The sequence below is a fragment of the Achromobacter pulmonis genome (assembly GCF_902859765.1).
Lineage (GTDB): Bacteria > Pseudomonadota > Gammaproteobacteria > Burkholderiales > Burkholderiaceae_B > Achromobacter > Achromobacter pulmonis.
Window position 1 is genome coordinate 57672 of record NZ_CADIJV010000018.1, and the last position, 47974, is coordinate 105645.

General features: G+C 68.0%; 41 protein-coding genes and 1 tRNA gene (1 of these 42 running past the window's edge). 25 read left to right on the forward strand and 17 right to left on the reverse strand.

Annotated elements, in window-relative coordinates; genetic code table 11:
• The 4 genes in view from asnB to HV701_RS16025 are tightly spaced (at most 3 nt apart) and all read left to right on the forward strand, a layout consistent with a single transcriptional unit that may run on beyond the window.
• A protein-coding gene (gene asnB / locus HV701_RS16010) for an asparagine synthase (glutamine-hydrolyzing) (protein ID WP_175134028.1) crosses the window boundary here: on the forward strand, positions 1-709 show its 3' portion. Its footprint begins 1223 nt before the window's first position; 709 of the gene's 1932 nt are visible here — the last part of the coding sequence; its start codon lies beyond the left edge, outside the window; its stop codon occupies positions 707-709.
• A 3-nt stretch (positions 710-712) separates the two neighbouring features.
• A complete protein-coding gene (locus tag HV701_RS16015; RefSeq protein ID WP_175134029.1) occupies positions 713-1828 on the forward strand; it encodes a glycosyltransferase family 4 protein in 1116 nt (371 codons plus the stop codon).
• Positions 1825-2979 carry a glycosyltransferase family 4 protein gene (locus HV701_RS16020; RefSeq protein ID WP_175134030.1) on the forward strand — a complete coding sequence of 385 codons (1155 nt, stop codon included), beginning with the start codon at positions 1825-1827 and terminating at the stop codon, positions 2977-2979. Before HV701_RS16015 ends, HV701_RS16020 begins: the two co-directional genes overlap by 4 nt.
• Positions 2976-4109, forward strand: coding sequence for a glycosyltransferase family 4 protein (locus tag HV701_RS16025; protein WP_175134031.1), 1134 nt, complete (start codon positions 2976-2978; stop codon positions 4107-4109). Before HV701_RS16020 ends, HV701_RS16025 begins: the two co-directional genes overlap by 4 nt.
• An 18-nt stretch (positions 4110-4127) precedes the next feature.
• Here the strand turns inward: HV701_RS16025 and pgi are convergent, their stop codons facing one another.
• Together pgi and HV701_RS16035 are read right to left on the reverse strand one after the other, a co-directional pair.
• A complete protein-coding gene (gene pgi, locus HV701_RS16030) occupies positions 4128-5693 on the reverse strand; it encodes a glucose-6-phosphate isomerase (protein WP_175134032.1) in 1566 nt (521 codons plus the stop codon).
• A gap of 1 nt (position 5694) precedes the next feature.
• Entirely contained in the window at positions 5695-7086 is a 1392-nt protein-coding gene (locus tag HV701_RS16035; protein ID WP_175134033.1) for a phosphomannomutase/phosphoglucomutase, read from the reverse strand.
• Between the two features lie 331 nt (positions 7087-7417).
• Between HV701_RS16035 and HV701_RS16040 the strand changes: the two genes are divergently transcribed.
• The 8 genes from HV701_RS16040 to HV701_RS16075 all read left to right on the forward strand — a co-directional run bounded on the left by HV701_RS16040 (position 7418) and on the right by HV701_RS16075 (position 16616).
• Entirely contained in the window at positions 7418-8047 is a 630-nt protein-coding gene (locus HV701_RS16040) for a BPTD_3102 family carboxylase-like protein (RefSeq protein ID WP_175134034.1), read from the forward strand.
• Positions 8048-8176: 129 nt separating this feature from the next.
• A complete protein-coding gene (locus HV701_RS16045) occupies positions 8177-9592 on the forward strand; it encodes an FAD-binding oxidoreductase (protein ID WP_175134035.1) in 1416 nt (471 codons plus the stop codon).
• Between the two features lie 37 nt (positions 9593-9629).
• Positions 9630-10349 carry a response regulator transcription factor gene (locus tag HV701_RS16050; RefSeq protein WP_175134036.1) on the forward strand — a complete coding sequence of 240 codons (720 nt, stop codon included), beginning with the start codon at positions 9630-9632 and terminating at the stop codon, positions 10347-10349.
• Positions 10346-11665, forward strand: a complete 1320-nt coding sequence (locus tag HV701_RS16055) for a sensor histidine kinase (RefSeq protein WP_175134037.1) — start codon at positions 10346-10348, stop codon at positions 11663-11665. Before HV701_RS16050 ends, HV701_RS16055 begins: the two co-directional genes overlap by 4 nt.
• A 236-nt stretch (positions 11666-11901) precedes the next feature.
• On the forward strand, positions 11902-12621 hold the full coding sequence (locus HV701_RS16060; protein ID WP_236755686.1) for a phosphatase PAP2 family protein: 720 nt from the start codon (positions 11902-11904) through the stop codon (positions 12619-12621).
• A 124-nt stretch (positions 12622-12745) separates the two neighbouring features.
• Complete coding sequence (locus tag HV701_RS16065; RefSeq protein ID WP_175134039.1) at positions 12746-13474, forward strand: FadR/GntR family transcriptional regulator; 729 nt, start codon at positions 12746-12748, stop codon at positions 13472-13474.
• Positions 13475-13626: 152 nt separating this feature from the next.
• Positions 13627-15522 (forward strand): LTA synthase family protein, encoded by a 1896-nt coding sequence (locus HV701_RS16070; RefSeq protein ID WP_175134040.1) that lies wholly within the window; start codon positions 13627-13629, stop codon positions 15520-15522.
• Positions 15523-15701: 179 nt separating this feature from the next.
• Entirely contained in the window at positions 15702-16616 is a 915-nt protein-coding gene (locus HV701_RS16075; protein WP_175134065.1) for an acetyltransferase, read from the forward strand.
• 9 nt (positions 16617-16625) lie between these two features.
• On the opposite strand, the gene fahA is transcribed toward HV701_RS16075, so the two are convergent.
• On the reverse strand, positions 16626-17945 hold the full coding sequence (gene fahA, locus HV701_RS16080) for a fumarylacetoacetase (RefSeq protein WP_175134041.1): 1320 nt from the start codon (positions 17943-17945) through the stop codon (positions 16626-16628).
• Between the two features lie 118 nt (positions 17946-18063).
• Positions 18064-19362, reverse strand: a complete 1299-nt coding sequence (gene hmgA, locus HV701_RS16085; protein ID WP_175134042.1) for a homogentisate 1,2-dioxygenase — start codon at positions 19360-19362, stop codon at positions 18064-18066.
• A 165-nt stretch (positions 19363-19527) separates the two neighbouring features.
• On the opposite strand from hmgA, the gene HV701_RS16090 reads away from it, so the two are divergent.
• Positions 19528-20445 carry a LysR family transcriptional regulator gene (locus HV701_RS16090; RefSeq protein WP_175134043.1) on the forward strand — a complete coding sequence of 306 codons (918 nt, stop codon included), beginning with the start codon at positions 19528-19530 and terminating at the stop codon, positions 20443-20445.
• Here HV701_RS16090 and HV701_RS16095 read toward each other — a convergent pair.
• The 4 genes from HV701_RS16095 to mutM all read right to left on the reverse strand — a co-directional run bounded on the left by HV701_RS16095 (position 20411) and on the right by mutM (position 24454).
• Positions 20411-20629, reverse strand: coding sequence for a DUF2783 domain-containing protein (locus HV701_RS16095; RefSeq protein ID WP_175134044.1), 219 nt, complete (start codon positions 20627-20629; stop codon positions 20411-20413). The two genes, HV701_RS16090 and HV701_RS16095, sit on opposite strands and share 35 nt — an antisense overlap.
• A 17-nt stretch (positions 20630-20646) precedes the next feature.
• Positions 20647-22326, reverse strand: coding sequence for an FAD-dependent oxidoreductase (locus HV701_RS16100; RefSeq protein WP_175134045.1), 1680 nt, complete (start codon positions 22324-22326; stop codon positions 20647-20649).
• A 130-nt stretch (positions 22327-22456) separates the two neighbouring features.
• A complete protein-coding gene (locus HV701_RS16105) occupies positions 22457-23410 on the reverse strand; it encodes an MBL fold metallo-hydrolase (protein WP_175134046.1) in 954 nt (317 codons plus the stop codon).
• Positions 23411-23626: 216 nt separating this feature from the next.
• On the reverse strand, positions 23627-24454 hold the full coding sequence (gene mutM / locus HV701_RS16110) for a bifunctional DNA-formamidopyrimidine glycosylase/DNA-(apurinic or apyrimidinic site) lyase (RefSeq protein ID WP_175134047.1): 828 nt from the start codon (positions 24452-24454) through the stop codon (positions 23627-23629).
• Between mutM and HV701_RS16115 the strand changes: the two genes are divergently transcribed.
• The 10 genes from HV701_RS16115 to ychF all read left to right on the forward strand — a co-directional run bounded on the left by HV701_RS16115 (position 24453) and on the right by ychF (position 34364).
• Complete coding sequence (locus tag HV701_RS16115) at positions 24453-26339, forward strand: tetratricopeptide repeat protein (protein ID WP_175134048.1); 1887 nt, start codon at positions 24453-24455, stop codon at positions 26337-26339. The two genes, mutM and HV701_RS16115, sit on opposite strands and share 2 nt — an antisense overlap.
• A 38-nt stretch (positions 26340-26377) precedes the next feature.
• Positions 26378-26938 carry a lipoprotein insertase outer membrane protein LolB gene (gene lolB / locus HV701_RS16120; RefSeq protein WP_175134066.1) on the forward strand — a complete coding sequence of 187 codons (561 nt, stop codon included), beginning with the start codon at positions 26378-26380 and terminating at the stop codon, positions 26936-26938.
• Positions 26939-27171: 233 nt separating this feature from the next.
• Positions 27172-28770, forward strand: a complete 1599-nt coding sequence (locus tag HV701_RS16125) for a methyl-accepting chemotaxis protein (RefSeq protein ID WP_175134049.1) — start codon at positions 27172-27174, stop codon at positions 28768-28770.
• A gap of 110 nt (positions 28771-28880) precedes the next feature.
• Complete coding sequence (gene ispE, locus HV701_RS16130; RefSeq protein WP_175134050.1) at positions 28881-29810, forward strand: 4-(cytidine 5'-diphospho)-2-C-methyl-D-erythritol kinase; 930 nt, start codon at positions 28881-28883, stop codon at positions 29808-29810.
• Between the two features lies 1 nt (position 29811).
• A tRNA-Gln gene (locus HV701_RS16135) sits at positions 29812-29888 on the forward strand.
• Positions 29889-30023: 135 nt separating this feature from the next.
• Entirely contained in the window at positions 30024-30974 is a 951-nt protein-coding gene (locus tag HV701_RS16140; protein ID WP_175134051.1) for a ribose-phosphate pyrophosphokinase, read from the forward strand.
• A gap of 126 nt (positions 30975-31100) precedes the next feature.
• Positions 31101-31706 carry a 50S ribosomal protein L25/general stress protein Ctc gene (locus HV701_RS16145; protein WP_175134052.1) on the forward strand — a complete coding sequence of 202 codons (606 nt, stop codon included), beginning with the start codon at positions 31101-31103 and terminating at the stop codon, positions 31704-31706.
• A gap of 96 nt (positions 31707-31802) precedes the next feature.
• On the forward strand, positions 31803-32399 hold the full coding sequence (gene pth / locus HV701_RS16150) for an aminoacyl-tRNA hydrolase (RefSeq protein WP_175134053.1): 597 nt from the start codon (positions 31803-31805) through the stop codon (positions 32397-32399).
• Positions 32399-33178 carry a CPBP family glutamic-type intramembrane protease gene (locus tag HV701_RS16155; protein WP_175134054.1) on the forward strand — a complete coding sequence of 260 codons (780 nt, stop codon included), beginning with the start codon at positions 32399-32401 and terminating at the stop codon, positions 33176-33178. The genes pth and HV701_RS16155 overlap by 1 nt, the downstream gene beginning before the upstream one ends.
• A gap of 94 nt (positions 33179-33272) precedes the next feature.
• Positions 33273-34364 carry a redox-regulated ATPase YchF gene (gene ychF, locus HV701_RS16160; RefSeq protein WP_006385927.1) on the forward strand — a complete coding sequence of 364 codons (1092 nt, stop codon included), beginning with the start codon at positions 33273-33275 and terminating at the stop codon, positions 34362-34364.
• A 76-nt stretch (positions 34365-34440) separates the two neighbouring features.
• Here ychF and HV701_RS16165 read toward each other — a convergent pair whose 3' ends face one another.
• From HV701_RS16165 to HV701_RS16185, 5 genes are all read right to left on the reverse strand, one after another.
• Positions 34441-36735 carry a TonB-dependent siderophore receptor gene (locus tag HV701_RS16165; RefSeq protein WP_175134055.1) on the reverse strand — a complete coding sequence of 765 codons (2295 nt, stop codon included), beginning with the start codon at positions 36733-36735 and terminating at the stop codon, positions 34441-34443.
• Between the two features lie 239 nt (positions 36736-36974).
• The gene (locus HV701_RS16170) at positions 36975-38588 is read right to left on the reverse strand and encodes an ABC-F family ATP-binding cassette domain-containing protein (RefSeq protein ID WP_175134056.1); all 1614 of its coding nucleotides are present in this window, start codon (positions 38586-38588) and stop codon (positions 36975-36977) included.
• A 240-nt stretch (positions 38589-38828) separates the two neighbouring features.
• On the reverse strand, positions 38829-39326 hold the full coding sequence (locus HV701_RS16175) for a DUF2938 domain-containing protein (RefSeq protein ID WP_175134057.1): 498 nt from the start codon (positions 39324-39326) through the stop codon (positions 38829-38831).
• Between the two features lie 180 nt (positions 39327-39506).
• The gene (locus HV701_RS16180; protein WP_175134058.1) at positions 39507-39953 is read right to left on the reverse strand and encodes a MarR family winged helix-turn-helix transcriptional regulator; all 447 of its coding nucleotides are present in this window, start codon (positions 39951-39953) and stop codon (positions 39507-39509) included.
• 3 nt (positions 39954-39956) lie between these two features.
• Positions 39957-41555, reverse strand: a complete 1599-nt coding sequence (locus tag HV701_RS16185) for an MDR family MFS transporter (protein ID WP_175134059.1) — start codon at positions 41553-41555, stop codon at positions 39957-39959.
• Positions 41556-41891: 336 nt separating this feature from the next.
• Here HV701_RS16185 and HV701_RS16190 point away from each other — a divergent pair, with 336 nt between their 5' ends.
• Positions 41892-44387 (forward strand): AsmA family protein, encoded by a 2496-nt coding sequence (locus tag HV701_RS16190; protein WP_175134060.1) that lies wholly within the window; start codon positions 41892-41894, stop codon positions 44385-44387.
• The gene (locus tag HV701_RS16195) at positions 44384-44770 is read left to right on the forward strand and encodes an MOSC N-terminal beta barrel domain-containing protein (protein WP_175134061.1); all 387 of its coding nucleotides are present in this window, start codon (positions 44384-44386) and stop codon (positions 44768-44770) included. Before HV701_RS16190 ends, HV701_RS16195 begins: the two co-directional genes overlap by 4 nt.
• 67 nt (positions 44771-44837) lie before the next feature.
• Here HV701_RS16195 and HV701_RS16200 read toward each other — a convergent pair whose 3' ends face one another.
• From HV701_RS16200 to rsmD, 4 genes are all read right to left on the reverse strand, one after another.
• Positions 44838-46058: a benzoate/H(+) symporter BenE family transporter gene (locus HV701_RS16200; protein WP_175134062.1), complete on the reverse strand. Its 1221-nt coding sequence runs from the start codon at positions 46056-46058 to the stop codon at positions 44838-44840.
• A complete protein-coding gene (locus tag HV701_RS16205) occupies positions 46055-46306 on the reverse strand; it encodes a YfhL family 4Fe-4S dicluster ferredoxin (protein ID WP_175134067.1) in 252 nt (83 codons plus the stop codon). The genes HV701_RS16200 and HV701_RS16205 overlap by 4 nt, the downstream gene beginning before the upstream one ends.
• A gap of 191 nt (positions 46307-46497) precedes the next feature.
• Positions 46498-47001 (reverse strand): pantetheine-phosphate adenylyltransferase, encoded by a 504-nt coding sequence (gene coaD, locus HV701_RS16210; protein WP_006385942.1) that lies wholly within the window; start codon positions 46999-47001, stop codon positions 46498-46500.
• Between the two features lie 58 nt (positions 47002-47059).
• Positions 47060-47626 carry a 16S rRNA (guanine(966)-N(2))-methyltransferase RsmD gene (rsmD, locus tag HV701_RS16215; RefSeq protein ID WP_175134068.1) on the reverse strand — a complete coding sequence of 189 codons (567 nt, stop codon included), beginning with the start codon at positions 47624-47626 and terminating at the stop codon, positions 47060-47062.
• Positions 47627-47974 lie beyond the last annotated feature (348 nt).

Below are 47974 nucleotides of genomic sequence, written 5' to 3' on the forward strand. Positions count from 1 at the left end.
GCGCACCCCCGCCGGCGCGCTGCTCAGCGCCTCGACCCACCTGCCAGGCCGTGGCGCCTGGCGCGGCAAGGTCGGCAAGCTGGGCGAGTTGCTGCGGGCCGACACGCGCGGTGATTTCTACCGCTTGTTCGTGTCGTACTGGTCGGACCCGGCCCGCGTGGTCAAGGGCGCCGTGGAGCCGGTGTCCGAGTTCGCGCGGGAGATGCGCGGCTCGACCTTCGAGGCCATGATGAAGCTCGATACGGTGACCTATCTGCCGGACGACATCCTGGTCAAGGTGGACCGGGCCGCCATGGCGGTAAGCCTGGAGACCCGCGTGCCGCTGATCGACCACCGCGTCTACGAATTCGCCTGGAGCCTGCCGCACCGCTACAAGGTGCGCGGCGCCACCGGCAAGTGGCTGCTGCGCCAGGTGCTGTACCGCCATGTGCCGCAGGCGCTGGTGGACCGCCCCAAGCGCGGCTTCGCCGTGCCGCTGGCCGCCTGGCTGCGCGGCCCGCTGCGCGACTGGGCCGAGGCCCTGCTGGATCCGGCGCGCCTGCGCCAGGAAGGCTGGTTCGAACCCGAGCCCATTCTGCGCAAATGGCGCGAGCACGTGTCCGGGCATCGCAATTGGGATAGTCATCTTTGGGGCGTGCTGATGATGCAGGCCTGGCTGGACCGCTACCGCGCCGGTGGCGAACAGGGAGGAACGGTTGGGAGTCGCTGACGTATGAAGATCCTGATGCTGGTCAGTTCCATGCATGCCGGCGGCGCCGAGCGTGTGGCCGCCACGCTGGTCAATGCGTGGGCCGAGCGCGGCGACGATGTCACCCTGACGCCGACCTATTCGTCCAAGGGCAGTTGTTTCTATCCGCTGTCGGACAAGGTCAAGCTGGAATGGCTGGCGGATCTGGCGGGCACGCGCGTCTCCGGTCCGATGGCCGCGTGCAAGCGCCTGCTGGCGCTGCGCCGGCATATCTGCGACAGCGCGCCGGACGTGGTGGTGTCGTTCCTGACCAACGTCAATGTGGCCGCCATTTTGGCCACGCGCGGCCTGCGCACGCCGCTGATCGTCTGCGAGCGCACCAATCCGGTGGCTGAAACCACCACTGGCGCCGTTTGGCGCAGATTGCGCCGCCTGCTGTATCCGCGCGCCGACATGGTGACGGTGCAGGCGGCCGATACCGCCGGCCCGTTCGCGCGCCAGGTGCCGGGCATCAAGCGCCTGGCCGTGATCCCCAATCCGCTGCCGGCGCCGCTGTTGGAGGCGCCTCGGGTAGCGCAGCGCGAAGACGGCGCGCCGCGCATGCTGCTGGCGATGGGGCGGTTGGTGACGGACAAGCAGTTCGACCTGCTGATCGATGTGTTCGCGCAACTGGCGCCCGAATTTCCGGACTGGAACCTGCGTATCTGGGGCGAAGGCCCCGAGCGCGGCGCGCTGGAGCGCCAGGTCGAACGCCTGGGACTGCAGGCGCGCATCAGCCTGCCGGGGCGCACCGAGACGCCCTGGGAAGAACTGGCCCAGGGCCAGGCCTTCGTGCTCAGTTCGCTGGTGGAGGGCTTTCCCAACGTGTTGCTGGAGGCGATGGCGTTGGGCCTGCCGTGCGCCGCCTTCGATTGTCCCAGCGGCCCGCGCGAAATGACGCGCGACGGCCAGGATGCCCTGCTGGTGCCCGCTGGCGACCGCGAGGCGCTGCGCGAGGCGCTGCGCCGCCTGTTGGGCGATGCGGCGTTGCGCCGGCAACTGGGCGAGCGGGGCGCTGATGCGGTGCGCCAACGTTATGCACTGGCCAGCGTGCTGGCGGAATGGGATGAATTGTTCGAAGCCGTGAGGGAAGGGCGATGAGCGCCGCCTTGCGCATCGTCCATGTGATCACCGGCCTGGGCCAGGGCGGCGCGGAGTCCGTGTTGTGGCGGCTGGCCACCTTTCCCGGGCAGGACGTGGAACACATCGTTGTGTCGCTGACCGACGACGGCCTTTATGGCGAACGGCTGCGCGCGGCCGGCGTTGCCGTGCATGCACTGGGCATGCCGCGCGGCCGCATCACGCCGGGCGGCTTCATGGCCTTGCGCCGTTTCATCGCCGGCGCCAAGCCCGATGCGGTGCAGACCTGGATGTATCACGCCGACCTGATCGGCGGCCTGGCGGCGCGCCTGGCGGGCGTGCGCGCCATTGCCTGGGGCATCCGCAATTCCGGCGCCCATCTCGAGCGCAGCAGCCGTTCGGCCCGCATGGTGCTGCGCGCCTGCGCACTGCTGTCGGGCGTGCTGCCGGGCGCCATCGTGTGCGCCGCGCAGGATGCCGCCGAACGGCACGCGGCCAAGGGCTATCGCCGCGACCGCATGGTGGTGATCGCCAACGGCTACGACCTGTCGCGCTACGCGCCCGACGCGGCGGCGCGGGCGCGGGCGCGGGCCGAGTGGGGGCTGGACGGCGATGTGCCGGTGATCGGCTGCGTGGCGCGCTGGGATCCGCTGAAAGACCACGCCAACCTGCTGCGCGCGGTGGCCGCGCTGGTGCGCGATGGCCGCGACGCCGGGTTGCGCTGCGTGCTGGTGGGGCGCGGCATGACGGCCGACAATCCGGCGCTGATGACCTGGGTCGACAAGCTCGATCTGCGCGAGCGGCTGGTGCTGGCGGGGCCCAGCGATGACGTGCCGGCCGTGATGAACGGGCTGGACCTGCACGTATTGTCCAGCTGCGCCGAGGGCTTTCCCAACGTGGTGGCCGAGGCCATGGCCTGCGGCGTCTATTGTGTGGCGACGGACGTGGGCGATGCCGCCTACATCATCGGCGATACCGGCGTGGTGGTGCCGCCCGAACAGCCCGAGGCGCTGGCGCGCGGCATCGAGAGTGCGTTGCGCGAGGTGGCCGCGCGCGGCCGGAGCCGCGCCGGCGAGGCCGGCCGTGCCCGGGTGCTGGAGCACTTCGACCTGGCGCGCATGGTGCAGAACTACATCGCAGTGTGGCGCCGCCTTGCCGGAGCCTCGGCATGAGCCCGGCCCGCCGCCTGCTGTTCGTGGTCAACAATCCGGCGTTCTTCATGTCGCATCGGGTGCCTGTGGCGCTGGCCGCGCAGCGCGCCGGCTACGACGTGCACGTGGCCACGATGGATGGCCCCGCGGTGGCCGATATCGAGGCGCTGGGCATGACCCATCACGTGGTCCCGATGACGCGCAGCGGCAAGCATCCCTTGCAGGAATTGGGCACGCTGCTGTCATTGCTGCGCCTGTTCCGCCGGCTGCGGCCGCAGGTGGTGCACCTGGTGACCATCAAGCCGGTCCTGTACGGCGGCATCGCCGCGCGCCTGGCGCGCGTGCCGGGCATGGTGGCGGCGATCTCCGGCCTGGGTTTCGTGTTCCTGTCCAATTCGTTGAAGATGCGGCTGGTGCGCGCAGTGGTGGCGCGGCTCTACCGCCTGGCGCTGGGCCATCGCAACAGCCGCGTGATCTTCCAGAATGCCAGCGACCGCGATCTGCTCCAATCGCTAGGCGCGGTGCGCGATGAGCAGGTGGTGCTGATCCGCGGCGCCGGGGTCGACCTGGACCAGTACCGCGCGCTGCCCGAACCGCCGGCGCCGCCGGTGGTGGTGACGATGGTGGCGCGCCTGCTGCGCGACAAAGGGGTGCGGGAATTCGTGCAGGCCGCGCGCCTGCTGCGCGAGCGCGGCGTGGACGTGTCGATGCAGTTGGTGGGCGGAGTGGATGCGGGCAATCCGGCCTCGGCGACGCCGGCCGAGGTCCAGGCCTGGCAGCGCAAAGGCTGCGTGCAGGCCCTGGGCGAGCGATCCGATGTGCCGCAGCTCTATGCGGCCTCGCATATTGCGGTGCTGCCGTCCTACCGCGAAGGCTTGCCGAAGTCGCTGATCGAGGCCGCGGCCAGCGCGCGCGCGGTGGTCACCACCGACGTGCCAGGCTGCCGTGACGCCATCGATCCGGGCAAGACCGGGCTACTGGTGCCCGTGCGCGACCCGCAGGCGCTGGCCGACGCGATCGCCCGCCTGGCCGATGATCAGGCCCTGCGTCAGGCCATGGGGACAGCCGGGCGTGCCCTGGCTGAACGCGAATTCAATATTGAGCGCGTCGCCCGCCTCCACGTCGAGCTGTACGACACGCTCAGCGCCTGAGGCGGCCGCCGCGTCGCCTCAATGGCGGCGCGCGATGGCGTCGATCCAGAAGCGGGTCGAAGGGTCCTGGGGCGCGGTCTGCTGGGCGGGCGCGTCCAGTTCGCGGATGATGTTCTTGGCCAGGGCCTTGCCGAATTCCACGCCCCACTGGTCGAACGGGTTGATGCCCCAGATCACCCCCTGGGTGAAGACCTTGTGTTCGTACAGCGCCAGCAAGGCGCCCAGCGTATAGGCTTCCAGGCGCGGCAGCACGATCAGCGACGACGGCCGTCCGCCCGGATGCACCTTGTGCTGCGCCAACAGGCGCGCGCGCGCCGCATCGGGTTCGACCCGCGCGGTTTCGGCCAGCGCTTCATCGAACGACTTGCCACGCAGCAGCGCTGCCCGCTGGGCCAGGCAATTGGCGATCAGCAGTTCGTGGTGGCGCGCGTAGGCGTGGTCGGGCTGTTCGCACAGGATGAAATCGACGGGCGCGCCCGCGGTGTCCTGGTGCAGCCACTGGAAGAACGTGTGCTGGCAATCGGTTCCCGACATGCCCCATACGGCCGGCCCGGTCGGCACGCCCGCCGGGCTGCCATCGGCGGTCGCCACCTTGCCCAGCGATTCCATTTCGAGCTGCTGGGCCCATGGCACCACGTGATAGAGGCGCGAATCGTAGGGCGAAATGACCAGCGAATCGAAACCCAGCACGCTGCGGTTGACCACGCCAGCCAGCGCCAGCTGCAGCGGCGCGTTCTCGGCCAGCGGGGCGTGGCGGAAGTGTTCGTCCATGGCCGCGGCGCCAGCCAGCAACTGGTCGAAACAGTCGTTGCCCAGCGCCAGCGCCACCGGCAGCCCGATGGCGGACCAGAGCGAATAGCGGCCGCCGACCCAGTCCCAGATCTGGAAGATGTGATCGGGTGAAATGCCGAGGTTGAGCGCGGCCTCGACGTTGGCGGTGATCGCCACCACCTGCTTGATCGGATCGGCCACGCCGGCCTCGCGCAACCAGTTCATGGCCACTTCGGCGTTGGCCAGCGGTTCGGTGGTGGTGAAGGATTTCGAGGCGACGATGACCAGGGTGTTGTGCGGGTCCAGCCGGCTCATGGCATCGGCCACCGAATGCGAATCGACGTTCGAGGCGAAACGCACTTCGCGCCGCATGCCGCCATGGCGCAGGGCGCGGGTGACCAGCCGAGGTCCCCAGTCGCTGCCGCCGATGCCCAGGTGCAGCACGCTGCTATAGCGGCCGGCCTCATCGGCGGCGCGCACGAACTGGCGCACGCGTTCGCGTTCGGCCAACACGGCGGCGGCGACCATCGCGGGCGGCCGGGCAGCGCGCAGCGCCGTGTGCCAGGCCGGGCGCTGCTCGGTCCAGTTGGCGTTGCCGCCGTCGAACAGCCGGGCGCGCGCGGCATCGAAGTCCTGCTGCGCCAGCAGCGCCGCGGCGGCCTGTTGCAGCGCGGGGGAATCGGCCTGGGCGCTCAGGTCCAGGCGCAGTCCCGGGGCATGGATCAGGCGCAGTTGCTCGCCGCGCAGAGGGGCGGCGGCGGCAGCGGCGGCGAATGCGCGCCAGGCAGGGCTGTTGGGCAGGGACATGGGCAATCTAGAAAGGCAGGGACGCTTGGGGGGCCAGTTTAGCCAGTTCGCGCCGGAAATCAGCCTGGATGCGGGCCAGCGCCTCGGCGGTCTGGGCCTCGAAGCGCAGCACCACCACCGGCGTGGTGTTGGAGGGACGGGCCAGGCCGAAACCGTCAGGGTATTCGGCGCGCACGCCATCAATGGTGATGACGCGCGCGGCGCCGGGGAATTGGCCTTGTTCCTGCAGCGCCCGGACCAGGGCGAACGGCTGGCCTTCTTCCATCTCCAGTTTCAATTCGGGCGTCGAGACGTCCTGCGGCAGCGCTTCCAGGGGCGCGCCGGCATCGCTGAAGCGCGACACGATCTCCAGCAGGCGGGCGCCGGTGTAGAGCCCGTCATCAAAGCCATACCAGCGCTCCTTGAAGAAGATGTGGCCACTCATTTCGCCGGCCAGCGGGGCGCCGGTCTCGGCCAGCTTGGCCTTGACCAGCGAGTGGCCGGTCTTCCACATCAGGGCCTCGCCGCCGGCGGCCTCGACCGACAGGCCGACGTGCCGGCTGCACTTGACGTCATAGATGATGGTGGCGCCGGGGTTGCGCGCCAGCACGTCGCGGGCGAACAGCACCAACTGGCGGTCGGGCCAGATGATCTGGCCGGACTTGGTCACCACGCCGAGACGGTCGCCGTCGCCGTCGAAGGCCAGGCCGAGTTCACAGTCGGTGGTGGCCAGGCAATGGATCAGGTCCTGCAGATTCTTGGGTTCGGCCGGGTCGGGGTGGTGGTTGGGGAAGGTGCCGTCGACTTCGCAGAACAGCTCGGTGACTTCGCAGCCCAGGGCGCGGAACAGCCGTGGCGCAATGGCGCCGGCCACGCCATTGCCGCAGTCGATGGCGATTTTCATGGGGCGGGCCAGTTTTACGCCCGAGGCGACGCGCGCGATGTAGGCCGCCACCAGGTCCAGTTCGCGGCGCACGCCGGTGCGCGCGGCCGGGGCATCGGTGGCGCCGTTCATGCGGGCCGCCAGGGCCTGGACGTCATCGCCATACAGGGCGCGGCCGCCCATCATCATCTTGAAGCCGTTGTACTTGGGCGGATTGTGGCTGCCGGTGATGGCGACGCCGGACCCGGTCTGCATCGTGTGCGCGGCGAAATACACCAGCGGCGTCGGCACCTGGCCGATATCCAGAGTGTCGACGCCGCCTTCGAGCATGCCTTCCTGCAGCGCCTGCGACAGCATTTCGCTGCTCAGGCGCCCGTCGCGGCCCACCACCAGCGTCTGCACCCCTTGTTCGCGCGCGACCGCGGCCAGCGCCGCGCCCAGGGAGCGGGCGAAACGCGCGTCGATCAGGTCCGGGACGGTGCCGCGGATGTCATAGGCCTTGAAGACGGAGGCGGGAAATTGCGCATGGTCGGCCACGGCGGTTCCTCATTCTGTGGATGATAGGGCAATGCAATGGACAGGTCCGTCCGGAACGGTTCCTGCGGTTCGATCCCCGTCGGTGAGTGAGGTCCGGCCGGGGTGCAGACTCGGATTATCCTCCATCGGCGACCGGGATATGATCCGGCCCGGTGTTCCCGCGGCGTCCGTGGCGGGGCCATGGCCCCGGCTTGGTGCATGCGGGCGCTGCGCCACGCCTTGTTGCGGTGCGCCAGGACGGGCGTCTCCAGGGGGCGGGCGATGGCATGGAACTTGCTCGTCATCCGAAGGTGATACGCTTGTCATGCAAGCAGAAAGACCGGAGGGGCCCATGCGAGCCAAAGTATCCACAGTCACGTCAACGGGCGGCGCCAGACGCAGGCGCGGGCCGCCCACGGACTTCGCCGGCCCGTCGGCCGGGCGGGAACGCCGGCTCGACATCCACGTATTCGTCTCGCCCGGCGGCGAGTTGGCGACCAGCCAGGCCTGGGAGCGCTGCGTCTGGCGCGATGCCCGGGTGCTGATTGCCGAATGTCCGGCCCCGCACCTGCCGGCCTCGGTCGAAAGCGCCCTGCGCGCCATCGCTGCCGGCGTGGCGCGGGACCGTGCCTGGCAGGGCATGGGCACGGTGGCTTTTTCGCTGGACGACCGTAGCGGCGTGTTCCGCGTGATCCTCGCCGAATCGCAGCCGCGCTCGGGGACCCCGATGGCCGATTTCGAGCCGGTCGCGGCGCATGCGCTGGAATTGCGCATCGACGGCTGCGCCGACCGTCTCATGCCCTGCACCCATCTGCTGGTGTGCGGCGCCACCCGTGGCGAAGCCCTGCGGCGCGCCTATCGCGCCCTGTCCGAGATGCCGGGGCCGGCGGGCGTCGACCGGGCCTTTCTGATGCACCGCATCGCTTCGCGCGCCTATTGCGCGGGCCTGACCGGCACGCGCCTGGACCAGGCCGTGGGCTGACCGGCGCCGGGCCGGGCCCGGCCGCCGCCTGACCGGGCGGCGCCATGCCCGCCCAGCCTCTACAATAGTCCGCATCATCCCTGAACAGTGCCCGGGCGTGGCCCGGCGCGACCTTTCCCTGCGGCGGCTATGACTTTGCTGAGTGAATTGCAGTCCCTTCTGGGCCAGGCCCATGTGTTGACCGGCGCCGATGCCGAACCCTACGCGCTGGATTGGCGGCGCCGTTATCGCGGCGTGGCGCTGGCGGTGCTGCGGCCCGGTTCGACGCAGGAAGTGGCCGACGCCATCAAGCTGTGCGCGCGCCATGGCGTGCCGGTCGTGCCGCAAGGCGGCAACACCGGCCTGTGCGGCGGCGCCACGCCCGACGATTCGGGCGGCGCGGTGGTGCTGTCGACCGCGCGCCTGAACCGGGTGCGCGCGCTGGACACTGACAACGACACCATCACGGTCGAGGCGGGCTGCATCCTGCAAGCGGTGCAACAGGCCGCCGCCGACGCCGGTCGGCTGTTCCCGCTGAGCCTGGCCGCCGAGGGCAGTTGCACCATCGGCGGCAATCTCGCCACCAACGCCGGCGGCACCCAGGTGCTGCGCTACGGCAACACGCGCGATCTCGCCCTGGGCCTGGAAGTGGTCACCGCCGAAGGCGAGATCTGGAACGGCCTGCGGGGCCTGCGCAAGGACAATACCGGCTACGATCTGCGCGATCTCTACATCGGCAGCGAGGGCACGCTGGGCATTATCACCGCCGTCACGCTGAAGCTGTTCCCGCGGCCGGTGGCATCCTGCACCGCGCTGCTGACATTGGAGAGCATCGACAACGCGGTCGAACTGCTGTCGCGCGCCCGCGCCGGCTTCGGCGCCGCGCTGACGGGCTTCGAATTGATGAGCGGCGACTGCCTGCAGGCGGTGGTGCGCCTGTTCCCACAGCAGCGCCTGCCGTTCGAAGGCGAGTCCGCGGCCGCGCCCTGGTTCGCGCTGCTGGAGCTGTCCGACAGCGAAAGCGAGGCGCATGCGCGCGAGCGCTTCGAAACCGTGCTGGGCGAAGCCATCGAGGCCGGCCTGGTGAGCGACGCGGCCATTGCCGCCAGCGTTGCGCAAAGCAAGGCGCTGTGGCATTTGCGCGAAAGCATCCCGCTGGCCGAGGCCGAGCTGGGCAAGTCGGTCAAGCACGATGTGTCGATCCCGATTTCCGCCATCGCCGGCTTCGTGCACCAGACCAATGCGCTGCTGCAGGCACGTTTTCCGGGCGTGCGCCATGTGATCTTCGGCCATCTGGGCGACGGCAACCTGCACTACAACGTGGCCAATGCGCCGGGGCAGACTGAAGCCGAATTGCTGGCGCTGCAAAATGACATCTATGGTGTCGTGCATGACAGCGTGCATGCGCATACCGGCTCCATCAGCGCCGAGCATGGCGTGGGCCAGCTCAAGCGCGACGAGCTGCCGCGCTACAAGAGCCCGGTCGAGCTGGCCCTGATGCGCCGCATCAAGCGCGCGCTCGACCCGCAAGGCCTGATGAATCCGGGCAAGGTGCTGCAGGCTTGACGGGGGGCAGACCTTTCTTTCCACGAGGAATGAGACCATGGCGACCAGTCCCGCCGCAGGCGCGAATCACCGGATCCTGATCGTCGAGGACGATCACATCATCGCCGGCAACCTGTATGCCTTCCTGGAAACGCGGGGCTTCCTGCCGGACGTGGCCTACACCGGTCCGGCGGCCTTGCAGCGGTTGGAAGAACAGCGCTTTGACGCGATGATCCTGGACATCGGCCTGCCCGGCATGGATGGCAATTCGGTGCTGCATACGCTGCGCGCGCAAAAGCGCCTGCCGCTGCCGGTGCTGGTGCTGACCGCGCGCGACAGCCTGGAAGACAAGCTGGCCGGTTTCTCGCACGGCGCCGACGATTACCTGACCAAGCCCTTCGCGTTGCTCGAGGTCGAGGCCCGGCTGCTGGCGCTGATCCAGCGCGCCAAGGGCGCGACGGTCGATACCGTGCGGGTCTGCGGCGATCTGGCCTATGACACCCGCAGCCGCGGCGTATCGATCGGCGGCAAGCCGGTGCACCTGACGCGCAAGGCCACGCTCATCCTGGAAGCGCTGCTGCGCGATGCCGGCCGGGTGGTCTCGCGCGAAGAACTGGAATCGTTGCTGTGGGGCAGCGAGCCGCCTTCGTCCGATGCCCTGCGCAGCCAGGTCCACCTGCTGCGCCGCGCGCTGGCGGACGCCGGGTTCGACGGTATCGAGACCGTGCATGGCACCGGCTGGCGGCTGGCGCCCGCGCAGGCGGGGAGTCCGGCATGAGTCGCAGTCCAGGCGGGGGCACCCTGACGCAACGCGTGGTGTGGGCGCTGACCGGCACCGTGGCGCTGTTCGTGACGGCGCTGGCGTTGCTCGCTTACCTGACGTTCGACCAGATGGAAGACGATCTGGTCAACGACATCCTCAATACCGAGATGGACCGCCTGGTACAGCATGCCCGCACCAGCGACCAGTTCCTGCCACGCCGCGGCGCGCGCGAACTGGGCGGCTCGATGCGTGCCTGGCTCAGCGTCGATGGCCAGGCGCCGATCGGCATACCCGAGGAAATCCGTGGCCTCGACAACGGCCTGCACCTGGTCGAGCCCGGCGCCTATACCTGGCATGTAATGGTGGCCGACACCGGCACGGGCAAGGTCTACCTGCTCTACGACGCCACCGACAACGAAGAGCTGGTACACGATTTCGGCTTGATCGTGCTGGGCGTGGGGGCGATCTGCGTGGTGGGCGCGTACGCCCTGTCGCGACGGGTGGCGGCGGTGGCGGTGGGGCCGTTGCTGGAGTTGACCGATCGCATGTCGACCTGGGCCCCCGGCGCGCCGGACCTGGCGGTGACCCGCGACGACGAGGCCGGGCGCCTGATCGAGGCGTTCAACCGCGTGCAGAACCAGGTCGACCGTTCGATCGCGCGCGAACGTGAATTCGCCGGCAACCTCAGCCACGAAGTGCGCACGCCGTTGGCGGCGATCCGCTCGGACAGCGAGCTGATGTTGCTGACCCAGGACCTGACCGCCGACCAGCGCCAGCGGCTGACGCGCATGATGGATAACGTCGACGATGTCATCGTCAGCCTCGAAAGCGCCCGCGCCATGGCCCGTGACCAGATGCGCCCGCCCGAGCCGGTCGACCTGGCCGAGTGCATGCTGGACGCATGGCGCGGCTACGAAACCCAGGCCGGCCTGGCCGAATTGCGCTTCGATAATCACATTCCGGCCGATCACATCCGGGTTCTCGACCGCTATGCCTTGTTGACCGTGCTGCGCAATCTGGTGCGCAACGCCGTCGAGCATGCCGCGCCCGCCACCCTGACGGCCTCGCTGAGCCCCGATGGCGCGCTGCAACTGAGCGACGACGGCAAGGGCATCGCGGCCGACGACCTGCCATTCCTGTTCCGCCGCTACTACAGCGGCCGGTTGCGCGATTCGGGGGCGGCGGGCCGCGATGAAACCGCCCGCGGCCTGGGGCTGGCGATCGCCAAGCGAGTCTGCGACATGCAAGGCTGGACACTGGCGGTGGATTCCTCCCGCGAGGGGCCGCAGCGCGGCACGCGCTTCACCTTGCGCCTGGAGGGGGCGGCCTGACCGCCATGGCGCCGGCCGGCGCGGCGCCGTCGCCTGGGTAGCCGCCGCAATGGCCGGCCCGGCACTGTGGGAAAGTCGCCACGGCATGCGGATTTGACGAATTTTCAACTGTCCGCCACCTAAGCTGTCCGCTTCGGCCGGTCGCCATCGTTTCCTGTCCCGTCATGTCGCCACCCCTCTCGCCCGCGGTCGCCCGGCCGACGCCTGTCTTTTACCTTTGCACGCATGTGCTGGGGGTGACAGCGATCCTGGCCTGTCTGGCCTGGTGGGCCAATGCGTCCGGGCTGGATCTGGCCGTGGCGCGCGCCCTGTTCAACCCGGCGCTGGACGATTTTCCGCTGCACACCAATCGTTGGTTGGAACTGGTTGGCCACCGTATGGTGCTGACCCTGCCCATCAGCCTGGGGCTGGGCGCCGTCGCCGTGGCCGCCGCCAGTTACCGCATCCCCGCCTGGCGTTCCCTGCGCGCCCCGGCGCTGGCGTTGGCGCTCACCTGTATCGTGGGGCAATTGGCGATCACCCAGCTCAAGCACTACACCACCTTGCCGCGTCCCTACGATCTGGACTCGCTGGGCGGCTACACGCCGTATCCGCAGACGTGGTGGACCTGGGATCGGGGCAAGGCGGGCGGCGCCCTGCCCAGCGGCCACGCCGGGGCCGGCTATTCGATGCTGACTCTGTATTTCGCGGGATGGGCCGTGGGACGGTCCGGGTGGCGTTGGGGCGGGTTGGCGTTGGGCGCCCTGGCGGGCATCGGGTTTTCCGCCGTGCGTATTCTGCAAGGCGCGCATTTCCTGAGCCAGACGCTGTGGTCGGCCGCGCTGATGTGGTTGCTGGCCGCGCTGTTCTTCTGGCCGGTGCTGTGCGCAGGCACGCCCGGCGGCAGGCCGTCGTCCGTCGTGTCGATCCGCTTCGGCGGTAGGCGTGGCAGCCACGGCGAGAAGGCCGGCACATAGTCGGGCTGAGGCACAGCGAAAAGATGGTTGCTGGTACGTTATCGTACAACTAGTGTGCCGTACGTATAATGGGCACGCTTTTTTTGCGCTCAAGCGCCACGCAACCGCTCCCGGACAATCCCTGATGAACGCTCCTGTCGATCCCCCTGTCCTGCCGCGGCGTCGTCCCCGGAACCTGGCCCAGGGCCTGGTGGAGAACATCTCCGAGCGCATCCGTGGCGGTGACATCCGCCCGGGCGACAAACTGTCGACCGAATCCGAGATCATGCGGCAGTTCGGCGTCAGCCGCACGGTGGTGCGCGAAGCGTTGTCGCGCTTGCAGGCCTCGGGCCTGGTCGAAACCCATCATGGCGTCGGTACCTATGCGCTCGAACCCAGCGGCGGCGGCGATTTTCGTGTCGATCCGGCCGATATCGCCACGGTGCGCGACGTGCTGGTACTGCTGGAGTTGCGCATCTGCCTGGAAAGCGAGGCCGCCGGCCTGGCCGCGATCCGCCGCAGCGAGGCGCAACTGGCCGACATGCGCCGCGCGCTGGACGCTTTCAAGGCCGCGCTGGACAGCGGCGGCGATACCATCACGCCGGACTTCCAGTTCCATCTGCTGGTGTCGCAGGCCACCGACAATCGCTATTTCGCCGATCTGATGTCGCACCTGGGCTCAGCCATCATTCCGCGCACCCGCATCAATTCGGCCAAGTTCGCGCACGAGGATCGTGGCGCCTATCTGGCGCGCGTCAACCTTGAGCACGAAGATATCTACAGCGCCATCGTGCGGCGGGACGCCGAGGCGGCGCGCGCGGCGATGCGCACCCACTTGAGCAACAGCCGCGAGCGCCTGCGCCGGGCGCAATGAGACCAGGGCGCGCGCGCCCGCGGCTCGTAACGTTGGCCCGTTCCGCGTTAATCTTGGCCGGTTTCAATCACCGGATGGCAAGGCATGGTTAGGCTCGGCAAGCGCGGCGCGGCAATCACCGCGGGTTTCACTCACCGGGGGAGGGCCGCCGCATGCGCCGCTTGACGCTCCGTTTCATCTTGTCCGTGCTGGTTCTGCTGACGCTGAGCCGGCTCGGCCTGTCGCTGTGGATGTGGGACCGGGTCGAGGCGGCCGGCGGCCTGTGGCCGGTGCTGTTCGGCGGCCTGCGCATCGACGTCTGCCTGCTGTCCATGGTGATCGCGCTGCCGGCGGTGTTCTCGCCGTGGCTCGGGCACCGGCCGTGGGCCGCGCGCGTCACTGCCTGGTGGTTCCGGGCCTGGTGGATGCTGTATGTGCTGCTGGAGGTATCCACGCCGCAGTTCATCGCCGAATACGACACGCGCCCGAACCGCCTGTACTTCATCTACCTGCTCAACCCCAAGGAAGTGGGTTCGATGCTGTGGCAGGGCTACAAGGGCGTGCTGCTGGCCGCCCTGGTGGCGCTGCTGGTGGCGGCCTGGCTGGCAGTCAGGCTGTTTCCGGTGCGCGTGCGCGATCCGTTCCTGGCGTGGTGGAAGCGGCCGCTGGCGTCGCTGGCGATCCTGGCGCTGGTCGTGCTGGGCGCGCGCGGCACGTTGGAGCATCGCCCCATCAACCCGGCCAAGGTCGCGTTCAGCTCGGACGCCATGGTCAACTCGCTGGCGCTCAACTCGCTCTACAGCGTGTTCGACGCCGCCTACCGCATGCGCGACGAACGCTCGTCGGCCGCGATGTATCCGAAGATGCCGGTGGACGAGATGAACGCCATCGTGCGCGACAAGGCCGGCCTGACCGGCGCGCCGCTGGATCCGCGCTATCCCAGCCTGCACGAGCAGAAGGCCACGGTGCGGCGCGACAAGCCGCTCAACCTGGTGATCATCCTGCAGGAAAGCCTGGGCGCGCAGTACGTCGGCAGCCTGGGCGGCAAGGACCTCACACCGAACATCGACCGGCTCGGCAAGCAGGGCTGGATGTTCCACCGCGCCTACGCCACCGGCACGCGCTCGGTGCGGGGCATCGAGGCGGTCACGGCGGGCTTTCTGCCCAGCGTGGCCGACGCGGTGGTGAAGCTGCCGCGCTCGCAGACCGGCTTCTTCACGCTGGCGCAGGTGCTGGGCAAGCATGGTTATCACTCGCGCTTCGTCTATGGCGGCGAGTCGCACTTCGACAATATGCGCGCCTTCTTCCTGGGCAACGGCTTCAACGAGGTGGTTGACCGGCCGAAGTTCGAGCATCCGGTGTTCGAAGGCTCGTGGGGCGCGTCCGACGAAGACATGTTCAACCAGGTCGACCGGCTGCTGCGCGCCGACGGCGACAAGCCGGCGTTCACGCTGGCGTTCTCGGTCAGCAACCATTCGCCGTGGGAATATCCAGCCGGCCGCATCCAGCCGGTGGGCGATCCGGCCAGCGTCGACAACACCGTGCGCTACGCCGACTGGGCGCTGGGCCAGTTCTTCGACAAGGCGCGCAAGGCGCCCTATTGGGACCACACGGTGTTCCTGGTGATCGCCGACCACGATTCCCGCGTCTACGGCTCGATTCCGGTGCCGGTGCGACACTTCCAGATTCCGGCCTTGATCCTGGGCGCCGGCATCGCGCCGCGACAGGACGAACGCATCGTCAGCCAGATCGACATGGCGCCCACGCTGCTGTCGTTGATCGGGCTGGACAACGTCAACCCCATGCTGGGTGCGGACCTGACGCAACGCGATCCCAACCGGGCGCTGATGCAGTACGCCGATAACTTCGGCTACCTGCAAGGCGACAAGCTGCTGGTGCTGGAGCCGGCCAAGGACGCGCGCGAGTTCCGCTACCGCGCCGCGCCGGTCGGGCAGGACGAAACCTACGAACCGGTCGAACCGGTGGACGCGGCCTTGAGCAAGGAGGCGCTGGCGCATGCCCTGTGGGCCAGTTGGGCCTACCGCGAAGAAAAATACCGCCTGCCTTGACTTGGCCCCGGCCGGGCCCGGGGCCGGTTTGATCCCGCTCAAGCCGGCCCGGCGCCAGTGCTCGCACACTCGTGCTCATGACTTTTCCCGATCCGCTCGCCGGTCCGGCCCGGCCTCCTGTGGTTGATGCCATCGACGCGCCCGCGTCCACCCCGGCCCCGCGCTGGCGCGGCTGGCCGGTGCCGCGCGGCCGCCTGGCCTGGCTGACCGGCGCGTTCAGCACGCTTCTGCTCGGCGCCAGCACGCTGTTCTGGTGCCTGTTGTTGTTTCCCATGGCGTTGCTGAAACTGGCGCTGCCCTTCGCCGCGGCCAGACGCCGCATCGATCCGGTCCTGAATGGCATCGCCACGGCGTGGATCAGCGTCAATACCGCCTGGTTCACGCGCATCCAGCGCTCGGCCTGGGATGTGCGCGGCAACACCGGATTGCGCTACGCGGATTGGTATCTGGTCAATTGCAACCATCAGTCCTGGGTGGACATCTTCGTGCTGCAGGGCGCGCTGAACCGGCGCATTCCGCTGCTCAAGTTCTTCCTCAAGCAACAACTGATCTATGTGCCGGTGATCGGCTTGGCGTGGTGGGCGCTGGACTTCCCCTTCATGAAGCGCCACGGCAAGGCAGCCCTGCGCCGCAATCCGGCGCTGGGCCGTCAGGACCAGGAGACCGCGCGCCGCGCCTGCCGCAAGTTCTCATTGGTGCCGACCAGCGTGATGGTCTTTGCCGAGGGCACGCGCTTCGCGCCGGCCAAGCGCGACGCGCAAGGCGCGCCCTACCGGCACCTGCTCAAGCCCAGGGCGGGCGGAATGGCGGTGTCGTTGAACGCGATGGGCACGCGCTTTCGCTCGATGATCGACGTCACCATCGCCTATCCGCAAGGCGTGCCCAGCTTCTGGGACATGGCCTGCGGCCGCATGGGCCTGACGCGGGTGCGGATGCGTCAGTTGCCGGTGCCGGCAGCCTTCTGCGAAGGCGACTACAGCCGCGACAAGGCTTTCCGCAGCGAATTCCACCATTGGCTCGGCCAGCAGTGGCTGGCCAAGGATGCCGAGATCGAGGCGTTGACGGCGGATACGGCCGCCACGCCCCGATCGTAACGGCGCCGCTTACGCCCGCGCCGGCAGCACCGTGCCCGAGCATTCGCCGAAGCCGATGCGCGGGTAGCCGGCCTTGACGCACTCGGCGCGGATGATGATCTGATCGCCATCCTGCAGGAAGGTGCGCTTCTCGCCCCAGGGCAGCTCGATCGGCTGCTTGCCGCCGTGGTTCAGTTCCAGCAGCGAGCCGGCTTCCGACGGTTGCGGGCCCGACAGCGTGCCGGTGCCGAGCATGTCGCCCGGTTGCAGATTGCAGCCGTTCACCGTGTGGTGCGTGATCAGTTGCGCCACGTTCCAGTACGCATCGCGGAAATTGCTGCGCGACAGCCGCGCCGGCGCCGCGTTGCCGGCGCGCGACTGTTCGGTCGTCATCAGCACCTCCATCTGCACATCGTAGGCGCCCTTGGCGCGGTTGGCGTCGGAGGCCAGGTACGGCAGCGGTTGCGGCTCGGACGGGCCGCGGGTCCATTGCGTGCGGAACGGTTCCAGCGCTTCCATCGTGACGATCCACGGCGAGATGGTCGAGGCGAAGTTCTTCGACAGGAACGGCCCCAGCGGCTGGTATTCCCAGGCCTGGATGTCGCGCGCCGACCAGTCGTTCAGGATGCACAGGCCGAACACATGCGCGTCGGCATCGGCCAGCGGGATGCGCTCGCCCTGGGCGTTGCCCGTGCCGACGAAGATGCCCAGCTCCAGTTCGTAGTCCAGCCGCGCGCACGGGCCGAACTGCGGCGCCTCGCCTTCGTTGGCGGGACGGGTCTGGCCGACCGGGCGCGGGAATTTCTGGTCCACGCCGATGCTGGAGGCGCGGCCGTGGTAGCCGATAGGCACCCACTTGTAGTTCGGCAGCAGGGGATTGTCGGGGCGGAACTGTTTGCCGATGGCGGTGGCGTGGTGCACCGAGATGTAGAAGTCGGTGTAGTCGCCGATGCGGGCCGGCGTGGTGTATTCGGCGTCGGCCTGGGCCACCAGCAGCGGCTCGACCGTGGCGCGCAGCGCGGCGCCTTCACGCAGCGCGCGCGACAGCGCCAGGCGCAGCGCGCTCCAGTGGGCATGGCCCAGGGCCATCAGCGCGTTCAGGCTGTCGCCCTGGCAGGCGGCCAGCGCCTCGGCGGCGGCGCCTTCGAACGGCTTGGCGGCGGCCAGCGCGGCCAGGTCGACGATCTGGTCGCCGATGGCCACGCCGGGGCGGAACGATTCCTGCGAGCCCTTGCGGCGGAACGCGGCGTAGGGCAGGTTCTGCACCGGGAAGTCCGAGGCGCCGGTATTGGCGCTGGCGACCCAGCTCTTCAGGGACGGGTCGTGGGTTTCATTGATGGCGGTGGTCATGGGGAGTGTCTCGTTCAGTGTGTTTGTGAGGGCGCGGCAGGCGCCGGAAAAATCCAAAGCCAAACGGCGATGCGCTTGCGCGCATCGCCGTGGGCGGGCGTGATGGCGTCAGGGCCGGTCACGCCTTGGCGGGATCGAAATGCTTCTGCAGGCCCTGCCAGCACCGGTAATAGTCGCCCTGCAATTCTACCGAGGCCAGCGCCTGCGCTGTCGGCCGGATCACGCGCCGCGTCTCGAACATGAAGGCCATGGTGTCGCGGATGTAGTGCGCCTGGCGGGTATCGGCGTGCGAGGCCTTCTCGAAGGTCTCGGCATCGGGGCCGTGACCGCTCATGCAGTTGTGCAGGCTGGCGCCGCCGGGCGCGAAGCCGTCGGCCTTGGCGTCGTACACGCCCTGGATCAGGCCCATGAATTCGCTGGCCACGTTGCGGTGGAACCAGGGCGGACGGAAGGTGTTTTCCATCGCCAGGATGCGCGGCGGGAAGATGGCGAAGTCCATATTGGCCGTGCCCGGGGTGTCGGACGGCGCGGTCAGCACCGTGAAGATCGACGGGTCCGGATGGTCGTAGCTGATCGAGCCGATGGTGTTGAAGTGGCGCAGGTCGTACTTGTACGGCGCATGCGTGCCGTGCCAGGCCACCACGTCCAGCGGCGAATGGCCGATCGCGGCGCGCCAGAAGCCGCCGGTGAACTTGGCGATCAGTTCGAAGTCGCCTTCCACGTCTTCGTACCAGGCCACCGGCGTCTTGAAGTCACGGGCGTTGGCCAGGCAGTTCGAGCCGATCGGGCCCAGTTCGGGCAGGCGCAGCGCGGCGCCGAAGTTCTCCAGCATGTAGCCGCGCGCGGTGTCGTCCAGCAGTTGCACGCTGAAGCGCACGCCACGCGGGATCACGGCGATCTCCAGCGGCTCCAGGTCGATCAGGCCCAGTTCGGTGGCCAGACGCAGGCGGCCCTGTTGCGGCACCAGCAGCAGTTCGCCGTCGGCGTTATAGAAATAGCGGCCCTGCATCGAGCGGTTGGCGGCATACAGGTGGATGCCGACGCCGCCTTGTTCGTCCGGACCGCCATTGCCGCCCCAGGTCCGCACGCCTTCGATGAAGTCGGTGGGCGTGGCGGGGATGGGCAGGGGGCTCCAGCGCAGTTGGTTGGGCGTGACCGGGCCATGGCCGAACGCGCTTTCCCAGCCCTTGATGGCGGCAAACGGCTCGAACGGCTTGTGCTGTGCGCCGGGGCGGATGCGGTAGAGCCAGGAGCGGCGGTTCTCGCTGCGCGGCGCGGTGAAGGCGGTGCCGGACAACTGCTCGGCATACAGGCCATAGGGGCATTGCTGGGGCGAATTGCGGCCCAGCGGCAGGGCGCCGGGCAGGGCTTCGGTGGCACAGTCGTTGCCGAAACCGGTCTGGTAGTGCAGTTCCATGGAATCCTCCTGGGGTGGCGCGCGATGCGTGGCCGCGCGGTCTGGTCGTGGCGCGCCGGACGGGACGGTCCGATGCCGATACGCCATTGTCGGAAAAATCCCCCACTACGGCTACGGGAATGCAAAAATAGCAACTATAAATTTTGTGAATAGTAGGGGTGCCTGATGGCGGACTTGCGAGAGGTCGACCTGAACCTGCTGATCTTGTTCCAGCACTTGCTGGAGGACCGCAACCTGTCCGCCGTGGCGCGCCGGCTGGACCTGTCGCAGCCGGCCGTCAGCAACGCCCTGCGCCGGCTGCGGCTGGCATTCGGCGACGAACTGTTCGTGCGCACCGCCCAGGGCATGCTGCCGACGCCGCGCGCGCAGCGCCTGGCCGGACCGGTCAGCGAAGCGCTGGCCCTGCTTTCACAGGCGCTGCAGGATCAGGACGCCTTCGACGCGGCCACCAGCACGCGGCGCTTTCGCGTGGCCATGACGGACGTGGGCGAAATTCATTTCATGCCGCGGCTGATGGAGGTCTGCGTCCAGGTGGCGCCGCAGGTGCGCATCGATTCCGTGCGCGTGCAGGGGGCGGACCTGCCGCGCGAGATGGAGGCGGGCCGGGTCGACCTGGCCATCGGCGCATTCGACGATATGGGCGCGGGTACCTTGCAACGCATGTTGTTTCGCCAGGGGTACGCCACGCTGTTCCGCCAGGCGCATCCCACCGCCCATGCCGGCATGGGGTTGAAGGCATTTCGCGCCGAGCGCCACCTGATCGTGTCGCGCGCCGCGCCCTACGGGCAGGTCAACCAGTCGATGGAGCGCGCTGGCGTGCCGCTGGCCGAGCATTTCAGCGTGCCGCATTTCTCGGCCGTGCCTTACATCGTCAGCGCCACCGACCTGCTGGCCACGGTGCCGGAAAAGCTGGCGGCCAGCGCCGCCCAGCCGTTCGGCCTGCGCTACATGGCGCCGCCGGTGAAGGTGCCGGCGCTGCAGACCAATATGTACTGGCAGCGCCGCTACGACCGCGACGGCGGCAACCAGTGGTTGCGAGCCTTGATCGTCAACACGTTTGCGGTGGGGGCGCTGTCGCGGTGACCGACGCGCGCGCCTGCGCCAGGGCCTCGCGCAGCACCGCCATGTCGCCCAGGTGGTTGGCCAGCAGCAGGATCAGCGCCGCGTTCATTTCCTGGCTCTGCTCGTTGCTCAGGTCGCGATGGGCGTCGATCAGCGCCTCGTAGAAGTCGTCCGGCGCGGCCAGGTTGGTTTCGGTGTTCAGCATGGATGGGGCCTCCGGATTCAGGCGCGGCCGATGGCGCGGTTGACGGCCGACGCCACCGCGTCGGGTTGGAAGGCGCGCCAGCGCGCGGCGACGTGCTGGTCGGGCCGGATCAGATAGGCAGTGCCCGTCAGCGCGTCGTAGCGCTGGGCCAGCAGCCCTTCGGCATCGACGACGCGCGCCAGGTCTTCCGGCCAGCCGGCGGCGTTGCCGCCGGGACCGGCTACCAGCACCGGCGTGACCGGCACGGCGGCCAGGCGCAGCGCGCGCAGGGCCTGCAGCGTTTCACTATCGGGCGGGGCATCGCCGCAGAACAGCGCCAGCGTGAAGCCGGCGTCCAGGTGCGACAGCCACCACGGCGCGTCGGCGGTGCCGCGCACCGGCGCGTCCAGCGCCACCGCGCCGGGCCGCATGCGGCCGGCGAAGGTGTCGGTGTCGGGGGTGTTTAGCGGCGAGTCCACATAGGTGGCGGGCAGCGACAGGCGGCCGCTGTTGACCAGCGCGCGTGCGAACGCATGGGTACGGGCCAGGTTCAGCACCGCGTTGCGGAAACTGCGGCTGATGTCGCTTTTGGGGGTGATGAAGTCGGTGGCGCGCGACGAATTCAGGATGTTTTCGTCGGCGGCATGCTCGCGTTCGGCGGCGTAGCTGTCGATCAGCGCTTCCGGCGCCTGGCCGGCCAGCACCAGGCGCAGCTTCCACGCCAGGTTCTCGGCATCCTGCACGCCGCTGTTGGCGCCGCGCGCGCCGAACGGCGAGACGCGGTGCGCCGAGTCGCCGGCGAACACCACGCGGCCGTGGCGGAACTTGTCCATGCGTTCGCAGGCGAAGGTGTAGACGCTGACCCATTCCAGGTCGAACTGCGCGTCCGGGCCCAGCAGGGCGCGGATGCGCGGCAGCACGTTCTCGGGTTTGACGGCCTCGACCGGGTCGGCGTTCCAGCCCAGCTGAAAGTCGATGCGCCAGACATTGTCGGGCTGCATGTGCAGCAGCACCGATTGATTGGGGTGGAAGGGCGGGTCGAACCAGAACCAGCGCTCAGCCGGGAAGTCGGCCTTCATCTTGACGTCGGCGATCAGGAAGCGGTCGCGGAAGATGCGGCCGTGGCTTTCCTGGCCGATCAGCTTGCGCACCGGCGAGCGGGCGCCGTCACAGGCCACCAGCCAGTCGGCACGCAGCGCGTAGCCGCCCTCGGGCGTGTCGATCGACAGCACCACGCCGTCGCCCGCCTGTTCCAGGCCCACCACCTTGTTCTTCCAGCGCAGGTCGATGTTCGGTTCCTGGCGCGCCTGCTCGTACAGATAGCCTTCAGCGTAGTACTGCTGCAGGTTGATGAAGGCGGGGCGGCGGTGTCCGGGTTCGGGCAGCAGATCGAAGCGCCAGACCTCCTGGTCGCGGAAGAACACCTTGCCGACGTTCCACGACACGCCCTTGTCGACCATGCGCTGGCCGACGCCGAGGCGGTCCCAGATTTCGAGGGTGCGCTTGGAAAAGCAGATGGCGCGCGAGCCGGTGGACAGGCGGTAATCGTCGTCCAGCACCACCACCCGCACGCCCTGGCGCGCCAGATCCAGCGCCGTGGTCAGGCCGACCGGACCGGCACCCACCACCACCACCGGGTGGCGCGCCTGGGTCGCGGCGGCCTGGTCGGCGTGCTTCTCATAGGCGAACTCCATCGCCTGAAAGTCGATGTCTCCCACGGTTGTCTCCTGTGTGGGTCATTTTGTTTTTTATGCGCGGCGCCGCGCGCTGCCCGCGACCCCTGGCCGGCGGGCCGTGCGGCGCCGTTTCAATCGGTGGCACAGCGGCCGGCGAACCGGCCGCGCGGGATCAGCCTTCCAGCTGGGCCCACATTTCCAGGTCGCGCTTGTCGGTCCAGATGCGCGGGTGGACGTGGCCGGTGGCCTCGTCATAGGCGCGCGACACGTCGAACGGCATGCAGTGGTCGAAAATGACCCAGTCGCTGTAGCGCGGCTTCATGAAGTCGTACACCTCGCGGTAGATCGTCTTCAGGTCCTTGCCTTCGGCCACGCCGCGGTTCACCGCGCCGTACAGGTCGGTCAGGAAGGCGCGCGTGCCGGCCAGGCCCTGGCGCACTTCAGTGGCGTTCTTCAGGGCCGGGCCGCGGCCCGGCACCATCTTCTCGGCCTCGAAACCCGACAGCGCGTCCAGCGTGCTGGGCCAGTCGCGGAAATAGGCATCGCCGCAGTAGGGCGTGGATTGGTATTCGACCAGATCGCCGGCGAACAGGATCTTCTGCTCGGGCAGCCAGGCGATGGTGTCGCCCTTGGTGTGGCCGCGGCCGACCTGCAACAGCTTGACCTCCAGGTTGCCCAGGTTGACGGTCATCTCGCCCTTGAAGGTCATGGTGGGCCAGACCAGGCCGGGGGGAATCGATTCGGCGTTGCGGAACAGGCGCGGGAAGCGGCCGATTTCGCTGGCCTTGTCCTGCTCGCCGCGTTCGGCGATCAGGTCGTAGGTGTCGCGGCTGGCCAGGATTTCCTGGGCGTTGTAGGCCGACGCGCCGAACACGCGCACCGCGTGGTAGTGCGACAGCAGGATGTACTTGATGGGCTTGTTGGTGACTTCGCGGATGCGGCGGATGACGTCCTGCGCCATGACCGGCGTGGCCTGGGTATCGACCACCATGACGGCCTCGTCGCCGATGATGATGCCGGTATTGGGGTCGCCTTCGGCGGTGTAGGCGTAGGCGTTGTCGGACAGCTTTTCGAACGACACGACCTTGTCGGCCAGATCGGCGTGCGAGGCGAATTGCTTGCTCATGGAGGCTCCTTCCACTGTTATAGGAATAGGGTGTGTGGACGGACTATAGCGTGGCGTTAGTGGTTGTGCAATACGTTTGCTATAAACGAATTAACCCTTTTTGCCAGGGATTCCCCTTGGGTTTCCGCGGCCCGCCAAAATGCATCCGGGCCGCGTAGGGCGGCCCGGACGGGAACCTTTCCGGCCGGCGGCGGCCCCAGGGAGTCGGCGTGTGGGTCAGGCCTTCTGGCACTTCGGGCAGTAATAGGTGGCCCGCTGGCCCTGCACGATGCGCTTGATCGGCGTGCCGCAGACCCGGCAGGGCTGGCCGGCGCGCTCGTAGACCGCCGCGTGGATCTCGAAATACGCGCCCGGTTCGCCGCTGGCGCCGACGTAGTCGCGCAGGGTGCTGCCGCCGGAGGTCAGGGCGTCGGCCAGGGTGGCGCGCACCATGTCCGCCAGGCGGTCGCAGCGCGCGCGCGACAGCGTGTTGGCCGGGGTCTTGGGGTTGATGCGGGCGCGGAACAGGCTTTCGGAGGCGTAGATATTGCCCACGCCCACCACCGCCATGCCGGCCAGCAGCACCTGCTTGATCGCGGCGCCGTGGTTCTTGAAGTGGCGGTGCAGCCAGGCGCCATCGAAGCGCGGGTCGAAGGGTTCGATGCCGAGCTTGGCCAGCAGGGGGTGGCTTTCGACCGGTCCGTCCGCGTCGGAGTGCCACAGCACCGCGCCGAAGCGGCGCGGATCATGCAGCCGCAGCACGGCCTGGTCGAAGATCCATTCGACGTGGTCGTGCTTGCGCAGGAATTCACCGGGCGCCACGCTGCGCAGCGATCCGGACATGCCCAGATGCACGATCTGGGTGCCGTGGTCGAAGCGCAGCAGCAGGTATTTGCCGCGGCGGCCGCATTCCAGCACGGTACGGCCGCTCACCAAGGCGGGCAGCTCGGCCGGGATGGGCCAGCGCATCCGGGACTCATGGATGACCAGCCGCGTGAGGGGGCGGCCGGTGATGACGGCGTCGATTCCGCGACGCGTGGTTTCAACTTCAGGCAGTTCCGGCATGAGCCAGTGTAAGATCATCAATTGCGTGTACGAAGATTGTGCCACCAACCGGACGGGCCGCGTGAAGTCGTCTTTCAAACAAATGAATATCGGGATTGCCGCGCTGGCGCTTGCGTTGGCCTCCGCCCTGGCCCCTCAGGCCCAGGCCGCCGACAGCCGGACGCGCGATGCGACCGGCCCCCGCATGGCGCCGCTGAATCGTCAACCGGAAACCGAGGTGATCCGCCTGCGGCCAGGCCAGTTGCCGTACGTCACCCTGACCGCCGATATCTTCTATCGTGTCCTGGCCTCCGAAATCGCCGCCCAGCGCGGCATGTATGGCACGGCCGCCAGCACCATGGTCGGCCTGGCGCGCGACACCGGCGACCCCCGCCTGGCGCGCCGCGGCCTGGAGTTCCAGCTGGCCGGCGGCAACCTGCCCGGCGCGCTGGATGCGGCGCGTGTCTGGGCGCGGCTGTCGCCCAATGATCTCGAAGCCAGCTCCACCGAACTGGCGCTGGCCGCCGCCAATGGCCAGACCAAGGGCCTGTCGCAGGCGCTGCGCAACCGCATCGAGTCCTCGCACGACAAGCCGGCCGCCATCGGCCAGGCCCTGGCGGTGCTGAGCCGCCTGAACGACCGCCGCCTGGCGCTGCGCATCCTCGACGATGCCTTGAGCGACAGTGTGCGCAAGCTGCCTGCCGCCCACCTGGCGCTGGCCGATGTGGCATCGGCCGCCGGCGATTACCCGCGCGCCGCCCAAGAGGCCCGCGCCGCCCTGGCCGCCGATCCCAAGTCCGAACCGGCTGCCCAGCGCGTGCTCGAATACGGCGCCAAGGTCGATCCGCAACGCGCGCAGGCCGATGCCCGCGCCTATATCAGCCGCAATCCCAACGCGCGCAAGGTGCGGCTGATGCTGGCTGGCCAGATGGCCGACGCCGGCGATTACAACGGCGCCCTGGCCGAATTGCAGGCCATGTCGCGCCGCTCGCCCGAAGACTTCGACCTGCTCTTCATGCAGGCCCAACTGGCGTACAAGGCCGGCCAGTTGCCGCGCGCCAAGACGCTGCTGCAACAGTATCTCGAAGTCCAGAACCAGCGCCAGCGCGCCATCGTGCCAGGCGCCACCGATGCCGGCGCCGCCGCGGCCGATGCTCATGTGCTGCTTTCGCGCATTGCCGAAGACCAGGGCCAATACGACGAGGCCATCGCCGAGCTGGGCCGTATCGACGACCCGTCGCTGCGTTTCTCGGCGCGCATGCGCCAGGCCGCGCTGCGCGCCAAGTCCGGCCGCATCGACGACGCCATCAAGATGGTGGACGCCGCCTCGCCCCAGGACGAGGAAGAGCGCACCCTGGGCGTGTTGACCAAGGCCCAGATCCTGCGCGACGCGGATCGCATCGGCCAGGCCGTGTCGGTGCTGGAAGCGGCCGACCAGGCGCTGCCGGACACGGTCGAGATCAAGTACGAGCTGGCCATGCTGTACGAGCGCCAGGACCGCCTGGCCGACCTCGAACGCATGCTGCGCCAGGTCATCGCCCTGGATCCCGAACACGCCCACGCCTACAACGCGCTGGGCTACACCCTGGCCGACCACAACCAGCGCCTGCCCGAGGCCCTGGACCTGATCACCCAGGCGCTGGAACTCTCGCCCAACGACCCGTTCATCCTCGACAGCATGGGCTGGGTCAAATTCCGCATGGGCGATCAGGCCGCGGCCGCCGACTACCTGCGCCGCGCCTACAGCGTGCGGCCCGAGGCCGACATCGCCGCCCACCTGGCCGAGGTGCTCTGGACCCAGGGCAAGCGCGATCAGGCGGTCGAACTGCTGCGCGCCGCGGTCCGGAAGGATCCCAAGAACGCGACCGTGCTCGAGGTCATCAAGCGCCTTGGGGTCGCCCTGTGACGGTAACGCTGTGCGGCGCGCGCCTGGGCCTGGCGTGGATGCGCTGGGCGCTGTTGGCCTTGCTGGCGTTCGTGCTGGCCGCCTGCACCACCACTCCCAAGCCCATCGAAGGCGAGGCGGCCGATGCGTTTTCGCGTGTCGGGCGGTTCGCCATCACCGTCAACGAAGAAGGCGGCAAGCAGAGCGCGGTGCAGGGCGGCTTTTCGTGGTCGGACGACGGCCGGCGCTACGTGCTGGACCTGACCAACCCGCTCGGTTCGACCGAGGCGCGGGTCGAAGGGCGGCCGGGCGCGGCCAGCCTGACCAAGGCCGACGGCACCCGCCTGGTGGCCGACAACCCCGATGCCTTGGCCGAGGATGCGCTGGGCAGTCGCATGCCGGTGTCCGGCCTGCGCGACTGGCTGCGTGGCAGGCTGGCGGGACAGCCCGATGCCACCGATGTGTCCACCGATGATCTCGGCCGGCCGGTGGCTTTCGAGCAGGGCGGCTGGCGCGCGCGGCTCTCGCGCTACGACACGCTGGGGCCGCGGATGCTGGTGCTGGAACGCCTGGAGCCAGGCCGCCGCATCATGGTGCGCCTGGTCGTCAACCAGCCTTGATACCGCGGGCCGGTGGTCTGGACCCCCAGCCTCCCCGAGGCGGGGCGCCGTCCGCGCTAACACGTCTGTCTCGCTTCAATCAGCAAAGCAGCCTTGCAAAATCGAGGCTGTTACTGATTGATAGGTTCTGTTTAACCTGAATAATTCTCCGCACACCCGCGCGCATTACCCCTGTGCGCGGCATGCAAGCCGGCGGACGCGGATCGCGCCGCCGCTTTTTACGGAGAACGGCTATGTTCAGGAATACACGAATCGCGACGATGCTCTTGGGGATCATCGCGGTGTTTTTCACTTTCCAGCTGCTGGTGGGTGGCATGGGCTTCGCCGCCCTGCGCCAGACCAATCAGGACGTCGGCCAGCTCTATCGCCTTTCCGCGCTGCAGGTCAACGCCGTCAATACGGCCGCGCTGTCACTGGTGGCGGCCCGCACCGACCTGAGCCGTTACGCCAACCGGGTGACACAGGGCAATCCCGGCGACACCACCGCGCTGCGGTTGGCGCGCCAGCGCATCGCCGCGGGCGATCGCGCCTTCCAGCGCTTCGCCGGCGGCTTGTCGGCTCAGGAAAAGACCGAGTCCAAGGACCTGATCGAGGCCTACAACAACCTCAGCGCCAACCTGCAGAACGTCGGCAAGGTGCTCGAGGCCGGTGACATGGAAGCCTATTTCAAGCAGGGCACGCAGCAGGCGCAGGAACTGCTGGTGTCCGAGCGCGATGCTTTCATGCGCCGCGCCGAAGCCGCCGGCCAGGATGTGATGGACGAGATTTCGCTGTTCCACACCGCCTTCAGTTCGCTGCTGGCCGGCATCCTGGTATTGGGCCTGCTGATGGCGGTGGGCGCGCATGTGCTGATTCGCCGCATGATCGTGCGGCCGCTGCTGGAAGCCGGCGAGATCTTTCGCCGCATTGCCGATGGCGACCTGACGCGCCGCGTGGCGGATCGCGGCCGCAATGAGATCGGGGCGCTGCTGAATGCCCTGCGCGCGATGCAGGACAGCCTGGTCCGTACGGTGTCCAGCGTGCGCCGAGGGGTCGACGAGATCAACGTCGGTGCGCGCGAGATTTCGTCCGGCAATGCCGACCTGTCCAGCCGCACCGAAGAGCAGGCCGCCTCGCTCGAGGAAACCGCCGCCAGCATGGAAGAGCTGGCCACCACCGTGAAGCAGAACGCCGACAGCGCGCGCGAAGCCAACCGCATGGTTGCCACCTCGGCCGCCGTGGCGCAACGCGGCGGCGAGGCCGTCTCCAGCGTGGTCGAGACCATGCGTGCGATCCAGGGCAGCTCATCACGTATTTCCGACATCGTCGGCGTGATCGACGGCATCGCCTTTCAGACCAACATTCTGGCGCTGAACGCCGCGGTGGAGGCCGCGCGCGCCGGCGAGCAGGGCAAGGGCTTCGCCGTGGTCGCCAGCGAGGTGCGCACGCTGGCCCAGCGCAGCGCCGCCGCCGCCAAGGAAATCAAGCAACTGATCGAGGATTCCGCGCAGACGGTCGGCGTTGGTGCCGCGCAGGTCGAAACCACGGGCGCCACCATGCGCGAGATCGTCGATTCGGTGCAGCGCGTGACCGGCCTGATGGGCGAGATCTCCGCTGCATCGGAAGAACAGGCCACCGGCATTGACCAGGTCAACCGCGCCGTGACGCAGATGGATGGCGTGACCCAGCAGAACGCCGCGCTGGTGGAGCAGGCCGCCGCCGCGGCCGGCGCGCTCGAAGAGCAGGCGCGCCAGTTGGCGGGCGCCGTGGCGGTGTTCAAACTGCCGGAAGGGCAGGTGATCGAGGCGCCGGCCGAGCGCCTGGCTGGCCGCGTCGCGCCGCAGATCGCCTGATGATCCGGGGCCGCTGGGCGGGTGCCGGCGGCCCGGCTTTGCCACGCCCGGCGCCTGCGCGTGCGCCTGATCGCTAAAATCGACGCATCCGTCTTTTTTCCCGATCCGCCGTGACCCTCTACGACGTACCCGCGCCCGCCAAGGTGAACCTGTTCCTGCATGTGGTGGGCCGCCGTCCCGACGGCTACCACCTGCTGCAGACTGCCTTCCGCTTCATCGACCTGTGCGACACGCTGCATTTCGAGGCGCGCGCCGACGGCGTCATCAGCCGCGCCACGGCATTGCCGGGCGTGTCCGAGCAGGACGACCTCACCTTGCGCGCCGCGCGCGCCCTGCAACAGGCCACCGGCACGCGCCAGGGCGCGCAGATCGCGCTGGAAAAACGCATTCCGCAGGGCGGCGGCCTGGGCGGCGGTTCGAGCGATGCGGCCACCGTGCTGATCGCCTTGAACCGCCTGTGGGGCACCGGTCTGTCGCGGCGCGAATTGATGGACCTGGCTCTGCCGCTGGGCGCCGACGTGCCGGTGTTCGTGTTCGGCCAGTCTGCTTTTGCCGAGGGCGTGGGCGAAAAGCTGACCGCGCTGGACCTGCCGGCGCGGGCCTATCTGGTGGCGCAGCCGGACGTCAGCGTGCCGACCGCTGGAATTTTTTCCGCCCCCGATTTGACAAGAGACTCTTCTTACATCACAATAGCGGACTTTCTTGCTTCGCCAACATTTTCCTTCGGGAAAAATGATCTGGAGCCGGTGGTCTACCGTCTTTATCCTGAGGTTCTCAGGGCATCGCGGTGGCTTGCAGAGCAGGGTGTGTTGAAAAACACAGGTACCCAAGTTCGCATGTCGGGATCTGGTGCGTGTTTATACGCCGAGTTTTCCGAACTTTCGGAGGCCGTTTTGGCGAAAACGGAAATTACCGCTACAATGCGCGGCGCTGTTGAAGCAAACTGCAAATCACACAGCACAACGCATCCACGGTTCCGGTTGGTACAGGCGTGTCCTGGGTTGACTGAACATCCGTTGCGGAATTGGATTGCAAGATAGTTGGGGAGTCGCCAAGCTGGTTAAGGCACCGGATTTTGATTCCGGCATGCGAAGGTTCGAATCCTTCCTCCCCAGCCAACCGAATACATAACAAAGCTGTTGAACACGCCTGTAAGACACTGGCCCGGGTTCAGCAGCTTTTTTATTTTCCGGTGTCAGCAGGTTCCCGCATCACCTCGTTAGTGTCTCAAAACGACCATCGCATCATCCATCATGGCAAACGATAGCTTCATGATCTTCACGGGCACGGCCAATACTCGGCTGGCCGTGGACGTAGTCAACCACCTCGACATGTCCCTGGGCAAGATGACCGTCGGTCGCTTCTCGGACGGCGAGGTGATGGTCGAGATCAACGAGAACGTGCGCGGCAAGGACGTCTTCGTCCTGCAGCCCACCTGTGCGCCTACCAACGACAACCTGATGGAAATCATGGTGATGGTCGATGCCCTGCGCCGCGCCTCGGCCGGCCGCATCACCGCCGCGATTCCCTATTTCGGCTACGCCCGCCAGGACCGCCGCCCGCGCTCGGCGCGCGTCGCGATCTCGGCCAAGGTGGTGGCCAACATGCTGCAAGTGGCTGGCGTCGACCGTGTCCTGACGATGGACCTGCACGCCGACCAGATCCAGGGTTTCTTCGACATCCCGGTGGACAACATCTACGCCGGTCCGATCCTGCTGGGCGACATCTGGCGCCGCAATTTCTCGAACCTGGTCGTGGTGTCTCCGGACATCGGCGGCGTGGTGCGGGCCCGCGCACTGGCCAAGCAGCTCGAAGCCGACCTGGCCATCATCGACAAGCGTCGTCCGCGCGCCAACGTGTCGGAAGTGATGAACATCATCGGTGAAGTCGACGGCCGCACCTGCATCATCATGGACGACATGGTCGACACCGCCGGCACGCTGTGCAAGGCGGCCCAGGCCTTGAAGGACCGTGGCGCCGGCGCCGTCTACGCCTATTGCACCCATCCCGTGCTGTCCGGCGGCGCCATCGACCGCATCGAGGCGTCGGCGCTGGACGAACTGGTCGTCACCGACACCATTCCGCTCTCCGAGCAAGGCCAGGCCAGCGGCAAGATCCGCCAGCTGTCGTGCGCCGCGCTGCTGGGCGAGACCATCCTGCGTATCTCGAACGCGGAATCGGTCAGCTCGCTGTTCGTCGACTGACGCCAGCCCACCCGTTTTTTGTGCCTTGCTGGTCGCGGCAAGGCACAAGCAACACGGCGCACCTGTTGTGCGCCGTGCATTTAACCGGCGAAGTCCGCTTCGCTTTTTCAGTTTTTGGAGTTTTCCATGAAATTCACTGCCACTGCGCGTAGCGTCCAGGGTTCGAGTGCGAGCCGCCGCCTGCGCCGCGCGGGCCGCGTTCCCGCCATCGTCTATGGTGGTTCGGCTGCCCCGCTGAACATCGAACTCGACCACAACGAGATCTACCACGCCCTGCGCAAGGAAGAGTTCCACGCGTCGATCCTGCAAATGCAGCTCGAAGGCAAGGACGAGCAGGTCCTGCTGCGTTCGGTTCAATGGCACGCCTACAAGCCGCAAGTCCTGCACGTGGACTTCCAGCGCGTCGACGCCAACCAGGCGCTGCGCACCAAGGTGCCGTTGCACTTCGTGAACGCTGAAATCTCGCCGGCCGTCAAGCTGAGCGGCGCGATCGTCAGCCACGTCACCACCGAACTGGAAATCACGTGCCTGCCGTCGGCGCTGCCCCAGTTCATCGAAGTCGACCTGACCAACATCCTGGCCGGCGCTTCGATCCACCTGGCTGACATCAAGCTGCCGATGGGCGTGACCTACGTCCCGCACGGTGGTGAAGAGAACCCGCTGCTGGCCGCCGCTGTCGTCAAGGGCGGCGCTGCCGCCGACGACGCCGCCGCGGAAACCCCCGTCGCCTAAGTCCTGCCGGAAAGCCCTGGCTTTCCTGCGGCTTGCGCCCGAAACCCTGCGTGTGCATTTGCATGCGCAGGGTTTTTTGGTTTAAACAGCCCCATCATGTCTATTCCCATACGCCTCATCGTGGGATTGGGTAACCCCGGTCCCGACTACGAAACCACTCGCCACAACGCGGGCTTCTGGCTGGCCGACCACCTGGCGGACGATCTGCGCGCCTCATTCGCGCTGGAGAAGTCGTTCTTCGGCATGGTGGCCAAGGCCCGCCTGGGGGCCGACAACGTGCTGCTGCTCAAGCCCAACACCTACATGAACCGTTCCGGCCAGGCGGTCGGAGCGCTGGCGCGCTTCTACAAGCTGACGCCGGAACAGGTGCTGGTGCTGCACGACGAACTCGACCTGATGCCGGGCCAGGTCAAACTCAAGCAGGGCGGCGGCCACGCCGGCCACAACGGCCTGAAGGACATCCAGGCCGCGCTCGGCAGCCCGAATTTCTGGCGCCTGCGCATCGGCATCGGCCATCCGCGCACGCTCGGCCTGGCGCAGCAGGTGGCCGACTTCGTGCTGCACCCGCCGCGCCGTGAAGAGCAGAAGGAGATCGAGGCGGTCATCGACCGCTGCCGCGCCGTGGTGCCGGCCATGCTGGCGGGCGACTTCGCGCTGGCCACGCGCCAGTTGCACAGCGGCAACGACGCCTGATGGACGACGCTCCGGGCTCCGCCGCGCCGCGCAAGCTGCGTTTCCGCAGTGAGCTGGCGGATTTCTGGCGCTTCGTGCGTCATCCCCATCCGGTGCGCCGCCTGCCGGGGCGCACGCCGGCGATCGGCTGGGTGTCGGACTGGTGGCCCGGCGTCGGCCCCGGACGCCTGCTGGCCTGGGCGGCCGTGCTGTGGCTGATCAACCTGTTCGCGCTGGGGCCGGTGGCGGTGGCCGCGGCAGGCTTGGGAGGCGTGACGCACCGGCTGGACCCGGCCAACATCCCGTGGCTGACGGCGGTGGTCTGGGCGCCGCTGGTCGAGGAAATGCTGTTCCGCTATGGCCTGCGCCGGCCCAAGCAGGCGCTGTGGCTGTGCCCGGCGCTGTTGCCGGTGGTGCTGTACGGCCCGCGCATCTGGACCGGCCTGCTGCTGGCCGCCTTGGTGCTGCTGGCCTGCTGGGCGCTGCGGCCGCGCCCCGCGCCGCTCAGGGGCTGGAACACGCGGTGGCGGCGCCTTTACCTGAGGCACTTCGGCTGGGTGTTCCACCTGGTGGCGCTGACCTTTGCCGCCGTGCACCTGACCAACTTCGTCTTCAACCACACGCCTTATTGGCTGCTGCCATTGCTGGTGCTGCCGCAATGGGTCACCGGCCTGGTGCTGGGCTGGATCCGCATCCGCCGTGGCATCGGCGCGGCAATCGCGTTGCACGCCACGTTCAACGCCGGCCCCATTTTGCTGATCTGGGTCGTGATGCGCTGGGCGCCCACGGCGGCCGGTTGAGCCGTCCGTCCCCCACGGGCGCCGTCCCGATGGCGCCGCCCGGCGGGGTAAACTAGAACGTTAACGATCAATACCGTACTTACACAGGATTCCCATGGCTCTGCAATGCGGCATCGTCGGCCTGCCCAACGTTGGCAAATCGACACTTTTCAATGCTCTGACCCGCGCCGGCATCGCCGCCGAGAACTACCCGTTCTGCACCATCGAGCCGAACGTCGGCGTGGTCGAGGTGCCGGATCCGCGTCTGCAGAAGCTGGCCGAGATCGTCAAGCCCGAGCGCATCCTGTCGGCCACGGTCGAATTCGTCGACATCGCCGGCCTGGTGGCGGGCGCCAGCAAGGGCGAGGGCCTGGGCAACCAGTTCCTCTCGCACATCCGCGAAACCGACGCCATCGTCAACGTGGTGCGCTGCTTCGAAGACCCCAACGTGATCCACGTCGCCGGCAAGGTCGACCCGATCGCCGACATCGAAGTCATTGAAACCGAACTGGCCCTGGCCGACCTGCAGACCGCCGAAAAGGCCCTGCAGCGCCACCAGAAAACCGCGCGTTCCGGCGACAAGGAATCGCAGCGCATCGTCGCCGTGCTGGAAAAGTGCGTGGCGCAGCTGAACGAGGCCAAGCCGATCCGCGCGCTCGACCTGTCCACCGAGGAAAAGGCTGACATCGCCCAGCTCTGCTTCATCACCGCCAAGCGCGCGATGTACGTGGGCAACGTGGCCGACGACGGCTTCACCAACAACCCGCTGCTGGACCGCCTGACCGAATTCGCCGCCGCCCGCAACGCGCCGGTGGTCGCTATCTGCGCCGCCATCGAATCGGAAATCGTCGACCTGGACGACGCCGACCGCCAGGCCTTCCTGTCGGACATGGGCATGGAAGAGCCGGGCCTGAACCGCCTGATCCGCGCTGCCTTCAAGCTGCTGGGCCTGCAGACCTACTTCACCGCCGGCGTCAAGGAAGTGCGCGCCTGGACCGTGCCGATCGGCGCCACCGCCCCCCAGGCCGCGGGCGTCATCCACACCGACTTCGAACGCGGCTTCATCCGCGCGCAGACCATCGCGTATGAAGACTTCATCACCTACAAGGGTGAGCAGGGCGCGAAGGAAGCGGGCAAGATGCGGGCGGAAGGCAAGGAATACATCGTGCAGGATGGGGATGTGATGAATTTCTTGTTCAACGTCTGATCGTTATTCCCACGCGCATTCGGTCGCGCTTCACAGACGGGGCAGGCCTTTGGCATCAAGGGCCTGCCCCGCCCATTTAGAACTTCGCCTGCAAACTCAACGTCACCCTACGCGGCTCGCCATAGATCAAGCCGTTGTAGAACCCATACTGCCGATAGTACGTCTTGTCGAACAGATTGCTGACGTTCAGCATGGCCGACAGATGGCGGTTGATGTCATAGCGCGCCATCGCGTTGAATAGCGCATACCCCTTCAGAGGAATCGGCGAATCGTCGAAGCCGCCGCGGCCATCCGGCCGGCCGGGATAGGGCTCGGACACCGTCTTGCCTTGCCAGGACATGCCGCCGCCGACGGTCAGCCCCCGGAGCGGCCCCTGGAACCGGTAGGTGGTGTTCAGCCGCAGCAGATGGCGCGGGTCGGGGCGCTCGGCGGTGTCGTTGTTGCCGACGTCCAGATAGGTGTAGCCCAGATAGACGTTCCAGGCGGCCGTCACGGCGCCGGCGATCTCGGCGTCCACGCCCTTGACGATGACGCCGGTGCCGGGCTGGTAGGCCTGGTCGCCATCGGGCGTCAACCTGTCGCCGTCTTTCAGGGCGACGTTCTTCTGCAGGCTGCGGAATGCCGACACGGCGGCATTGAGAGCGCCATTGAACCATTCGCCCTTGATGCCGGCCTCGTAGCTGGCGCCCGTGATGGGCTTGAGGGTGTCGCCGCTTTCGTTCTTGTTGGTCTGCGGCGTGAAGACATCGGTGTAGCTGGCGTAGACCGAGTAGTTCGGCGTCAACCCGTAGACCAGGCCGTAGTAGGGCGTCCAGGCGTGGGCGGCGTTTTCTCCGGTGCGCGCGCCGCGGGCGCCCGCCGCGTTGTAGTTGTCGCTGTGGATCTGGTAGACGCTGCGGCGCAGCCCGGCGATCAGGGTCAGGTCGTCGGCGAGCTCGAAGCGGCCCGCGACGTAGCCGCCGTAGAGCGTTGTCCGGGTGACGCGGCGGGCGTTGGTGCGGAAGGCGCGGATGTTGCCATATTCGTCGCCGCGCCAGGCGCGCCAGTCGGCGACGGGCAATTCGGTGCGGTATTGGCAGCGTCCGCGGAAGCCGGCGATGCCGTCGATGCTGCAGTTGCTGCTGTCGAAGGTCCAGGACGGTTCGTCCATGCGCGAGCCGTTCAGGCCGACGAGCAGTTCATGCCGGCGTCCGAACAGTTCCAGGGGGCCCGACAGATCCAGCGAGAACGCGTCGGTTTCGCCTTCGGTCTCCGAATGGATGGCATTGAGGTAGGCGCCGCTGCCGTCCTGATTCCAATGGGGCCAGCGGACCCTGCCGTTGTTGACCTTGATGGCCCCCTTGTTGTTCAGGTCCGCGCGCGAGGCGTGGGCATAATCGGCACGCAGCTTCCAGTCGTTGTCGAAGCGATGGTCGAGCGAGACGAACAGCGTCTTTGCTTCCATGTCGGTCTTGCTCCAGTCCGCCGCGAGGTTGAGGCTGCGGCGGAAATGGGTCGGCGATCCGTCCGCAAACCAGGCGGGCACGTTGGCGCCCCAGGAGGCGCCGTGGAAGATGCTGTGTTCGTACTGGAAGCCCAGGCCCACCTGCGTGCGGGCTGTCACATCCATGGCGATGCTGGCCAGGAACCCCTGCCGTTCGATGCCCGAGTGGTCGCGAAACCCGTCGGAGTCCTCGCCGCTGAATACCAGGCGCGAGCGGACGCGGCCGTCCGCCGCCAGCGGTATGTTGATGTCGCCGACGGCGTTCTTCTTGTTCCAGCTTCCGGTGCGCAGGGTCAGGCTCGCGCCGAGCGTGCGGCCAGGGCGCTTGCGCACCAGGTCGACGGTGGCGGAGGGATCGCCGGTGCCGCCCATCAAGCCGTTCGCGCCCCGCACGATGCTGACGCGGTCGTAGAGATCCATGTTGATCGCGCCGCTGCCGCCGCCGTTGAACGAGGACCCGCCGATGATCGACAGGCCATCGACCTTGTAGTTGGTGATGTTGAATCCGCGGGCCCGCCAGGTGGTGCGCCCGCCGTTGTCCAACTCGGTGAAGGTGATGCCCGTCGTGCTGCCGAGGACGTCGCCGATGGACTGCATGCCCTGGTCGTCCATCTGCTGGCGCGTCACCACCGACACGGACTGGGGTGTTTCCTTAGGACTCAGCGTCAGGCCCGTCGAGGCACGGGTCGAGGGCACGGTATAGGAGCGCGTGGCCTCGGTGGGCTCGTCGGCTTGCCCGCTCACTTCAATGGCCGGCAGCGTGGCCGGTCCGGGCGATGCGTTGCCGGCGGCATCCGGCTGTCGCGCCTGGGCCGGGGCGGCCGCGGACGCCAGCGCAAGCGTGATCAGGCCAAGCAGTACGGACGCGCCCGACGAGTGGTGGTGCATGACAATCCATCCCTGTTTAAATTGGAAAACGAAGCGCCATTGATTGGCATTTGTATTTATGGAAATGACTGCCCAGGGAATATGCCGGATATCGGCCGGGATGGATCGCGCAACGCGCGATGGCGCGGCAAAAGCAGACTTGTTGAAGTGGGGCGCCGCCGCGCGAATGGGATCAGGCGGTGCGATGGCGAGGCGCGCGGGGCCTCATTGCCATGCCGACCTATCGGCATCGTGTGCGCTCACCACGGTTCCAGGAGCCAGCCCTGTTCTGTGGCGCGCAGCCTATCGGTCAGCGCCAGGTTGTCCAGGAACGCGTTGTCGTGCGACACCACGACCAGCGCGCCGGGGTAGCCGCGCAGCATGCTTTCCAACGCGAGCAGGGAAGGCAGGTCGAGGTGATTGCCCGGCTCGTCCAACAGCAGCAGGCGTGGCGGCGGATCGGCGTAGAGCGCGCAAGCCAGCGCCGCTTTCAGGCGTTCGCCGCCGCTCAGTGCGCCGCTCGGCGCCATGATCTTGCGCGCGTCCAGGCCGAGGTGCGTCAGGCGTGTGCGCAGATCGCCTTCGCTCAGGGCTGCGTTGACGGCTTGCAGTTGTTCGAGCACGGGTCGGTCCGAGGCCAGGCCGGCCAGGCGCTGGTCGAGATGGACGCATTCGGGCACGCGCTTGCGTTCGCCCGCCAGCGGCGCCAGTTGGCCGGCCAGCACCTTGAGCAAGGTCGATTTGCCGCAACCATTGGGGCCGGTGACCGCGACGCGTTGCTGGCCGCCCAGCAGCAGGTCGACGTGGCGGGTGGGGCCCGCGACAAAAGGCAGTGTGACGGCCTCCAGCGCCGCCACGCGCCGCTGCACGGCCGGCGAGACGGGCAGGGCATGCAGCGAGATGTCGACGTCCCTTTCCACCTGCTGCGCGGCGTCGCGCACGGCCTGCGCCAGGCGGTCGTGGGCGGCGGCATGCTGCTGGCGCAGCCTGCCTGCCGAGTCCTCGCTGCGGCCCTTTTGCCGGTCGAGCAGGATCTTCGCCTGATTGGCCTCCTTGCCATGTCGCTGGCCGCGCGCCTGCCGCCGTTCCTGCCGTTCGCGCTGCGCCTGCATGGCCTGTTCTTCGCGCCGGCGTTCGAGCTTGCGGTGTTCGAGCCGCTCGAGCGCATTCGATCGTTCCTGTGCCTTGCTGGCGGCATAGGCGTCGTAGTTGCCGCCGTAGCTGCGCAGGCCCAGCGACGACAGTTCGACGATGCGCGTCATGGTGTCTAGCAGTTGGCGGTCGTGGCTGACGACCAGCAGTCCGCGCGGCCAATGCCGCAACTGTTCGATCAGGGCCTGGCGGTTGCGCCGGTCCAGGTGGTTGCTGGGTTCGTCGAGAATGAGGAAGTCGGCGTCGGACAGCATGGCGCTGGCCAGCGCCACGCGCATGGCCTCGCCGCCGCTGAGGGTGCTGGCGGGCGTCGAGACGTCGAGATGGCCGAGGCCATCGCGTGCCAGCGCGTGTTGCAGGCGTTGGCGGATATCCCAGCGATCGCCGACTTGCTCGAAGTCTTCCGGCGCGCTGCTGCCGGCTTCGATGTGCCCGAGGGCGTCCAGCGTGGCTTGCACGCCGGCCAGGCTGGCGACGGTGGCGCCGGCAGGCGGGGACACCTGTTGGGCCAGGTAGAAGACGTTGCCCGATCGCAGGCAACGCCCGCTCGAGGGCGATAACTGGCCGGCCAGGATCCGCGCCAGCACGGTTTTGCCGGCGCCATTGCGCCCGACCAGGCCGGTGGGGCGTTGGTCGAAGGTTTCGTCGAGTGCGGAAAAAAGCGGGCTGCCGTCGGGCAGCAGGTACGACACGCGTTCCAGCGTGAGATAGGGAGTCGTCATGCGTGATGCTTCCAGAGATGCCAGGACTCCCCCTGCGAACGGGGGCGGGTGGAGACTGGCCGTCAGGGCGACGGCGGCATCAATGGCGCATGGGACGAATACCTCGATGAATGGCGTTCAGGCCGTTACTTTAAAAGCCCTGCGGGGAATTGGCAAAGCGCGTGCGCGGCAAGGCTGTCCGGGCAGGCGGGAAGGGCTCGCGGCAAAGGCAATCGGGCCGGTGCGCGGAGGCGCGGCGTTTCAGGCCTCCAGGGCCTGCGCCACCACCCATCCCGCCAAGTACAGCCCCACGCCGAACGACGCATGCGCCATCAGGCTGCGCAGGCGCGCCACGCCGGGCTTTGGGGTCTTGGACGCGGCGATGCCGGCGCCCATGCCGGGTTGCAGGATCAGGAACGGCGCCGCCACCGTGGCGAGGCCGACGATCAGCGCCGGCGGCAGGGTCGGCCGCGCGGCCCAGGCCGGGCCCCAGATCGCCAGCAGCAGCAGGGCGAAGAGGACGCCGATGGCGTAGTGGGCGATCCAGCCAATGGCGCGTTCGCCCGCCACGGGCGCCGAGCGCGCGATGCCGGGATGGGTCAGGCGTCCTTGCGGCAGGTGGCCGAGCCAGCGGCCGACCAGGGCGTAGTCCAGCGACGGCACGCCGAACAGGCGCTTGAGCAGCAGCGCCCACAGATCCATGACGAGCGTGGCGCCGGCGCCGATCAGCACGGCGCGAAGAATGAGGTCGGGGGGCATGCGAGGGCTCCGGCGATATGGAATAACAATCAATAGATTAATTGAATGTTATTCAATAACCTTTCCGAGTGTCAATGGCACGGACAGGCGATGGGGCATTGCCCGCGCGAAGCGGCACGGGTAGGAAGGTTTTGGGCCGTGGCGTTGGAGCAACGCCACGGGCGGCCCCAGGGCGTGGCGCTACCCGCCCTTGCCGCCGCCCGCGGCGCGCAGGAAGTTCTCTTCCAGCACGTTCAGCACCCGGTTCAGGGTGTCGATGTCGGACGCGGACAGTCCCTTGAGCGATTCGTCGAAGAAGGCCGCGCGCTTGGGCAGGGCTTCATCGACCACGGCCTGGCCGGCCGGCGTGAGGCGGGCGTTGGTCAGGCGGTTGTCGTGCGGGTCGACGGCGCGCGCGATCCAGCCAAGTTTCTGCATTGCCTGCAATTGGCGGGTGAGCGAGGCGGGATCGAGGCGGCAGCGTTCGGCCAAGTGCTTCTGTGAGCAGGGACCGTTTTCATGCAGCGCCAGCAGGATGCGCCAGCGCGGCAGCGCGTGGCCGACCCGGCCGCTGAAGGCGCTCTGCATGACCCGGTAGGTCTGGCCCATGTGCTGGATGACCTGCAGGCCCTGTTGTTGTTTGGGCAAAAGCTACTCTCCGACGGCGGCGGGCTCCGGCTTGGCGGGGCGCGCCAATTGCACCAGGGGGACGCGCCGCACGCACCACAGCGCCAGCACCGCGACCGCCAGGGCGATGAGCTGCCCCTCGTGGATGGCGCCGACCAGCGCCACGCGCGCGATCTCGATCAGCGACGTTCCATCCTGGCCTTGATGCGCCAATTGTGCCAGGAACTGGCTCTGGGCCTCGGGATTGACCAGCATCTGCGGGTCGTTCAGTTGCGGCAGCCAACGCGCCGAGGCGCCGCGCAGGGTCGATTCGACGCCGCTGAAATAGCTGTGGCTGACCATGGTGCCGACCACGGCCGTGCCCAGCATGCCGCCGACCATGCGCAGCGATTGCAGCATTGCGGTGGCGATGCCCAGGTGGCTGCGGCCGGCGGTCTGCTGCGCGAACACGGTCAGGTTGGGCATGATGAAGCCCATGCCCAGGCCGGCCATCAGCATGTAGGCGGCGATCAGGCCCTGCGGCGTGTCGTTGTGGGTGGTGACGATACCCAGGCAGGACAGCGCCATCAGGATGAAGCCGGCATACAGCATGCGGTTGGGGTTGCGGATGCGGGTGATGATGCGGCCGTTGACGATGCTGCCCACGGTGATGAAGACCACCATCGGCGTGATTAGCAGGCCGGCGTCCTGCGGCGACAGGCCGAAGCCGCCCTGCAGCAGCAGCGGCGCGTAGAACAGCAGCGAATACATGGTGACGCCCACCAGCAGGGCCAGGATGAACAGCATGGCCAGGCCGCGGTTGCGGAACATGTCGAAGGGCAGCAGCGGATGCGGGCAGCGCCGTTCCCACCAGATCAACAGGCCGAAGGCGGCAACGCTGGCGGCGCCCAGCAGCGCGATGGTGGCGCTCAGGCCTTCCTTGGGCAGCAGTTCCACCAGCAGTTGCAGGCTGCCGAGCGCGGCGGCGATCAACAGCGCGCCCTGCCAGTCCAGGCGCACCTTGCCGGTGGCGTGGTTGCGCAGGTGCGGCAGGTAGCGCGTCACGAACCAGAGGCCGAGGATGCCGATGGGCAGGTTGACGTAGAACACCGAGCGCCAGCCGTAGTGCTCGGTCAGCGCGCCGCCCAGCGTGGGGCCGATTGCGTTGGCGATGCCGAAGGCCGAACTGAGCATGACCTGCCAGCGCAGCCGCACGTGCGGGTCAGGGAACAGGTCGGGAATGGAGGCGAAGGCGGTGCCCACCAGCATGCCGCCGCCGATGCCTTGCAAGGCCCGCGCCAGCACCAGCGTGAACATGCTGTCGGCGGCGCCGCACAGCACCGAGGCCAGCGTGAACAGCACGATCGCCGCCACCACGAAGGGCTTGCGGCCGTAGTAGTCGCCCAGCCGCCCGAAGATCGGCACGGTGATCACCGAGGTCAGCAGATAGGACGTGGCCACCCATGCGTACAGCTCGAAGCCCTTGAGTTCGGCCACGATGGTGGGCAGCGCGGTGCCCACCACGGTCTGGTCGATGGCGACCATCATCATGACGAAGCACATGCCCAGCATGGCGAGCAGGGTCTGGCGGAAGGGGAGCACCTGGCCGGGCGAATAAGGGGTGCTGGGGGCGGGGGCGGGCATTATTGGACCGATCAATTATTGATGGATCAATCATTCTAGCCCTACAATCCCCGAGACAGAAAACCGTCAGCCTCGGGCCGGGCGCGAGGCCGGGCCCGATTTGTTACGATAGCGGTATGTGCACGCTGGTCAGACTGGCGTCTTCAGCAGGTCTTTCCATGGCAGTCCTCTCCGCTTGGCATCCCGGCCCCCCGGCCTGGCGCACGCGGCGGCACGCGATCGAAGACGGACAAATCAGGAGGCCGCGCGCAGGGCGCGGCGGCAAAGCGCCATTTCCGCGCCAGGCGCGGCGGATGGCATTCAAGGATTACCAGTCGAGGTACCGACGGGGCGGCAATGAAAACGTGGTTCAAGCGCATTCTGATAGGCCTGGTGGTGTTGATTGTCGTGGCCGTCGTTGGCCTGGCCATCTTTTTGCTGACGTTCGACCCCAACGCGTACAAGTACAAGCTCGAAGAGCTGGTGCAGGAACGCTATCACCGCACCCTCACGATCGACGGCGAGATCCAGCTGTCGCTGTTCCCGCGCATCGGCCTGTCGGTGCAGGGTGTGTCGCTGTCCGAGGTCAATAGCCCCGATACCTTCGCCTCCATCGACAGCACCCGCCTGGCGGTGGCGGTGTGGCCGCTGCTGTCCAACAGCTTCGTGGTCGACCACGTGGCCATCAGCGGCTTCAAGGCGCGCGTGGTGCGCAACAAGGACGGCCAGTTCAATTTCAGCAACCTGGTGGGCGGCACCGCGCCGGTGGTGGCCACGCCCGCCAATCCGGCCGAGGCGCTGGCAGGCGCCGCCCAGACCGCCGCGCAGGCGCTCAGCAGCGGCGCGCTGCCGCCGTCGCGCAACAACATGCAGATCGACATCGCCGGCCTCGACCTGAAGGATGGCGAGGTGCTGTTGCAGGACCAGATGTCCGGCATGGCGGTGGCGGTCACCAAGATCAATGCCAACACGGGCCGCGTCACGTTCAACCAGCCTTTCGACGTGCGCCTGACCGCGCGCATCGAGGGCGGCAATCCGCGTATCGACGCCAATCTGACCGGCCAGGCGTTGCTGACGCTGGACCCGTCGGCCAAGCGCTATGCGGCGCAGAAGCTGGACCTGCGCATGGACGGCAAGCTGCCGGGCGCCGAGGCCAAGAGCCTGGCGATGCGCGGCAACCTGGCGTTCAATGGCCAGAAATCGGCCTTGAACGTGGCGGGCCTGGAGGTCGTGTTCCAGGGTGACGTGACCGATCCGGCCGCGCGCGCCACCAATGTCGAGGCAAGCGTGGCCATGCCCAAGCTGTCGATCGACCCGCACAAGAGCCAGCTGCAGATCGAGAAGCTGGCGGTGCGCGCCAAGGGGGGCGTGGCCGACGGCCCGTTCGAATTCGCCGTCGATGCGCCCGCGCTGAATATTTCCCCGACGCAGGCCACCGGCGAGGCGCTGACCGGCCGCGTGCGCCTCAGCGGCCTGGATGCCAGTTTCGGCTTGAACGGCATCAGCGGCAACGCCGCCGAACTCGACATCAAGGAAGCCAAGCTCGACAGCACTTCCAAGAGTGGCGAGCGGGTCGTCAAGCTGAGCTTCGCCTCGCCGTTGACGCTGAACCTGCTGCAGCGCCAGGGCGGCCTGTCGGGCTTGCGCGGCGATGTCAGCATCACCGATCCCGGCCTGCCCAAGGGCAGCCTGCAGATCCCCGTGATCGGCAGCCTCAACGTCGATCTGCTCAAGGACACGGCCAGCAGCAAGATCAACGCCGTGCTGGAAGGCGGCAAGTTCGACCTGACCGCCGACATCGCCAAACTGAGCGATGCGCCGCAAGTGAAGTTCGCGCTGGCGGTGGATACGCTGGACCTGGATAAGCTGGCGCCGCCCGTCGCCGCCGCGCCGGCCAAGCCGCCCGCCGACGGCAAGAAGGACGAGAACAAGCCGGCGCAACCGGCGCCGGCCGCGCCGGCGGATGATTCGATCAACCTGTCGGCGCTGGTCGGTCCCAGCGTGAACGGCACGCTCAAGGTCGGCAAGCTGGTGGTGCGCGGCCTGAAGGCCGATGATGTCGCCGCCGCCATCAAGCTCGACCGCGGCAAGCTCGACATCTCCAGCCTGACCGCCGGGCTGTATGGCGGCAAGCTGGCCGGCGCGTTGTCGCTGGACGCGGCGCAGGGCAACCAGTTGGCCACCAAGATGTCGCTGGCGGGCATCGCCATCGAGCCGCTGCTGGTGGATCTGGCGCAGCGCAACATCCTGAGCGGTACCGGCAGCCTGGCGCTGGACCTGAAGACCGCGGGCGCCAATGCTTATGCCATGAAGGGCGGGCTGGGTGGCACCGTGCAGGTGCGGCTGCGCGATGGCGCCGTCAAGGGCATCAACCTGACGCAGACGTTGCGCGACCTGAAGGCCGCGCTCAAGCCCGACTCGCAGGACGAGACCGTGGCCGCCGATACCAGCAAGCAGACCGCCTTCTCGGAAATGGAAGCCGACCTGGCCTTCAACAAGGGCGTGGCCAGCGTCAAGCGCCTGAACGTGGTGTCGCCGCTGTTGCGCGTGACGCAGGGCGAGCCGGCCACCATCGATTTCGTCAAGAGCGAGCTCAACCTGGTGGCGCGCGCCCGCGTGATCAACCCGGCCGCCGACCCCGAGGGCAAGGAACTGATCGACCTGAAGGACGTGACCATTCCGGTGCACATCAAGGGCCCGTTCGACAAACCCACGTATACGCTGCTGTGGAAGGATGCCATCGGCGGCATCCTCAAGCGCAGCCTGGAAAACAAGCTGCGTGAAGCCGTGACCGGCAAGGGCAAGGGCGGCGCGGCGGTGGACAAGGCGCTCAAGGGCCTGCTGGGCAGATGAGCGCCGCCACCTTCCAGCCCATCGCCCAGTGCGGCGTGACGGCGCAGGCCGAGGCCGCGCCCTATCACCGCCAATGGCTGGTGGCCAACGATTCGGGCCAGTGGCTCAACCGCGAACTGTGCCCGCGGCTGGCCGACGTGGCGGTGGAGTTGCGCCTGGGTTACCTGGTGCTGCGCGCGCCGGGCATGCTGCGCATGGATATTCCGCTGGACGTGATCGAGGACGACGACAGCGTGCGCTACAGCATGAGGGTCGGCGAGCAGGTCATCGATGTGATCGACGAGGGCGAACTGGCTGCTGCCTGGATCTCGAATTTCGTGCAGGTGCCGTGCCGCATCATGAAGGTGCATCCGGACACGCCCGTGTCCGCCTGGCCGGACTGAGCCTGGCGCGGTAAAGCCATTGCGCGAACCGTCGCCGGGTTGGCCGGCAACGCGCGAGGCGGCCGGTTCAGGCCGCGGGCTTGCGCGTGTATTCGAATAGGGTGTGGGCCAGCAGGCCCGCCACCAGGCCCCAGAAGGCCGAACCGATACCCCAGAAACTGAAGCCCGATGCCGTGGCCAGCAGCGTGATGAGCGCGGCTTCGCGCCGTTGCGGGTTGGCCATGGCCGCGGCCATGCCGCCCATGATGGTGCCCAGCAGCGCCAGCCCGGCCAGGGCCGCCAGCAGCGCGGCCGGCAATGCCTGGAAGAACACCGCGACCGCGCCGGCGACGATGCTCAGCAGGAAATAGCTGACCCCGTAGGTGGCCGCGGCGATGTAGCGCTTGGCGGGCTCGGCATGGGCCTCGGGGCCGGTGCAGATGGCCGCGCTGATCGCGCCCAGCGTGACGCTGTGGGCGCCGAAGGGGGCGGCCAGCAGGCCCAGCAAGCCGGTGGCGGCCACCAGCCGCGAGGCCGGCGGGCGGTAGCCGGCGGCCTGCAGGATGGCCAGGCCGGGCAGGTTCTGCGAGGCCATCGCCACCACGAACAGTGGCACGCCCAGGCTGATCGCGGCCTGCATGCTGAAGGCCGGCGTGGTCCAGACGAATTCGGTCAGGCGCCAGTCCAATTGCTCGGCGCGGATCAGGCCCAGGCCGGCCGCCATGGCCACCGCCACCGCCATCACCACCAGCACCGCGTAGCGCGGCGCCCAGCGCCGGCACGCCAGGTAGGCGGCGCACATGACCAGCACCAGCGCCGGTTGCTTGCCGATGTTGGTGAACACGCCCATGCCGAAATTGAGCAGTACGCCTGCCAGCATGGCCGCGGCGACTTCGCCGGGAATGCGGCGCAGGATCGGATCGATCCAGCCGAACAGGCCGCAGGCCAGCGTCAGCGCGGCGGCCAGGACGAAGGCGCCGATGGCTTCGGGAAAGGGCACGCCGGCCAGCGCGGTGACCAGCAGCGCGGCGCCCGGCGTGGACCAGGCCATGACGATGGGCAGGCCGGTGCGCAGGCTGTAGGCCGCGCCGCCCAGGCCCAGCGCCAGGCTGAGCGAACCGATCCAGGAACCGATGCGGGCAGCGTCCAGGCCGGCGGCATGGCCGGCCTGCACCATCAGCACGGCGGTGCCGCCGAAGCTGACCAGGACGGCGACCAGGCCGGCGGCGATGGCCGAGGCGGACAGGTCGCGGCGGGCGTTGGGGCGGGTGGCGGGGGGATCGAAGACGGGCTGGGCGGCGTCGCTCATGCGGCACCGGTCAGGCGGCGGTACTTGGCCATCAACTGTTCCTGGCCTTCCTGCCATTGCGGGTGCAGTTCGATGCACTCGACCGGGCAGACCACCTTGCATTGCGGCTCGTCGTGGTGGCCGACGCATTCCGTGCAGCGGTCAGGATCGATGACGTAGTAGTCCTCGCCCATGGAAATCGCGTCGTTCGGGCACTGGGGCTCGCAGACGTCGCAATTGATGCATTCTTCGGTGATGGTCAGGGCCATGATGGGGGGCAGGGCAATCCGGCAGGGTTCTTGCAATTGTACTGCCAGGCCCGCGAGGGGCCGCGCAAGCCCCTGGCGCCGACCTGCCCATCGGCGGCCCAACCCGATGCGCCGCGCGGGCCGCCAAAAGCGCAGGGAGGGCGCGCAAGGCGCCCTCCGGGAGGGTTCGGTGAGGCGGAGAGCGGGGACGCTCAGCCCGGCCAGGATTGCTCGCGGCGTTCCTTGGCTTTTTCCTGCAGCCAGCGTTCCACCGAGGGGAACACGAACTTGCTGACGTCGCCGCCCAACTGGGCGATTTCGCGCACGATGGTGCCGGAGATGAACTGGTATTGATCCGACGGCGTCATGAACAGGGTCTCGACGTCGGGCAGCAGATGGCGGTTCATGCCGGCCATCTGGAATTCGTATTCGAAGTCGGACACCGCGCGCAGGCCGCGCACGATGACGCGTCCGCCCTGGTCGCGCACGAAGTCCTTGAGCAGGCCGCCGAAGCTCTGCACTTCCACGTTGGGATAGTGGCCCAGCACTTCGCGCGCGATGTCCACGCGTTCGTCGATGCTGAAGAAGGGCTTCTTGTTGCGGCTGTGGGCGATACCAACCACGACTTTGTCGAAAAGTGTGGCGGCACGGCGGACCAGGTCTTCGTGGCCTCTGGTCAGCGGGTCGAAAGTGCCGGGGTAAACAGCGATGATCATGCGAGCTCCGTACCGTTATTAGTGGTGTACACCATCCTCCGAAGCTCGGATTATTGACTTATTTGCGCAATGCAGCAAATTTCAGGAGATGGTAGTGGACCGCCCCGGCCTTGTCCTGGCGCAGGATCTCGAAGCCCTCGGGGGGCTCGATCGGGCTCTCGGCCTCGACGTAGACCAGTCCGCCGTCGGCCAGGATGCCCGGCAGGATCGGCCACAGGCGCGCCAGCCAGCCCTGCCCGAACGGCGGATCCAGCAGGATGAGGTCAAAACGGGACGCATCCATTCTTTCGGCGACCTGCATCGCATCGCCCACATGGATGCGTATCATGTCGGCTTTGAGTTTGTCGCGCAGTGTCCGCAGCGCGGACGCGGCGGTCTTGTCCCGCTCGACCATCTGCACATGCGCCACGCCGCGCGAGGCCGCCTCGAAGCCCAGGGCGCCGCTGCCGGCGAACAGATCCAGCACCTGCTTGTCGGCGAATTCGCCGCCCCACAGGTGATTGAGCCAGTTGAGCAGCGTTTCCCGCACCCGGTCGGGCGTCGGGCGGAGCGTCTCCACGTCGGGCACGACGATAGGGGTGCGCCGGTATTGGCCCCCGACGATACGAATATACTTGTTACCCATGTTTAGCCGCTTCTTCAAGAAAAAATCCCCTCCGCCCGCCGCGCCGGCCCAGCCCGCGCCGCCGCCGGAGCAGGTGGACGCAGGGATCGCGCCGCCAGCCGGGGCCGAGGCGTCCGCCCAGCCCGTCGAACCCGCCGTTCCGGCCCGCGAATTCGCGCCGGTCGCAACGCCCGAGGTGACCCTGCCGGCGCCGTCCGCCGAGGTGCCGATGCCGGCTTCGGCCAGTGTGCCGCAACCGGCGCCGGCCGTGGTGCCGCAGCCGCAGGCCTCGGCGCCGGTGGTTGCGCCCGCCGCCACGCCGGTTTCCAACCCCGCGCCCGCCGCTCCCGCTCCCGCTTCCGCGCCCGT

Excerpts from the sequence above, each read along its gene's own strand:
- HV701_RS16015 (WP_175134029.1), top strand. The coding sequence starts at position 713 with ATGAAGATCCTGATGCTGGTCAGTTCCATGCATGCCGGCGGCGCCGAG.
- HV701_RS16020 (WP_175134030.1), top strand. The coding sequence starts at position 1,825 with ATGAGCGCCGCCTTGCGCATCGTCCATGTGATCACCGGCCTGGGCCAG.
- HV701_RS16025 (WP_175134031.1), top strand. The coding sequence starts at position 2,976 with ATGAGCCCGGCCCGCCGCCTGCTGTTCGTGGTCAACAATCCGGCGTTC.
- HV701_RS16040 (WP_175134034.1), top strand. The coding sequence starts at position 7,418 with ATGCGAGCCAAAGTATCCACAGTCACGTCAACGGGCGGCGCCAGACGC.
- HV701_RS16045 (WP_175134035.1), top strand. The coding sequence starts at position 8,177 with ATGACTTTGCTGAGTGAATTGCAGTCCCTTCTGGGCCAGGCCCATGTG.
- HV701_RS16050 (WP_175134036.1), top strand. The coding sequence starts at position 9,630 with ATGGCGACCAGTCCCGCCGCAGGCGCGAATCACCGGATCCTGATCGTC.
- HV701_RS16055 (WP_175134037.1), top strand. The coding sequence starts at position 10,346 with ATGAGTCGCAGTCCAGGCGGGGGCACCCTGACGCAACGCGTGGTGTGG.
- HV701_RS16065 (WP_175134039.1), top strand. The coding sequence starts at position 12,746 with ATGAACGCTCCTGTCGATCCCCCTGTCCTGCCGCGGCGTCGTCCCCGG.
- HV701_RS16070 (WP_175134040.1), top strand. The coding sequence starts at position 13,627 with ATGCGCCGCTTGACGCTCCGTTTCATCTTGTCCGTGCTGGTTCTGCTG.
- fahA (WP_175134041.1), bottom strand. The coding sequence starts at position 17,945 with ATGACCACCGCCATCAATGAAACCCACGACCCGTCCCTGAAGAGCTGG.
- hmgA (WP_175134042.1), bottom strand. The coding sequence starts at position 19,362 with ATGGAACTGCACTACCAGACCGGTTTCGGCAACGACTGTGCCACCGAA.
- HV701_RS16090 (WP_175134043.1), top strand. The coding sequence starts at position 19,528 with ATGGCGGACTTGCGAGAGGTCGACCTGAACCTGCTGATCTTGTTCCAG.
- HV701_RS16095 (WP_175134044.1), bottom strand. The coding sequence starts at position 20,629 with ATGCTGAACACCGAAACCAACCTGGCCGCGCCGGACGACTTCTACGAG.
- HV701_RS16105 (WP_175134046.1), bottom strand. The coding sequence starts at position 23,410 with ATGAGCAAGCAATTCGCCTCGCACGCCGATCTGGCCGACAAGGTCGTG.
- HV701_RS16115 (WP_175134048.1), top strand. The coding sequence starts at position 24,453 with ATGAGCCAGTGTAAGATCATCAATTGCGTGTACGAAGATTGTGCCACC.
- mutM (WP_175134047.1), bottom strand. The coding sequence starts at position 24,454 with ATGCCGGAACTGCCTGAAGTTGAAACCACGCGTCGCGGAATCGACGCC.
- lolB (WP_175134066.1), top strand. The coding sequence starts at position 26,378 with ATGCGCTGGGCGCTGTTGGCCTTGCTGGCGTTCGTGCTGGCCGCCTGC.
- HV701_RS16125 (WP_175134049.1), top strand. The coding sequence starts at position 27,172 with ATGTTCAGGAATACACGAATCGCGACGATGCTCTTGGGGATCATCGCG.
- HV701_RS16140 (WP_175134051.1), top strand. The coding sequence starts at position 30,024 with ATGGCAAACGATAGCTTCATGATCTTCACGGGCACGGCCAATACTCGG.
- HV701_RS16145 (WP_175134052.1), top strand. The coding sequence starts at position 31,101 with ATGAAATTCACTGCCACTGCGCGTAGCGTCCAGGGTTCGAGTGCGAGC.
- pth (WP_175134053.1), top strand. The coding sequence starts at position 31,803 with ATGTCTATTCCCATACGCCTCATCGTGGGATTGGGTAACCCCGGTCCC.
- HV701_RS16155 (WP_175134054.1), top strand. The coding sequence starts at position 32,399 with ATGGACGACGCTCCGGGCTCCGCCGCGCCGCGCAAGCTGCGTTTCCGC.
- ychF (WP_006385927.1), top strand. The coding sequence starts at position 33,273 with ATGGCTCTGCAATGCGGCATCGTCGGCCTGCCCAACGTTGGCAAATCG.
- HV701_RS16165 (WP_175134055.1), bottom strand. The coding sequence starts at position 36,735 with ATGCACCACCACTCGTCGGGCGCGTCCGTACTGCTTGGCCTGATCACG.
- HV701_RS16170 (WP_175134056.1), bottom strand. The coding sequence starts at position 38,588 with ATGACGACTCCCTATCTCACGCTGGAACGCGTGTCGTACCTGCTGCCC.
- HV701_RS16175 (WP_175134057.1), bottom strand. The coding sequence starts at position 39,326 with ATGCCCCCCGACCTCATTCTTCGCGCCGTGCTGATCGGCGCCGGCGCC.
- HV701_RS16185 (WP_175134059.1), bottom strand. The coding sequence starts at position 41,555 with ATGCCCGCCCCCGCCCCCAGCACCCCTTATTCGCCCGGCCAGGTGCTC.
- HV701_RS16190 (WP_175134060.1), top strand. The coding sequence starts at position 41,892 with ATGAAAACGTGGTTCAAGCGCATTCTGATAGGCCTGGTGGTGTTGATT.
- HV701_RS16195 (WP_175134061.1), top strand. The coding sequence starts at position 44,384 with ATGAGCGCCGCCACCTTCCAGCCCATCGCCCAGTGCGGCGTGACGGCG.
- HV701_RS16200 (WP_175134062.1), bottom strand. The coding sequence starts at position 46,058 with ATGAGCGACGCCGCCCAGCCCGTCTTCGATCCCCCCGCCACCCGCCCC.
- HV701_RS16205 (WP_175134067.1), bottom strand. The coding sequence starts at position 46,306 with ATGGCCCTGACCATCACCGAAGAATGCATCAATTGCGACGTCTGCGAG.
- coaD (WP_006385942.1), bottom strand. The coding sequence starts at position 47,001 with ATGATCATCGCTGTTTACCCCGGCACTTTCGACCCGCTGACCAGAGGC.
- rsmD (WP_175134068.1), bottom strand. The coding sequence starts at position 47,626 with ATGGGTAACAAGTATATTCGTATCGTCGGGGGCCAATACCGGCGCACC.